This is a genomic window from Pseudobutyrivibrio ruminis CF1b, from assembly GCF_000424005.1.
Lineage (GTDB): Bacteria > Bacillota > Clostridia > Lachnospirales > Lachnospiraceae > Pseudobutyrivibrio > Pseudobutyrivibrio ruminis_C.
On the sequence record NZ_AUJB01000008.1, the window covers coordinates 692,058 to 749,728 of the forward strand.

60 protein-coding genes (2 of these 60 cut by a window edge) are annotated in these 57,671 nt (G+C 39.5%); all 60 read left to right on the forward strand.

The features are described 5' to 3' along the window. A protein-coding gene (gene codY / locus G592_RS0105440; protein ID WP_028246919.1) for a GTP-sensing pleiotropic transcriptional regulator CodY crosses the window boundary here: on the forward strand, positions 1-523 show its 3' portion. Its footprint begins 254 nt before the window's first position; only the last 523 of its 777 coding nucleotides appear in the window; its start codon lies off the left edge, out of view; it ends in the stop codon at positions 521-523. A 278-nt stretch (positions 524-801) separates the two neighbouring features. Continuing rightward, positions 802-1,200 (forward strand): flagellar basal body rod protein FlgB, encoded by a 399-nt coding sequence (flgB, locus tag G592_RS0105445; RefSeq protein ID WP_028246920.1) that lies wholly within the window; start codon positions 802-804, stop codon positions 1,198-1,200. Positions 1,201-1,222: 22 nt separating this feature from the next. Beyond that, on the forward strand, positions 1,223-1,678 hold the full coding sequence (gene flgC, locus G592_RS0105450; protein ID WP_028246921.1) for a flagellar basal body rod protein FlgC: 456 nt from the start codon (positions 1,223-1,225) through the stop codon (positions 1,676-1,678). A gap of 29 nt (positions 1,679-1,707) precedes the next feature. After that, positions 1,708-2,013 carry a flagellar hook-basal body complex protein FliE gene (locus G592_RS0105455; RefSeq protein ID WP_028246922.1) on the forward strand — a complete coding sequence of 102 codons (306 nt, stop codon included), beginning with the start codon at positions 1,708-1,710 and terminating at the stop codon, positions 2,011-2,013. A 177-nt stretch (positions 2,014-2,190) separates the two neighbouring features. Further along, a complete protein-coding gene (locus tag G592_RS0105460) occupies positions 2,191-3,804 on the forward strand; it encodes a flagellar M-ring protein FliF C-terminal domain-containing protein (RefSeq protein WP_028246923.1) in 1,614 nt (537 codons plus the stop codon). Positions 3,805-3,808: 4 nt separating this feature from the next. After that, entirely contained in the window at positions 3,809-4,816 is a 1,008-nt protein-coding gene (fliG, locus tag G592_RS0105465) for a flagellar motor switch protein FliG (RefSeq protein ID WP_028246924.1), read from the forward strand. Then, positions 4,800-5,708 (forward strand): FliH/SctL family protein, encoded by a 909-nt coding sequence (locus tag G592_RS16950; protein ID WP_051194772.1) that lies wholly within the window; start codon positions 4,800-4,802, stop codon positions 5,706-5,708. Before fliG ends, G592_RS16950 begins: the two co-directional genes overlap by 17 nt. A gap of 26 nt (positions 5,709-5,734) precedes the next feature. Next, entirely contained in the window at positions 5,735-7,027 is a 1,293-nt protein-coding gene (fliI, locus tag G592_RS0105475) for a flagellar protein export ATPase FliI (RefSeq protein ID WP_036952037.1), read from the forward strand. Between the two features lie 11 nt (positions 7,028-7,038). Next, positions 7,039-7,494 carry a flagellar export protein FliJ gene (gene fliJ, locus G592_RS0105480; RefSeq protein WP_028246927.1) on the forward strand — a complete coding sequence of 152 codons (456 nt, stop codon included), beginning with the start codon at positions 7,039-7,041 and terminating at the stop codon, positions 7,492-7,494. A 3-nt stretch (positions 7,495-7,497) separates the two neighbouring features. After that, entirely contained in the window at positions 7,498-8,391 is an 894-nt protein-coding gene (locus G592_RS0105485) for a MotE family protein (protein WP_028246928.1), read from the forward strand. Positions 8,392-8,448: 57 nt separating this feature from the next. Then, positions 8,449-9,933, forward strand: coding sequence for a flagellar hook-length control protein FliK (locus tag G592_RS0105490; RefSeq protein WP_028246929.1), 1,485 nt, complete (start codon positions 8,449-8,451; stop codon positions 9,931-9,933). Positions 9,934-9,954: 21 nt separating this feature from the next. Next, positions 9,955-10,728, forward strand: coding sequence for a flagellar hook assembly protein FlgD (locus G592_RS16955; protein ID WP_051194773.1), 774 nt, complete (start codon positions 9,955-9,957; stop codon positions 10,726-10,728). Between the two features lie 14 nt (positions 10,729-10,742). Further along, positions 10,743-11,144, forward strand: coding sequence for a TIGR02530 family flagellar biosynthesis protein (locus G592_RS0105500; protein WP_028246930.1), 402 nt, complete (start codon positions 10,743-10,745; stop codon positions 11,142-11,144). A gap of 78 nt (positions 11,145-11,222) precedes the next feature. Continuing rightward, positions 11,223-13,004 carry a flagellar hook protein FlgE gene (locus G592_RS0105505; RefSeq protein ID WP_028246931.1) on the forward strand — a complete coding sequence of 594 codons (1,782 nt, stop codon included), beginning with the start codon at positions 11,223-11,225 and terminating at the stop codon, positions 13,002-13,004. Between the two features lie 268 nt (positions 13,005-13,272). Beyond that, complete coding sequence (locus G592_RS0105510) at positions 13,273-14,070, forward strand: motility protein A (protein WP_028246932.1); 798 nt, start codon at positions 13,273-13,275, stop codon at positions 14,068-14,070. Then, positions 14,070-15,053, forward strand: a complete 984-nt coding sequence (locus G592_RS0105515; RefSeq protein WP_028246933.1) for an OmpA/MotB family protein — start codon at positions 14,070-14,072, stop codon at positions 15,051-15,053. Before G592_RS0105510 ends, G592_RS0105515 begins: the two co-directional genes overlap by 1 nt. Positions 15,054-15,067: 14 nt before the next feature. Then, on the forward strand, positions 15,068-15,595 hold the full coding sequence (locus tag G592_RS0105520; RefSeq protein ID WP_028246934.1) for a flagellar basal body-associated FliL family protein: 528 nt from the start codon (positions 15,068-15,070) through the stop codon (positions 15,593-15,595). Positions 15,596-15,637: 42 nt separating this feature from the next. Continuing rightward, positions 15,638-16,615 carry a flagellar motor switch protein FliM gene (gene fliM / locus G592_RS0105525; protein WP_028246935.1) on the forward strand — a complete coding sequence of 326 codons (978 nt, stop codon included), beginning with the start codon at positions 15,638-15,640 and terminating at the stop codon, positions 16,613-16,615. A 3-nt stretch (positions 16,616-16,618) separates the two neighbouring features. Next, a complete protein-coding gene (gene fliY, locus G592_RS0105530; protein WP_028246936.1) occupies positions 16,619-17,803 on the forward strand; it encodes a flagellar motor switch phosphatase FliY in 1,185 nt (394 codons plus the stop codon). 24 nt (positions 17,804-17,827) lie between these two features. After that, a complete protein-coding gene (locus G592_RS0105535) occupies positions 17,828-18,190 on the forward strand; it encodes a response regulator (RefSeq protein ID WP_015549898.1) in 363 nt (120 codons plus the stop codon). Between the two features lie 2 nt (positions 18,191-18,192). Then, positions 18,193-18,555 carry a flagellar biosynthetic protein FliO gene (locus tag G592_RS0105540; RefSeq protein WP_028246937.1) on the forward strand — a complete coding sequence of 121 codons (363 nt, stop codon included), beginning with the start codon at positions 18,193-18,195 and terminating at the stop codon, positions 18,553-18,555. Positions 18,556-18,580: 25 nt separating this feature from the next. Next, a complete protein-coding gene (fliP, locus tag G592_RS0105545) occupies positions 18,581-19,441 on the forward strand; it encodes a flagellar type III secretion system pore protein FliP (protein WP_028246938.1) in 861 nt (286 codons plus the stop codon). A 41-nt stretch (positions 19,442-19,482) separates the two neighbouring features. After that, on the forward strand, positions 19,483-19,752 hold the full coding sequence (gene fliQ / locus G592_RS0105550; RefSeq protein ID WP_028246939.1) for a flagellar biosynthesis protein FliQ: 270 nt from the start codon (positions 19,483-19,485) through the stop codon (positions 19,750-19,752). Between the two features lie 6 nt (positions 19,753-19,758). Beyond that, positions 19,759-20,538, forward strand: coding sequence for a flagellar biosynthetic protein FliR (locus tag G592_RS0105555; RefSeq protein WP_028246940.1), 780 nt, complete (start codon positions 19,759-19,761; stop codon positions 20,536-20,538). Continuing rightward, on the forward strand, positions 20,538-21,668 hold the full coding sequence (gene flhB / locus G592_RS0105560) for a flagellar biosynthesis protein FlhB (RefSeq protein ID WP_028246941.1): 1,131 nt from the start codon (positions 20,538-20,540) through the stop codon (positions 21,666-21,668). Before G592_RS0105555 ends, flhB begins: the two co-directional genes overlap by 1 nt. 26 nt (positions 21,669-21,694) lie before the next feature. Continuing rightward, positions 21,695-23,743 (forward strand): flagellar biosynthesis protein FlhA, encoded by a 2,049-nt coding sequence (flhA, locus tag G592_RS0105565; protein WP_028246942.1) that lies wholly within the window; start codon positions 21,695-21,697, stop codon positions 23,741-23,743. Positions 23,744-23,748: 5 nt separating this feature from the next. Continuing rightward, on the forward strand, positions 23,749-25,092 hold the full coding sequence (flhF, locus tag G592_RS0105570; protein WP_028246943.1) for a flagellar biosynthesis protein FlhF: 1,344 nt from the start codon (positions 23,749-23,751) through the stop codon (positions 25,090-25,092). Then, entirely contained in the window at positions 25,093-25,968 is an 876-nt protein-coding gene (locus tag G592_RS0105575) for a MinD/ParA family protein (protein WP_028246944.1), read from the forward strand. Between the two features lie 3 nt (positions 25,969-25,971). Beyond that, entirely contained in the window at positions 25,972-26,715 is a 744-nt protein-coding gene (locus tag G592_RS0105580) for a flagellar brake protein (RefSeq protein WP_028246945.1), read from the forward strand. Between the two features lie 3 nt (positions 26,716-26,718). Next, positions 26,719-27,978: a chemotaxis-specific protein-glutamate methyltransferase CheB gene (gene cheB, locus G592_RS0105585; protein WP_028246946.1), complete on the forward strand. Its 1,260-nt coding sequence runs from the start codon at positions 26,719-26,721 to the stop codon at positions 27,976-27,978. A gap of 20 nt (positions 27,979-27,998) precedes the next feature. After that, positions 27,999-30,131: a chemotaxis protein CheA gene (locus G592_RS0105590; RefSeq protein WP_028246947.1), complete on the forward strand. Its 2,133-nt coding sequence runs from the start codon at positions 27,999-28,001 to the stop codon at positions 30,129-30,131. A gap of 16 nt (positions 30,132-30,147) precedes the next feature. Then, the gene (locus G592_RS0105595; protein ID WP_028246948.1) at positions 30,148-30,615 is read left to right on the forward strand and encodes a chemotaxis protein CheW; all 468 of its coding nucleotides are present in this window, start codon (positions 30,148-30,150) and stop codon (positions 30,613-30,615) included. An 11-nt stretch (positions 30,616-30,626) separates the two neighbouring features. Next, a complete protein-coding gene (locus G592_RS0105600) occupies positions 30,627-31,241 on the forward strand; it encodes a chemotaxis protein CheC (protein ID WP_028246949.1) in 615 nt (204 codons plus the stop codon). A gap of 13 nt (positions 31,242-31,254) precedes the next feature. Next, positions 31,255-31,740 carry a chemotaxis protein CheD gene (locus G592_RS0105605; RefSeq protein WP_028246950.1) on the forward strand — a complete coding sequence of 162 codons (486 nt, stop codon included), beginning with the start codon at positions 31,255-31,257 and terminating at the stop codon, positions 31,738-31,740. Positions 31,741-31,760: 20 nt separating this feature from the next. After that, entirely contained in the window at positions 31,761-32,066 is a 306-nt protein-coding gene (locus tag G592_RS0105610; protein WP_028246951.1) for a hypothetical protein, read from the forward strand. A 34-nt stretch (positions 32,067-32,100) separates the two neighbouring features. Further along, a complete protein-coding gene (locus tag G592_RS0105615) occupies positions 32,101-32,868 on the forward strand; it encodes a FliA/WhiG family RNA polymerase sigma factor (RefSeq protein ID WP_028246952.1) in 768 nt (255 codons plus the stop codon). A 61-nt stretch (positions 32,869-32,929) separates the two neighbouring features. Next, positions 32,930-33,253, forward strand: a complete 324-nt coding sequence (locus tag G592_RS0105620) for a hypothetical protein (RefSeq protein WP_028246953.1) — start codon at positions 32,930-32,932, stop codon at positions 33,251-33,253. Positions 33,254-33,330: 77 nt separating this feature from the next. Continuing rightward, complete coding sequence (locus G592_RS0105625; RefSeq protein WP_143001182.1) at positions 33,331-33,996, forward strand: DUF6115 domain-containing protein; 666 nt, start codon at positions 33,331-33,333, stop codon at positions 33,994-33,996. After that, positions 33,996-34,586, forward strand: coding sequence for an endolytic transglycosylase MltG (locus tag G592_RS0105630; RefSeq protein WP_028246955.1), 591 nt, complete (start codon positions 33,996-33,998; stop codon positions 34,584-34,586). The genes G592_RS0105625 and G592_RS0105630 overlap by 1 nt, the downstream gene beginning before the upstream one ends. A 145-nt stretch (positions 34,587-34,731) precedes the next feature. Further along, the gene (rpsB, locus tag G592_RS0105635; protein WP_028246956.1) at positions 34,732-35,463 is read left to right on the forward strand and encodes a 30S ribosomal protein S2; all 732 of its coding nucleotides are present in this window, start codon (positions 34,732-34,734) and stop codon (positions 35,461-35,463) included. Between the two features lie 4 nt (positions 35,464-35,467). Further along, the gene (tsf, locus tag G592_RS0105640) at positions 35,468-36,397 is read left to right on the forward strand and encodes a translation elongation factor Ts (RefSeq protein ID WP_028246957.1); all 930 of its coding nucleotides are present in this window, start codon (positions 35,468-35,470) and stop codon (positions 36,395-36,397) included. A gap of 123 nt (positions 36,398-36,520) precedes the next feature. Next, positions 36,521-37,435, forward strand: coding sequence for a polysaccharide deacetylase family protein (locus G592_RS0105645; protein WP_028246958.1), 915 nt, complete (start codon positions 36,521-36,523; stop codon positions 37,433-37,435). 23 nt (positions 37,436-37,458) lie between these two features. Next, positions 37,459-38,238, forward strand: coding sequence for a polymer-forming cytoskeletal protein (locus tag G592_RS0105650; RefSeq protein ID WP_028246959.1), 780 nt, complete (start codon positions 37,459-37,461; stop codon positions 38,236-38,238). A 42-nt stretch (positions 38,239-38,280) separates the two neighbouring features. Further along, positions 38,281-38,976, forward strand: a complete 696-nt coding sequence (pyrH, locus tag G592_RS0105655; protein WP_028246960.1) for a UMP kinase — start codon at positions 38,281-38,283, stop codon at positions 38,974-38,976. Between the two features lie 9 nt (positions 38,977-38,985). Continuing rightward, entirely contained in the window at positions 38,986-39,540 is a 555-nt protein-coding gene (gene frr / locus G592_RS0105660; protein ID WP_028246961.1) for a ribosome recycling factor, read from the forward strand. 73 nt (positions 39,541-39,613) lie between these two features. Further along, positions 39,614-40,312 (forward strand): isoprenyl transferase, encoded by a 699-nt coding sequence (locus G592_RS0105665; RefSeq protein ID WP_028246962.1) that lies wholly within the window; start codon positions 39,614-39,616, stop codon positions 40,310-40,312. A gap of 12 nt (positions 40,313-40,324) precedes the next feature. Continuing rightward, positions 40,325-41,125 carry a phosphatidate cytidylyltransferase gene (locus G592_RS0105670; protein WP_028246963.1) on the forward strand — a complete coding sequence of 267 codons (801 nt, stop codon included), beginning with the start codon at positions 40,325-40,327 and terminating at the stop codon, positions 41,123-41,125. A gap of 12 nt (positions 41,126-41,137) precedes the next feature. Next, positions 41,138-42,286, forward strand: coding sequence for a 1-deoxy-D-xylulose-5-phosphate reductoisomerase (locus G592_RS0105675; protein ID WP_028246964.1), 1,149 nt, complete (start codon positions 41,138-41,140; stop codon positions 42,284-42,286). Continuing rightward, entirely contained in the window at positions 42,280-43,326 is a 1,047-nt protein-coding gene (rseP, locus tag G592_RS0105680) for an RIP metalloprotease RseP (RefSeq protein ID WP_028246965.1), read from the forward strand. The genes G592_RS0105675 and rseP overlap by 7 nt, the downstream gene beginning before the upstream one ends. A gap of 14 nt (positions 43,327-43,340) precedes the next feature. After that, complete coding sequence (gene ispG, locus G592_RS0105685; RefSeq protein ID WP_028246966.1) at positions 43,341-44,390, forward strand: flavodoxin-dependent (E)-4-hydroxy-3-methylbut-2-enyl-diphosphate synthase; 1,050 nt, start codon at positions 43,341-43,343, stop codon at positions 44,388-44,390. A gap of 22 nt (positions 44,391-44,412) precedes the next feature. Further along, a complete protein-coding gene (locus G592_RS0105690; protein WP_028246967.1) occupies positions 44,413-48,867 on the forward strand; it encodes a PolC-type DNA polymerase III in 4,455 nt (1,484 codons plus the stop codon). A 40-nt stretch (positions 48,868-48,907) separates the two neighbouring features. Continuing rightward, entirely contained in the window at positions 48,908-49,930 is a 1,023-nt protein-coding gene (locus tag G592_RS0105695; protein ID WP_028246968.1) for a DUF5050 domain-containing protein, read from the forward strand. A 30-nt stretch (positions 49,931-49,960) separates the two neighbouring features. After that, positions 49,961-51,097 (forward strand): prephenate dehydratase, encoded by a 1,137-nt coding sequence (gene pheA / locus G592_RS0105700; protein ID WP_028246969.1) that lies wholly within the window; start codon positions 49,961-49,963, stop codon positions 51,095-51,097. Between the two features lie 21 nt (positions 51,098-51,118). After that, positions 51,119-52,534, forward strand: a complete 1,416-nt coding sequence (locus G592_RS0105705; protein WP_028246970.1) for a hypothetical protein — start codon at positions 51,119-51,121, stop codon at positions 52,532-52,534. A gap of 13 nt (positions 52,535-52,547) precedes the next feature. Beyond that, positions 52,548-54,710, forward strand: a complete 2,163-nt coding sequence (locus G592_RS0105710) for an RNA degradosome polyphosphate kinase (RefSeq protein ID WP_028246971.1) — start codon at positions 52,548-52,550, stop codon at positions 54,708-54,710. Further along, positions 54,703-55,524, forward strand: a complete 822-nt coding sequence (locus G592_RS0105715; protein ID WP_028246972.1) for a Cof-type HAD-IIB family hydrolase — start codon at positions 54,703-54,705, stop codon at positions 55,522-55,524. The genes G592_RS0105710 and G592_RS0105715 overlap by 8 nt, the downstream gene beginning before the upstream one ends. Before the next feature lie 200 nt (positions 55,525-55,724). Beyond that, on the forward strand, positions 55,725-56,222 hold the full coding sequence (gene infC / locus G592_RS0105720; protein WP_015549856.1) for a translation initiation factor IF-3: 498 nt from the start codon (positions 55,725-55,727) through the stop codon (positions 56,220-56,222). Between the two features lie 18 nt (positions 56,223-56,240). Beyond that, positions 56,241-56,438, forward strand: a complete 198-nt coding sequence (gene rpmI, locus G592_RS0105725) for a 50S ribosomal protein L35 (RefSeq protein WP_015549855.1) — start codon at positions 56,241-56,243, stop codon at positions 56,436-56,438. Positions 56,439-56,482: 44 nt separating this feature from the next. Continuing rightward, positions 56,483-56,842, forward strand: a complete 360-nt coding sequence (gene rplT, locus G592_RS0105730) for a 50S ribosomal protein L20 (RefSeq protein WP_028246973.1) — start codon at positions 56,483-56,485, stop codon at positions 56,840-56,842. A 209-nt stretch (positions 56,843-57,051) separates the two neighbouring features. Further along, positions 57,052-57,671: the 5' portion of a UDP-glucose 4-epimerase GalE gene (galE, locus tag G592_RS0105735; RefSeq protein ID WP_028246974.1), read on the forward strand. The gene runs 397 nt beyond the window's last position; the window shows 620 of its 1,017 coding nt (coding positions 1-620); the start codon lies at positions 57,052-57,054; its stop codon lies off the right edge, out of view.

Sequence of the window (57,671 nt, forward strand, 5' to 3'; positions counted from 1 at the left end):
TCTTTCAACAAAAGAAAATGTAAATCATAAAACTCTTGGCTTTGAGAAGTCTGATATTGATATGTATTCTGCAATCATCGCTCCAATCGATATCGCTGGTGAGCGTCTTGGAACCCTTTTCGTTTACAGATTTGACAAGCAGTACGATATCGACGATATCATCCTTACAGAGTATGGCACAACAGTAGTTGGTCTTGAGATGATGCGTTCAGTAAATGAGGAGTCAGCAGAGGAGAATCGTAAGCTCCAGGTTGTAAAGAGTGCTATTTCAACACTTTCATACTCAGAGCTTGAAGCAATCATTCACATCTTTGATGAATTAGATGGTAACGAAGGGGTGTTGGTTGCATCAAAAATTGCCGATAGAGTAGGTATAACAAGATCAGTTATCGTAAACGCTCTTCGTAAGTTTGAGTCAGCAGGTGTTATCGAGTCTCGTTCATCAGGTATGAAGGGAACATACATCAAGGTTCTTAACGATGTTGTATTTGATGAACTTGAGGAAATTAAGAAGAATAAATAATTAAAATTCATTAGCTATATATAAAATGGATTTGTGTTTTAAAAGGACTTAAGAAATTTTCTTAAGTCCTTTTGTGTTTCTTAAGTTATATTACACAACTTTTACACAATAATGTATTATCATGAATAATATTCTAATAATAATCATTATAAATTGAAAAGCGACACTACTTATTGTGGCTATTGTTTACAATATACACAATATAATGTAAAAGGTGTTTGAAATTTCAGAAAGCTTTCAATATAATGAAGTTAAAGTAGTCTAGGAGGTGTACGGGTATGATTATGTCGGATGCTTTTTCTTACGTAAATGCTCTGGATTGTGCAGCTGACGCCAGCTGGCGCAGACAGACACTTATTCTGAATAATTTAGCCAATGAAGATACCCCTGGATATAAGAGAAAAGATATTGAGTTTGCAAGTGTCTTGAAAAAGGAATTGTTGGGAACCCATGAAAGGACTCTGGACAGAGCTGTCAACAAACTGGACGATGATGGCAATCATGTAGACGGCTTTGAGTACACTGATTACGAGACATTTTCTTACAGACTGGATCGAAATAATGTAGATCCTGATACAGAGAATGTTGAGCTTGCATCAGAAACACTTCGTTATCAGGCGTACACCACAAGCATATCAAACGAATTCGAAAGATTTTCAATTGTATGTAGCAAGTAGTGTGTTTGATTAGGAGGTGCCTATGGGATTATTTCAACCTTTTGATATCTGTGCTACAGGAATGACAGCTCAGCGATTTCGTATGGATATTATTGCTGAGAATATTGCAAATGTAAGTACTACACGTACCGAAAATGGAGGTCCTTACAGAAGAAAGATAGTTACCTTTAAGGAAAAGAACTATCATGCAGGAATTCCTAATTTCAAAAATATCTTAAATGATAAGACCATGCATTATTACGGCAATGGTGTAAAGGTTAGCAAGGTTTCTGAGGACACAGAAACAGATTTTATTATGGAATATGACCCATCTCATCCAGATGCAGATGAGAATGGATATGTTAGATACCCTAATGTTAATACAGTTACTGAGATGACAAATCTCATAGATGCAAGCCGTTCTTACGAGGCTAATGTAACAGCATTTAATGCCATTAAATCCATGGCTGGATATGGTATTCAGATTGGTCAGCGATAATTGATTGTAGTATGTAATGGGGGACGCATATGGATATTTCTTCACTTCAGAGTTTATATGGTGGTACACCTGTAAAGGATACAAGAACACCAAAGGTAGATGCCACAACTGGATTCCAGAGTATGCTTGATTCAGTTATGGGATTACTTGAAGATACTAATGCATTACAAAAGGCTGCCAACAGGGAGCAGGTAGCATTTCAGCTTGGAGAGACAGACAACACACACGATTTAATGATTGCAGAAAAGAAGGCAAATACTGCATTGCAGTACACTGTAGCGGTTCGAGATCGAATTCTTGAGTCTTATCAACAGATTATGCAGATGCAAGTATAGCATGCTTTTTTTAACAGCTTGTCTGTTATAAAAAAGTATGCTCAAGAAGTGCCCCATTCGCGGAGCGAATTATAATGGCACTTTTTCCTTGGAAGAATAGGTGCTTTAGCACCGAGAGATTATTATGGTAATTATGTGAGAATGGTATTTTTTAATGTGTTGTAGGGGAGAGAGTCTATGCCAGAACAAATTCAGGCTATTTTAAACAGACTTTTAGAGTGGTGGAGAAAGTTTACTAGGCGACAGCAGGTTTTGATTATTTCAATAACTGCTGTTGTTATTGTGTCATTTATTATTTTGGCTGTAGTAATCACAAGGCCAACAATGATGCAGCTTGTGGTCTGTGAAGATGGAAAGCAGGCAGCAGCTGTTAAGGAACTTCTGGAAACAGAAAAAATCATGTATGAGACTTCTCCAGATGGTTTCACATTCTACATAGACGAGAAGGATGAGGGCCGTGCCAACGTGCTTCTTGGTTCTAATGAAATTCCAACATCAAAGTATTCCGTGGACAACGTATTTGACGGTGGCTTTTCAGCTACTGAAGCTGATAAGCAGAAGAAATACAAGAAGTATTTAGAGGAACAGTTTGCAACTGACCTTGAAGCTTTTGAAATGATTGACAAGGCCAGAGTTACTCTGAATATACCTGAAGACGACGGTACTATTATTGCAAGAGATCAGCCTGGCTGGTCATCTGTAATTCTTACCTTAAATTCACCTATTTCAGAGGAAACTATAGAAGGCTTGGCCAGACATCTGGCAACAAACCTTGCTAATGAAACCACTGATAACATCACAATTATGGATACTGAAGGAAATCTTTTGTATCCAAATGCTCAGATGGGTACAGCAGGAGCATCAGCATCGGCTAATCAGGATGCAAGAGATAAGGCCAGAGCAGAGATTGTAAACCGTGTTCAGACTGTTCTTGAAGGAACAAATCTGTATGACGCAGTTTCTGTTGGCGTTAACCTTTCAATGAGCTTTGATGAGAATAGCTACGTTCACTATGATTACTCAGTTGATGAAGGTCGTACAGAAGGTTATCTGGACTGGGAAAAGGGATCAAGCTCTAGCTCAACAGGTGGTAGCGGTGGTGTTCCAGGTACAGATTCAAATGATGATGATACCACCTATGTAATTGAGGATGAAAATAAGACTCAGGCTTCTACAGAAGATTTCGAGAAGGATTATTTACCTGATGAGAAGATTACTACTCATAAGGATGAAATAGGAAAGCAGAGTCTGGAGGATTCTTCGATTTCTGTTACCTGTAAGAAGTTCGCTATTTACAACGAAGATAAGATGGAAAAGGATGGCACGTTGACGGAAGCAGGACAGACCTTTGATGAATTTGTAAAAGCAAATTCAAACCCTGTTCAGCTTGAGGTTACTGATGACATTATTGAGGTTGTAGCCAGAACTACTGGTTTCCCAACATCAAATGTTAAGGTTGTAGCCTACGAGATTCCAATGTTTCAGTATTCTGAAGGACCACCAATCTCAGTGACAGATATTATTCAGATCGTACTGGCAGCTCTTATCTTTGCAATGCTTGGCTTTGTTGTATTTAGAAGTCTTAAGACAGAAGAAGAGGAGCCTGTGGAACAGGAGCTCACTATTGATGATCTTATTGCTTCAACTGCTCAGGAAGAGGAGGAGGAGCTTGAAGATATTGGTTACACAGAGAAATCTGAAGCCCGCATACTTATTGAAAAGTTTGTGGATGAGAAACCAGAGGCTGTTGCTCAGCTTCTGAGAAACTGGCTAAACGAGGATTGGGGATAAGGTTATGGCAACTGAAGACATGAATGGCGTTCAAAAAGCCGCTATACTTTTAATCGCCCTAGGACCAGAGAAATCAGCTCAGATATTTAAGCATCTCAAGGAAGAGGAAATCGAGGAACTTACACTGGAGATTGCAAATACGAGAAGTATTTCTCCTGCTCTCAAGGAAGAGGTTATCGAAGAATTTTATCAGGTATGTCTTGCTCAGCAGTACATTGCCGAAGGTGGTATCGGTTACGCTAAAGAGCTTCTGGAGAAGGCTCTTGGTGATGACCGCGCCCAGGATGTTATTACAAAGCTGACAGCATCACTGCAGGTTCGTCCATTCGAATTTATTCGAAAGACAGAGCCTTCTCAGGTGCTGAACTTCATTCAGGAAGAGCATCCACAGACTATTGCAATGATTCTGTCTTATCTGTCTGCTGGACAGGCATCGCTTATCATCGGCGCCTTGCCTCCTGAAAAACAGGCTGACGTTGCAAAACGTATTGCGCTGATGGATAGAACCAGCCCAGAAGTAATTAAAGAGGTTGAGAGAGTTCTAGAAAGAAAGCTTTCATCTCTTATTAATCAGGATTACACTATCGCCGGCGGCGTAGATGCGGTAGTTAATATCCTTAATACTGTTGACCGTGGTACTGAAAAACGTATCATGGAGTCTCTTGAAATTGAAGAGCCAGAGCTTGCTGAGGAAATCAGAAAGAAGATGTTCGTATTCGAGGATATCCTTCTTCTGGACGACAGAGCTATTCAGCGTGTGCTTAGAGACGTTGATAACTCAGACCTTGGCGTTGCGCTTAAGGGAGCTAATGATGAGGTTCAGGCTGCAATCTTTAAGAATTTGTCTTCTCGTCTTGCTGCTATGATCAAGGAAGACATGGAATTCATGGGTCCTGTTCGTATGAAGGATGTTGAAGAAGCTCAGCAGAAGATAGTAGGTATTATCAGAAAGCTTGAGGATTCTGCAGAGATTGTAATTTCTAGAGGAGGCGGCGATGAGCTCATTGTCTAGTAACAATGTCATCTATGGCTTTTTGGTTGCTCCAAATGTGCCAGACGAAGAGACTGGTGAAAAAGATGAACTTATAATTGATTCCAATGCTCTTGCAAAAGAGTTGATTCTTAAGCAGGAAAAGGCATATAAGGCAAAGCTTTTGGAGGAGGAACGCGAGCGTCGTTTAGAGGCTATGCGTGAATCTGGAGCAGAGATTCCAGAAGGGATGGATCCGGATGAATTTTTAGGTCTTGCAGATACTATTATGCAGGATGAAGAGGAAGAACCGGAAGATTATGGCCCTGCCAGAGAGGAAATAATCGCAGAAGCACAGGAAGAAGCTCAGAGGATAATAGAGGATGCAAATGCGCAGGCGGAGGAGATTGTAAATGCTGCCCAGTTAAATGCAGATGCTATGAAGAACCTTGCACGTCAGGATGGTGAGAAGGAAGGCTATAACGAGGGTACTCAAAGAGCTGCTCTGGAGCTTAAGGAATCTCAGGACAATATGCAGATGGAAATTCAGCGTATTGAAAACGATTACATGCAAAAACAAATTGATATGTCTCATGAAATAGTGGAAATGTGTCTACCTGTATTTGAACACGTTTTTTCAGCTGAGCTATCAGGAAAAAAGGATGTTTTATATCACCTTTTAGATCATTGCATTATGAAAATTGAACGCACTGGACAAATGCAGATAAAAGTCAGTGATGCCAATGCAGAATTTATAAAGGGAAAGAAGGAAGAAATTCAAGGGAAAGTTGGAGCCGAAGTGGGGCTTGATATCATTGCAGACCCACTTTTAAATGATAGTCAGTGTATTATTGAGACAGACGGCGGCATTTTTGATTGTAGCATTGATACAGAGTTAGATAATCTTATCAGGGAAATTAGAGCCCTAAGCTAGGAGGCACAGTGGACCAGGGATTATTGATGCAGCTGACAGAGAAGGATTACTTTAAATCTCTTGGCAAAGTTGTAAAAGTAGTAGGACTTACAATTGAATCAGTGGGACCGGAGGCAAAGCTCCGCGATTTGTGCGAAATAATCGTGGAGGGCTCTGACCAGCGTATTAAAGCAGAGGTTGTCGGATTCAAAGACAAACGTCTGCTTTTGATGCCTTATGAGAATGTGGAAGGAATCGGCGTTGGCTGTATGGTTGAAAACACCGGACATCCTCTTGGGGTTAATGTTGGAGACAAGCTTTTGGGACATCTGGTAGATGGACTTGGTGTGCCTTCCGATGTTGATGATCTTACAGAATTTGAAAATCTGGTAGAGTATCCAGCCGAGGCGGACCCTCCAGATCCTATGGCAAGAGTAATTATAAAAGAACCTCTTTCACTAGGAGTTAAGGCTGTTGATGGTCTTATAACAGTTGGTAAGGGCCAGAGAATTGGTATATTTGCAGGTTCCGGTGTGGGTAAATCCACTCTTATGGGTATGTTTGCACGTAACACAAAGGCCCAGATAAATGTTATCGCCCTTATTGGCGAGCGTGGCCGAGAAGTTCGAGAGTTCGTTGAAAACGATTTGGGACCTGAAGGTATGGCACGTTCAGTTGTAGTTTGTGCCACATCTGACAAGCCAGCTCTTATTAGAAAAAAGGCAGCCCTTACTGCAACTGCAATCGCTGAATATTTCAGAGACCAGGGCAAAGATGTGCTTTTGATGATGGATTCACTTACCCGTTTTTCCATGGCACAGCGCGAAATCGGTCTGGCATCAGGCGAGCCTCCAGTTACTAGAGGATATCCTCCTTCAGTTTATTCTGAGATGCCTAGACTTTTGGAAAGAGCAGGTAATTCAGCTGTTGGTTCCATTACGGGTCTTTATACAGTTCTTGTAGATGGTGATGATTTCAATGAGCCTATTACAGATACAGCCCGTTCGATTTTGGATGGACATATTGTTCTCAATCGTAAGCTGGCACAAAAGAATCATTACCCAGCTATCGATGTGTTACAGTCCATTTCCAGAGTTATGTCTGCTGTGGCAACACCTGAGCACAAGGCTATTGCCGGTAAGCTGAAAAATGTCCTTGCTACATATCAGGAAGCTGAGGATCTTATAAATATTGGAGCATATAAAAATGGCTCAAATAAAGCGATTGATTACGCTATCAAGAAGATTGACGCTGTAAATGAATTCCTGCTGCAGGCAACTCATGATAAGTTCGATTATGATGAGATTATTCAGCAGATGACAGCAATCTTCAATGATTAGAGGTGGTGATAATGGCAAAGTTTGTTTATCGAATGCAAAATATCCTTGAACTGAAGCAAAAAATTGAGGAGCAGGAAAAGGCAAACTTTGGTATGGCAACAGCCAGGTTTAACCAGGAACAGGAAAAGCTGAGGCAGCTAATGATAAAGCAGGCCGCCTATGAGCGACAGCTAAAAGAGTTATCAATTGGAAATATTGATATAAAAGCAATCAAAACCTGTAAAAGTGCTATTACTTCAATGAAGGTGGCACTAAGAGATCAAATGATAGAGGTTTCAAAGGCTCAAAAGGCTATGGAAAATGCCAGAAAGAAACTAAATGCTGTCATGATGGAAAGAAAGATGCATGAGAAGCTTAGAGAACATGCTTTTGAAGAATTTTTAGATGAAATGGACCGTGAGGAAAGCAAAATTACGGATGAGTTGGTTAGTTATACGTATTTCAACACAGAAAAAGAGGATGAGTAAGTTATGGCAGATGAAGCACAGGTACCTGAGGAAGTAGCAGCACCAGCCGCTAATACAGGTGATGAAAAGGCTGATAAAAAAGCCGAAAAAGAAGCAAAAAAAGAAGCTAAAAAAGCTGAAAAGGAAAGACGTAAGGAAGCCAAAAAGAATGGTGAGGTATTGCCAGAGGATGAGGAACGCTTAGGAATTGGTGGCGGAATCATCATGGCATTTGTTGTGTTGCTTATTATTCTGATTTGGCTTGTTATTTTTGCATTTCTTGTAAAGATGGATGTTGGTGGCTTTGGCTCATCAATACTATTTCCTGTGCTCAAGGATGTACCTTATGTAAACCAAATATTACCAGGTATTGAGGAATACTTACCGCAGGAGGTAGAGGATAACCCTTATTCACAATACGATACTGTGGAGAAGGCAATAGAGCGTATAAAAGAACTTGAAACTGAAGTTGAGCAGCTTAAGACAGCTGGCAACGAAAACAGCGATTATATTGCAGAATTAGAAGCCGCCTCAGCAGAGCTTGCAGAGTACAAAGCAAACGAAGCAGCCTTTGAAGAAATTAAAGAAAAATTTTATGAGGAGGTTGTTTTTTCTGAAAACGCACCCGATATAAATGAATATAAGACGTATTATGAATCCATCGAGCCAGATAACGCTGCAGCAATTTATAAGCAGGTTATTTCACAGCTCCAGACCGACAAGGAAATCGAGGATTACGTAAAGACTTACACAAGTATGAAGGCTAAAAATGCAGCGGCAATCTTCGATGAGATGACAGATGATTATGACCTGGTTTGCGAGATACTTCAGGCAATGGATGCTAGTACACGTTCTAGTATTCTATCAGCAATGGATGCGAAAAATGCAGCAATACTTACAAAGATGATGGAGCCTTAATCCTAAAAATACGTTTTATAGCAACTTGAAAACAGAATATGTGAAAGGAGGGATTACATGACGAGTAGCAATGTTTCCAATTTGCTGGTTCAGGTAAGCCAAATCGATGTATCACTTACATCTGATAAAGCTACAGGAAAAGTTGATGCAGGCTTATTTGAAAAAACATTGAAGGGCGTTGCTGATAAAGTCCCAAGTGCAGGCTCAGATATCAATTCTGCACTTCCACAGAAACAGGTAGAGAAAAAACCAGTTTCAGTCGATAGTTCAAAACAAAATGTTAGAACTACCAAACAGGAAGAACAACCGATGCCGGATAAAACAGAGGTTGCAGAAAAAATTGAGGCGGTAGTAGAGGAAGTCAAGGAAATAATAAAAGACCAACTTGATGTGACCGAAGAAGACATCGAGAAGGCAATGGAAAACCTCGGGCTAACCTTTATTGATCTTCTTAATCCACAGAACCTAGCACAGCTTGTATCAGAGTTAACAGGAGAAACCGAATCTATAACTCTCGTGTTAAGCGATGATTTTGCTGAGATTTTAGACAAAGCTACGGATCTTTCAAACCAGCTGTTTGAAGAAACAAATAATTCCTTTGTTCAACTTAAGGAACTGATATCACAAATGGATGATAAGGTGATAATCACCGAAGAACCTGTCCAGGTAACTGCGGACGCTGAAATTCCTGAAACTGTTCAGCCAAATGTAATGGTTGAGGATGACAAACCAGTTCTTCAGGATGATTTAAACCAGCAGTCTACAGTTCAGGTGATTCAGGAAGAGGTAAAACCTGTAGAAAAGCAGGCAGCTACTGTTGTTGAAGAATCTACACCGGTTTTAGAGACTGTTGAAGATTTAAAACCTGTGGAGGAAAATCAGAATCAGCAGAACAATCAGACCAAAGATGAGCCAAAGGAAGAAAGTACTCAGAGCAATTTCAAAATGCCTGAGAAAACACAAAATGAATCTCATTTAGTAAGAGAAGAAGGAATTCTTCCACCTCAGCAGAATATTCAACCACAGTATGTATCAGAAAATTCTGCGGTTACTTTACCAACTGGGGAAACGGTAAAGACTGAAGATATTGTGAACCAGTTAGTTGAACAGGCTAAGGTAATGACAGATTCAGAATCTACCACCATGGAAATGACCTTAAATCCTGAGGGATTAGGAAAGATTTACCTGGAGGTTACTCAGAGAGGCAGCGAAATTACAGCAAAGATTTTCACAGAAAATGATGCAGTAAAAGCCGCTCTGGAAAGCCAGATGGCAGCCCTGAGAACAGAAATGAATCAGAGCTCAGCCAAAGTTACTTCCATTGAGGTTTCTGTAGGAACTCACGAGTTTGAGAGAAATCTTGATGAAAATGGAAGAGAGGGTTCAAGAAATCAGGAGCAGAATTCAGGACAGTCTTCACGAAGAACAAACCGCATAGATATCAATAGTCTTGATGATTTAGCAGGTTTGATGTCAGAAGAGGATGTTTTGATAGCTCAGATGATGAAGGATAATGGCGGAACATTAGACTTCATGGCTTAATCCAAAGGAAAGGAGATTTTGATGGCAAATAATTTATTAGTTGGTGCCGTAAAAAATGGGGAATATACAAAGACCCAGGCATCACAGGACGCTACAAAAGCCAATCAAACTGCATCTACTTCAAAAACCGAAGAAAAACGTGACACTGGATATAACAAGGATATGTTTTTACAGCTTCTGGTAGCTGAAATGCAATATCAGGATCCATTACAGCCTAGCGACAACAGCGAATATGTTGCACAGCTTGCATCATTCACACAGGTTGAAGCGATGCAGACCTTACAGGACAATATGGAGACTATCCAGAGTAACAGTATTGTTGGAAAGGTTGTAGCACTTAATATTGATGGACAGGAAGTAACCGGAAAGGTTGATTTTGTTCAAAAGGATGACAAAAAAGGAATGATGCTTTCCGTTGACGGCAATCTTTATGAAATGTCCAAAATGATATCTGTAATTGATTCAGATTATTACAATGCCAAGTACCTGGCAAATCTTCTTACAGACGCAATCAAGAAGCTTCCTGAAGCAGAACAGGTAACTGTAAGGGACGAGAAGGCAATTACAGAAACAGCAGAAATTTACAATGCTATGAATGATTACGATCTTAGCTTTGTAGATGAAAAGATACTAAAAAAATACAACGAGGTTATTACACAATTTGCAAAGCTTATGCAGGGGCAGACAGCCGAAAATCTTGAAAAGAAGGCTGATGAAACTAAGGAAGCTGATAAGACAGACGAGAAGACAGAGACAACAGAAAAGATTGACACAAGCGATGCAACAGAGGTTTAGTTTAGGAGGCGTATATGAGTAATTTAAATATTAATCCAAATTTTACCTCCATTGAGAAGGTAGCTGGAACCTATCTCAATCCAGCAGCCGAGTCCAGGCCACTTGGTAATTTAAATGGTGCAAGTTTTGAGGATATATTTAAGCAGAAGCTTCAAAGTGCTTCAGAACTTAAATTCTCTAAGCATGCAGCACAAAGGCTTGATGACAGAAATATCGAGCTCACGGAGGAGCAATCCCTTAGGCTAGAAGAGGGAGTCATGAAGGCTTCAGAAAAAGGGATTACTGATTCGCTGGTATTAGTTGATACATTAGCTTTTATAGTTAACGTACCAAATCAGACCGTAGTAACAGCTATGGATCAGACTGAATCAGATGAGAACATTTTTACCAATATTGACGGTGCTGTTATAGTTTAGCTGGACCTTATGGAAGCTAATTGTCGCTGACTGACAGAGGCGACAGACACAGCACCTCCCGTGAGGAGGTCATTAGTTATGATGAGATCACTTTTCTCTGGTGTAGCTGGTCTTAAGACTCACCAGACAAAGATGGACGTTATCGGTAATAATATCGCTAACGTTAACACAGTTGCGTTTAAATCTTCTGCAACAACTTTCTCTGATATCATGTATCAAACTACACAGCAGGCATCCGGTGCAACAGCAACCCGTGGTGGTACTAACGCTAAGCAGATAGGTCTTGGTGTTACTAATGGTGCCACTAAGGTTACTATTACATCTGCAGGTGCTGCACAGTCTACAGGCGATGCTCTTGATATCAGACTTACAGATGCTAATTCTACAAACTTCTTTATCGTTAATAACGGTTCCCAGAACTTATTTACAAGAGCAGGTTCGTTCTATATTGATGGAAATGGCAACCTTGCAATGACAACAACTGGATATCTTGTAATGGGCTGGCAGGTAGATCCTGAGGATCCAGCAAACATTATTAAGGATACAGTTTCAGCTCTTAGAGTTATGAAGACTGAGAACCTTACATCTGCACCTGAGGCAACAACAGCTGCCAATTTCGCAGGTGTTATCGATAAGAATGACAGCCAGTTCGAAAGTACTGGTGGTTACGTAAGAACATTTACACTTTATGATAATCTTGGATATTCATATACTGCAAAGTTTTCTATCAAAAAAATAGATGGAACAATGGGTAAGTATACTATCGAGCTTACAAGCGTATTGGATCAGGATAATCATGATATTTTGGCTGATTATATTGAAGGCGGCGGAAATAAGGAAGATATTTTCGGTGCTGCAGGTCTCACAACAAAGACATACAAATTTACGTCAGCTGTTAAATGGCAGACATATGATACAAGTGATGCTGCTAATCCAAAATCTGGCTGGGTATTTACAGATGCTGCTAATGGTAACAAAAAATATTTGTTACAGCAGGGCGGAACTGCAGGTACAGCTATAACAATTGCACCAATTAACAGTGATGGTTCATTAGGCCAAGCAGAGGGTTATGATTCTGCCAGCCATACAATCAATGGAATCACATTAACACAGTTATTTGGCGCATCAGCTGACGATTTGGAGACCATTGAAGGTGATCCTGACTGGTCAGGAGTAGATTTAAGCACATCTACTTCAGAGACTTCTGTACAAATTTCATACAGAACAGTAAATTATGGTCTCCAGTTTGATACCCAGGAAGGTACAATTATCACTGCAGGTAATGACGGCGGCACTAAATTAATGTTTAATGCAGCTCTTCTTGGACCAAACAGAAGTGATACAGACCCTCAAACTGGTGAACTTGTAAATAATGCCATGTCTAACATTGAAATCGAGTTTGGAAGCCTATTAAATTATGATAACAAGGGTACTTCAACTGTTGTTGCTAACCGTGGTATTCCTGATGGTTCTTCAATGAGAGGCGAAGGTAAGAAACTTGGTACAATGACAGGACTTTCTGTTCAGAATGATGGTAAGATTTATGGCTCATATAGTAATGGTAATACAGTTCTCTTGGGACAGATTGCAGTTGCACAATTTGCTAATGCATCAGGTCTTGAGGAGAAGGGTGATAACTGTTACGATACAACACTTAACTCTGGTGAGTTTGATGGTATTGGTATCGACATTTCTGCTGATGGTTCTTCAATGAACACAGGTCAGCTGGAAATGGCCAATGTAGACCTTTCAAGTGAGTTTACAGATATGATTACCACACAGCGTGGTTTCCAGGCGAATTCACGTATCATCACTGTATCAGATACAATGCTTGAGGAGCTAATAAACCTCAAGAGATAATTTATTGACACTTTTTGAAAGAGAGGGCATAGCCCTCTCTTTCTTAATTTTTTATAAAAATCTGAAAAATTTGTGAATATTCTATATATAGTGGTTTGGACATAAAAATTACACAATAATATGAGACCATTTTCATAAGAAAAGTAGACAATAATGTACGAATCTAGTAAAATAATCACAAAAGTGTATACCGAGTAATTCTATACAGATTATTCTGGATTTTCGCATTAGAGGCTAATTTCTAATTCATTTGCAAGGTGGTGAGAGTTTGGATATAGCTTCACTTATCGGCTTAGGACTTGGTGTTGTAATGGTTATTTTCGGTATCGTTTCATCAGGTGGTGTAGCCGCAATGGCAAACTTCATAGATGTTCCATCTGTAATTATTACAATTGGAGGTTCCTTATCTGCCTGTATTACTTGTAATAAGATGCCTGATTTCATTGCTGGCCTTAAGGGTATTGGTATTGCTATAAAAGAACCACCTGTAGGAAATGCAGCAGACACAATTGGCAATATTATAAACCTTGCCAATATTTCACGTAAAGAAGGTATTCTTGCTCTTGAAGAGGCTGCTCATAGTATTGAAGATGAGTTCCTGAAAAAGGGAATTAACCTTGTAGTTGATGGTACTGATCCAGAACTTGTTAGAGCCATTTTGGAAACCGATATGAGCTGTCTTGAAGACAGACATAAAAAGGTTATCGGTTTCTACAGTAAATGGGGTGAAATGGGACCTGCCTGGGGCATGATTGGAACCCTTGTTGGTCTTGTAAATATGTTACAGAACCTTGAGGATGCGTCTACAATCGGTCCTAATATGGCGGTAGCATTACTTACAACATTGTACGGTTCACTTATTGCAAACTGGTACACAGGCCCTGTTGGTACAAAACTAGGCGTAGACAACGCGATAGAAATTATGATGAAGTCAATAACCGTGGAAGGCCTCCTTTCTATTCAGGCCGGCGAAAATCCACGTGTTATAGAGGAGAAACTTAAATCATTCCTTCCACCTTCTGCTAGAGAAGGCGTCGGCGGCGGCGACGGAGGAGGTGAGGGCTAATGGCAAAGAAGCAAAAGCAAGAAGAAGCTCCTGCTGGGTCTCCTGCCTGGATGGCCACTTTCTCCGACTTAATGAATCTGTTGCTTTGCTTCTTCGTTTTGCTTTTCTCTATGAGTAGTACTGATACAGCAAAATTTGAGGAAGTAATTGCAAGTATTCAGTCGAGCTTTAGTATTTTTTCTTCTGGTGGAAGCTCCATTGGCGAAGGTCATATGATTTCATCTGGTATAAGCCAGCTTGAAATGTTTGATGATTATTTCAAAAGTGTAACTGATGGAGAAGATGAGGATTTTGAGCACCAAGGAGCATCTGATCAACAGACGGAAGGGGAGCGGTCAGATGATGGCACCCTTACAGAAAACGGAGCTAATACAGAAAATGGCTCTCAGACTGAAGAGGGGCAAAGCCCTGGCGATACGTCCCAGCAGAATGTGGGAAATAAAGATATTTCAGTTGCTGAGGCCAAAGAAGCCCTTAAAGAAGCTGGAAATTTAGAAAGCGAACAGATTGCTGAAGAAATAGAAGAACAGCTTAAGTTACATGGACTTCAAGATCAGGTAGAGGTTGATTTTAATGCTGAATACGTAATGATTACCATAAATGGTGCGTTGCTTTTTGAATCAGGAAAGGCGTATTTGGCAAAGGATGCTGTTGCAATTATAGATAATTTGGCAGCTATTTTATCTGATTATAATCAAAACATTATAGAGGTTGAAGGACACACAGATAATGTTCCGATGCATTCGGGTACATATGAGAACAACGATGTATTGTCTATGTACAGAGCGCTGTATGTAGCTGACAGAATTAGGGAAAAGACAAATCTCAATCCTGCACATATTAAATCTGCTGGACGTGGTGAGTATCTTCCAATTGCAGATAACAGTACAGCGGAAGGCAGGGCAAGAAATAGACGAGTAGAAATTAAGATATTTAATAAATATTCATCCGATTTTGGCTCAGACGCTGTCGTTGATGAGTAGAAAGGGGACCGGGCATGAAAAAGAATTTGATTACGGTAGTAATACTTGCTTTGGTTGTAGTAAATCTAGTTCTTACAGCGGTTCTTACAATTACTATTATTCCGGAGACACAAAAGGCTAATGAGCTTATCACAAAAGTGTGTTCGGCAATTGATCTTGATTTGGTGGCTGGAGATACAGCTGGTTCTCTTGCTATAAATGTCGAGAATATGGTTGATTACCCTATTAACTCAGGTTCGACATTAACAATCAATTTAAAGGACGGCGGAGATGGAGAGGCTCATTATGCAGTACTTGGAGTCTCATTATCCCTTGATAATCAAAATGAGGACTTTACCAAGTATGGTGATGGTAACGGAAACCTTAGTACTTACGACAATATCTTAGCTGATACCATTAAGACTATCGTTGCGGCACATACAATTGATGAAATGAGAAACAATGAAGAGGGTGTAAAGGAAGAAATCCTTGAGGCTATTCAGTCATTGTTTAAGTCTTCATTTGTCGTTCGAGTAAACTTCTCTAGTGCTACATATCAGTAAACTGATTAGCACAATTTTAGGGCGGAATGGTGGTGAGAAAGCTTGGGTGACGTTCTTTCACAAAACGAAATAGATAATCTGCTTCATGCGTTAACAAGTGGTGAGCTTGATGCTGAAGAGATTAAAAACAACAAAGAGAAGCCTGTAAAGAACTATGATTTTGCCAGACCTTCAAAGTTTTCAAAAGAGCATCTTCGTACAATGGAGATTATCTTTGAACACTATGGTCGATTGCTTTCCACCAATTTACCAATCTTTCTCAGAAAGAATATACAGATAGAGGTAATGAACTCCGAGGCTGTTACTTACATGGAATTTTCAAATTCTCTATCGAATCCTGTTCTTTTAGGTGTAGTTGATTTTTCTCCTTTGGAGGGAAATATTATCGTAGAAATGGCATCCAACCTTGGATTTGCCATGGTAGACAGAATGCTTGGAGGTGTAGGAGAGCCTCTTGATAAAGTAAGAGATTTCTCCGAAATTGAGCTTTTGCTCATTGAAAGAATCATGACCTCCTGCGTAGAGCTCTTGAGAGAGCCATGGGAAAACGTATTAGACGTTCACCCAAGGCTGGAGCGAATCGAGACAAACTCTCAGTTCGCACAAATTATATCGCCATCAGAGATGATAGCGATTGTCACCTTGAATATTAAGATAGGTGATGTGGAAGGCCTTATGAATATTTGTCTTCCATTTATTACTTTAGAGCCAGTTATGGACAAATTGAACACAAAGTTCTGGTATAGTAGTCAAAAGGAGAAAACGGGAGCAAGTTTTTCAGATACTGTTGAAGCACTTATTAGCAAGGCTAAGATACCTGTAAAAGCAATTCTTGGCAACAGTGTTATAACAGTAGCAGATTTTTCCCAACTCCAGGTAGGCGACATAGTAAAACTAGATACAAAGGTTGACGAAGAGCTGGATGTTTTTGTGGGCGACATTAGGAAATTCGCTGCCCTTCCAGGTGCTTCAGGAAAAGAATATGCAGTAAGAGTTACACAAATCATAAGAGAGGAGTAGCGAATGGGAGACGGTGTATTATCACAGGATGAGATTAATGCACTACTAAGTGGTGGAATCCCCGATGCTGCACCAGCTGATGATGGTGGTGGAGATTCTGGCGGAGGAGCCGGTGGTGAGCTTTCAACCCAACAGATTGATACTATCGGTGAAGTTGCCAATATCAGCATGGGTAGTGCGGCGACATCATTGTTCACGCTTGTTAATTTAAAGGTTGAGATTTCTACTCCTGTAGTTTCAGAGACAAATTGGGATGATCTGGCATCAAATTATACAGAAAGCTGTGTAGTTGTTCGTATCGGATATACCAAAGGTATTGATGGTAGTAATGTCCTTGTATTAAAAGAGAACGATGTAAAAGTAATCACAGACCTGATGATGGGTGGTGATGGTACCAACACCGACAGCGAGATTACTGAATTACATCTTTCCGCTATATCAGAAGCCATGAACCAGATGATGGGTGCGTCAGCGACCTCCCTTTCATCAATGCTTGGCATGATGGTTGATATTTCTCCACCAACGGCTACCCTTACAGATTTAAGTACCATTAGCCCTGGTGAGATTGATGCATTCTTAGAGAACAATTTCGTAAGAATTGCATTCAAGATGGAAATTGGAGATTTAGTTGATTCAGAAATGATGCAGCTGTATCCAGTTTCTCTTGCAAAGGAAATGTGCGACGCTGTTCAAAACACAATGGAAAGTGATTCAAATTCCACTGTGGACAGCGGAGTGGCCGCAGAACCAGCACCAGCTCCAGCAGCACCACCTCCAGAGGCAGCTCCTCAGGCGGCTGCAGCGCCTCCTCCACAGGCAGCTCCTCAAATGGATCCAAACATGATGGCTGGTCAGCAAATGCCACCATACATGTACATGCCGCAGCCAACAATCAATGTACAGCCTGCGCAGTTCACACCGTTTGGACCAGGTTTTTCTGCACAGTTCGCGCAGGAAAATATTGACCTGATTTTAGACGTACCACTTGATGTTACAGTCGAATTAGGTCGAACCAACAAGACAATCCAAGATATTTTGGATTTTGCTCCAGGTACTATCATCGAGCTAAATAAAATAGCCGGTGAACCAATAGATGTACTTGTTAATGGCAAGTATGTGGCCAAAGGTGAAGTAGTTGTAATTGAAGAATCCTTTGGAGTACGTATTACAGAAATCATCAAAGAATAAATACATATTTAAGGAGATGAAGACATGGCAAAAAACATTTTAATCTGTGACGATGCTGCTTTCATGAGAATGATGATCAAGGACATTCTCACAAAGAATGGCTACAATGTAGTCGGCGAAGCTGAGAACGGTAAGATTGCTGTTGATAAGTATGCCGAGCTTACACCAGACCTTGTTCTTCTGGATATCACAATGCCAGAAATGGATGGTATTGGTGCATTAAAGGCCATTAAAGAGAAGGATCCAAACGCTTGCGTTATCATGTGTTCTGCTATGGGTCAGCAGGCCATGGTTATCGAGGCTATTCAGTCTGGAGCAAAAGACTTTATCGTTAAGCCATTCCAGGCAGAGAGAGTTCTCGAAGCTGTTAAGAAGGTAATTGGATAATTATGCTTTTTCTTTCTTCTGCTGGTGAGAGTTTTCTTCAGTTAATATTTGTATTAATTGTATTTGTCGGTGTTCTTGCAGTTACCTACTATGTAACAAAATGGATAGCCGGCTACCAGAAGACCCAGTGCTTCAATAAAAACCTTGAAATTATTGAGGCAATTAAAATCTCCAGCAATAAATATGTTCAAATTATAAGAGCCGGTCAGGATAGATATTTCCTCATTGCCATTGGCAAAGATGAGGTCGTACCTCTGGGAGAAATATCATCCGACCAGCTTAAAGAAATCGAAGAGGGGGAGGCAACTCCAATAACACCTGTCGATTTCAAAAGCGTATTGGACAAATTCTCAAAGAAGAAATAATAACATCGTTGGGGCAGATTATGTTATGAATAAAATCAAAAAGGTGTATTTAGTCTTCAGTATTATTTTTGCAACTGTAGTTGTTTGTTATACCCTTTGTTCTACTGGAATTACAGTGCAGGCAACAGAATACAACGACACCCAGTATGGGGCAGCAAACGAAACTTACGGTGCCACTGAAAATGCACCAAATGCTTCGGATGAAGTTGTTGGCGAAAGAAATGGTTTTACATTAACGTTCAATGGCGAGGATGGAAATTTTTCTTCCACCCTTAGGATGTTATTGGTTTTAACAATCCTTACATTGTCGCCTTCAATTCTCATAATGTTAACTTCCTTTACCAGGTGCGTAATAGTTTTACACTTTGTTCGCGCTGCTATTGGAACTAACACAGCGCCTCCGAATCAGGTATTGATAGGCTTGGCGTTGTTTTTAACATTATTCATTATGTCTCCGGTGCTGACCACAATTAAAACCGAGGCAATTGATCCTTTTGATGCAGGAGAGATTACCCAGCAGGAAGCAATTGATGCAGCTATTGCTCCTGTAAGAGAGTTTATGTATGGTCAGACTCAGACTAAGGATTTAAATTTGTTCTGTGATATAGCTGGTATTACCTATGAAAAAGATCATTATGATGATGTTCCTTTCACCGTTGTAGTTCCAGCATTTATATTATCAGAACTGAGAACAGCCTTTATTATCGGCTTTCTGATTTATGTTCCATTTATTGTTATTGATATGGTTGTAGCGTCAGTACTTATGTCAATGGGTATGATGATGCTTCCACCTACTACGATTTCATTACCGTTTAAGATATTACTATTTGTATTAGTAGATGGTTGGGATCTTGTTATTGGTGGACTGGTAAAGACATTCTATTAACGCTTTATCATTTCACCCGGGGGCTTTAGGAGAGTTTAGTTATGACTGAAGGACAGGTATTAGATATCATAAGAGATGCGGTTTATATGCTTCTGATTACATCTCTACCACTTTTGCTGGTATCCCTTACTATAGGTTTGGTCATCAGTATTTTTCAAACAGTCACATCTATTCAGGAGCAAACTCTTACATTCATTCCTAAGATTGTAGGGGTATTTGCGGCTCTTCTATTTTTCGGTCCATGGATGCTAACAGTGTTAACAGAATATATCACTGAATTGTGGTCAAATTTTAGTATTTATCTGGGCTAGAAATGAATGTTTAGTATACATTTTACATTAGAAAACTTTGAATATTTCTTGTTGATACTTACACGCATATCCATGTTCGTAGTAGTAGCACCTTTCTTTAACATCAGCAATACACCGGTAAGGGTGAAAGTCGGCTTTGCGGCAATTGTTTCCCTTCTTTTGTATTTTGTGGTTGATTTTAGTGCGCTTAACTATTCTACAGTAGTTGGATATGCTTTTTTAGTTACGAAGGAAGCTTTAACTGGACTAATTATCGGGTTTTCCACATATTGTTGCTCTTTCATAATTCTTCTTGCAGGAAATATGATTGATATGAACATAGGTCTTTCCATGGCACAGGAATACGACCCGACACTTCGTACTGAATCCAGTGTTACTGGTACTTTGTACAACAATTTTCTTATGATTCTCCTGGTTTTATCGGGGATGCATAGATTTATTTTTAAGACCTTTTGCGATGCTTTTACATTAATCCCTATTGGTGGAACTATTTTTAAATGGGATTCACTTTTTCTATCCACCATACAGTTTATGGGAGATGTATTTGTAATAGCTTTTAGAATCATACTTCCGGTATTTGCCGTAATTATGATTTTAAATACAATACTTGGAATTATGGTTAAGGTTGCCCCACAGATTCATATGTTTTCTGTTGGAGCCCAACTAAAGATTATTGTAGGATTTACAGTTTTATTCTTAACGATTTTCCTTTTACCTGATGTTGCGGCTTTTATTTTCAAGGAAATGAAAAAGATGCTTAGTTTATACATTCAGGGGTTGTATTGATGGCGGAAGAACGAGTTCTTGTTTATCCCTATAATCTGCAGTTCTTTGCAGATGGCGAGGGAGGAGAAAAAACTGAACAACCTACCAGTAAGAAACTTACTGATGCCAGAAATGAAGGAAAGGTTGCCAAAAGTAAGGAGATTGTAAATGGCATCGCCCTTTTGGGATTCTTCTTTGCATTAAGCGTATTTCTTTCATTTGCAGGAATTCGATTTGAAGAGATTTTTGCCTGGATTTATTCGATAATTCCAGATGTTGTAAAAATGAATGGTAGTGGTCTTACTATACATACCATTACGGGTATATTTAGAACACTAATTGTCAAAATGCTTATTATTTTACTTCCATTTTTCGTTATTGGATTCTTAACAGGATTTGTAACAAACCTTATACAGGTAGGATGGAAGCTTACTTTAAAACCACTACAGCCAAAGCTTAGTAAGTTTAATCCTATAAGTGGTTTTAAGCGTATTTTTTCTAAGGATTCCATTGTGAATCTCCTTATGGCTGTGGCCAAGATTTTTCTTGTTTGTTACATAGCATACATTTCAATTCGTGATCAGGCTGGTAATTTATTTATTCTTTATGATATTGGCCTGAAAGCTGCATTAAGCCTGATATTTAAGCTTATATGTGAGGTTGGAATAAAAGTCAGTATTGTTTATATAATCCTTGGATTTATTGATTACGCATATCAGAAATGGAAATTTACAAATGATATGAAGATGACCAAACAAGAGGTCAAGGATGAGTATAAGAATACTGAAGGAGATCCAAAGATTAAGGGCAGACAGCGTCAGAAGATGATGGAGACCTCTCAGCGAAGAATGATGAAAAATGTTCCACAGGCTGATGTTGTTATTACAAACCCTACCCATATTGCCGTAGCTATTTTATATGACAACACCAAGGATGAGGCTCCAAGGGTTGTGGCAAAGGGTGAAGATTATCTTGCTCAAAAAATCAAGGACGCCGCAGCAGAAAATGGTGTTCCAATTGTTGAAAATAAGCCGTTAGCAAGAGCTTTATATGCTACGGTGGATATTGATCAAACAATCCCACCCGAGCTCTATCAGGCTGTGGCTGAAATTTTAGCTGTAGTCTATACAGAAAGAGATAGGGCAGTTTAAATTTTGAAGAAAGGGGGAGATGAGTAATGGATATTGCTGCATCTGTAAAGAAAACTGATGTTGGAATAGCTTTGTATTTACTTGCCGCAGTTGCGTTCTTTATTATTCCAATTCCAAATTTTTTACTGGATATAATGATTGCTTTCAATATATCCATAGCTCTTATTGTCCTTATGAACGTTCTGTTTGTGCAGGAAGTTCTAGACATGTCATTCTTCCCAACATTATTGCTTTTTACTACAATTTTTAGAATTTCTCTGAACGTATCATCTACGAAACTTATTCTTTCCAGCGGAGATCCTGGAAACGTAGTAAGAACCTTCGGTACATTCGTAGGTGGAAATAACCTTATCATCGGTGGCATTATCTTCCTGATTTTGATAATCATTCAGTTCATGGTTATCAATAAAGGTTCAGAACGTGTAGCTGAAGTATCAGCACGTTTCACACTGGATGCTATGCCTGGTAAACAGATGGCCATCGATGCCGACTTGAATACCGGTGCAATTGATGATCAGGAAGCAAAAAGACGAAGAGATAAGATTCAGGAAGAATCAGCGTTCTTCGGAGCCATGGATGGTGCTACCAAGTACGTAAAAGGAGATGCCACCGCAGGTCTTATTATTACAGTTGTAAACATGGCCGGTGGTACAGCCCTTGGAATGATTAATCAGGGCCTTCCATTTGCAGAGGCTATCCAGCAGTTTGGTATTCTTACCATTGGTGATGGTCTGGTATCTCAGATTCCTTCACTGCTTATTTCATTATCAACAGGTATCCTTGTAACAAAGGGTTCCAAGGCAGCTGATTTCTCAGGAACACTTGTTAAACAGCTCTTTGGACTGCCTAAGGTTTTGTATATAGTTGCAGGTTCCATGGCGGTACTTGCATTCACACCTCTTAATACTGTTTTGTTCCTTGGTTTTGCTGCGGCTTTTGGCGTATCAGGTTATTCAATGTCAAAGACTCTTGGTGAGGAAGAGATAGAACAGGAGGTGGCTGCAGAAGAAACAGAGGCGGAAGAGATTCGAAAGCCGGAAAATGTTGTTTCACTGCTGCAGGTTGATCCTATTGAGCTTGAGTTTGGTTATGGAATTATCCCGCTAGCTGATGTTAATCAGGGAGGCGACTTACTTGATAGAGTTGTTATGATTCGAAGGCAAATAGCCTTAGAGCTTGGTACCGTGGTACCTATCATCAGACTTCGAGACAACATTCAGCTGAACCCTAACCAATACATAATCAAGATAAAAGGAATTCAGGTAACAGAAGGAGAAATCCTTTTTGACCACTATATGGCTATGAATCCAGGATATGTTGAAGAGGAAATTACAGGTATTCCTACATTTGAGCCATCTTTCCACCTGCCGGCTATATGGATTACAGAAAGTCAGCGTGAGAGGGCAGAATCACTTGGATACACAGTTGTTGATCCGCCTTCAATTATCGCTACTCATCTTACTGAGATTATCAGAAGTCATATTGCAGAGCTTCTCACAAGACAGGATGTTCAGAATCTTGTGGACAATCTCAAAGAATCAAATCCTGTTATTGTGGACGAGCTTATTCCAAAGCTTCTTGGTCTTGGAGATGTTCAGAAGGTTTTACAGAATCTGTTATCAGAGGGTATTTCCATACGAGACCTGCTTTCGATTTTCGAAGTTTTGGCAGATCATGCCACAACAACCCATGATACAGATGTATTAACTGAGTATGTTCGACAGGGATTGAAACGAGCTATCTCTAGCAGGTATTTCGCACCGAATGAGGTTACTCAGGTAATCACAGTTGATCCTAAGGTTGAGCAGGACATCATGGCTTCCATAAAACAGACAGAACAGGGAGCGTATTTAACACTTGATCCAGAGAGAATCAAAGCAATCATAGGTTCTCTTGAAGATGAGATCAAAAAGATTGAAGACATGGGACGTACACCAATTGTTGTCACTTCACCGATTGTCAGAATGTACTTCAAGAGTATGACTCAGGACTATATAAAAGATTTAATTGTTGTTTCTTACAATGAAATTGATTCAAATGTTGAACTTTCATCAGTAGGAATGGTTACAGGGTGAATTAAATGGTTATTAACAAGTACACTGGAAAAACTGAAGAAGAGGCAATGTCTAAGGTTAGAGAAGAGCTTGGCAATGCTGCAGTTATCATGAATGTAAAGGTGATTAAGCCAAAGGGGCTTGGAAGCTTCTTTAAAAGCAGCACTTACGAAGTTACAGCAGCCGTAGAGGATGATGGATTCTCTAAGGATGCTCTTGATTTTGCCAATACAGTTCCAGCAACAGAGGAGAATAATGCCGAGGAAAAAACTGGTACTTTTGATGCAGTTGCAGATGATGCGCTTATATTAAAGGACGCATTTTCTGCCGTAAATGAAGTGTTGGAGAAACAGGAGGGAGATACTATGACTTCTAATCAAGTTGAATTTGAACCTCTTTCTGGCTCGGCACCAAGGGCAAAACTTATCGAACCTACTTATTCCAAGCCAGCTTTTGTGAAGGCACCCGTTAAACCAGACCACGAAGAAGAAATTACTGTTGGAAGGTCACCGGTTGAAATGCCAATAGAAACTTCCCATAGCGAGAAGCTTTCAATCGATAATGACAATCATGTATTTGTTAAGATGCTTTACAACGTCCTTTTGGACAATGAGGTACAGGAGAAGTACATTAACCAGATATTAGATGACATGGATAAGGTCCTTCAGACCAGTCACTCACTTGATAATCTGTTGTCATCTGTTTATCAGAAAATGGTTCTTAAACTTGGCACACCTACAAGAATAGTTCCTGGAGAAAAGAAGCCAAAGGTTATTTTCTTTATTGGCCCTACAGGTGTAGGTAAGACCACTACAATTGCCAAAATTGCTTCTAAATTTAAGGTAGAAGAAGGCAAGAAAGTTGGCCTTATTACAGCTGATACATTCAGAATGGCTGCTGCAAACCAGCTCCAGACCTATGCAAATATTCTTGGAGTCCCTTTGAATGTAATTTATTCAGCAGATGAACTTTTAGATACTGTAAAAAGACAAAACAGAGAAAATCAGGATCTTGATGTTATCTTAGTGGATACTATCGGTTTTTCTCACAAGAATCAGGATCAGAAAAATGACACCAAGAAGCTTGTTAATGCTTTGGGTGAGTTTTATGATAGCGAAGTTTATCTTGTTTTATCTGCTACAACAAAGCATAAAGATTTGGTAGATATTGCAGATACATACATGGAATTCACCAAGTTTAATCTTATTTTCACCAAGCTTGATGAGACAAAGTGCCTTGGTAATATATTCAATCTGAAGCTTCATACAGGTGCTTCACTTTCATATATCACCACAGGTCAAAACGTTCCAGATGATATTGAGATTGTTAATGCCCAGAAGCTGGTTAAACAGTTGTTGGGAGGACACTAAATGGATCAGGCGGAAAATTTACGAAATGTAATAAAGGCCAAGAGCATTAGGAATATCGAAAATACCAAGGTTATCACTATTACATCTGGCAAAGGTGGAGTAGGAAAGTCCAACATGGCTGTAAATCTGGCTATTCAGTTTTCTCAGATGGGAAAAAAAGTAATTATTCTGGATGCTGATTTTGGATTGGCAAATGTGGAAGTTATGTTTGGAACTTTGCCAAAATACAACCTTTCCGACGTGATATTTAACGGAAGAAGTATCAGAGATATTATTTCAACTGGTCCTATGGGAATAGGATTTATTTCTGGTGGTTCCGGAGTGGTAGGTTTAAATAATTTAAATCGTGAACAAATTACGTTTTTAGTGCATAATCTATCACTTTTAAATGACTTATGTGATATTCTTATAATAGATACCGGTGCGGGCGTTTCGGACCAGGTTTTGGAGTTTGTACTGGCCTCTCCTGAGGTAATACTTGTTTCCACTCCAGAGCCAAGCTCGCTTACCGACTCATACTCCTTAATGAAGGCTATGTGTAAGAGCACTAAATACATTAAGGATGGTACTAATGTTCATTTGGTAGCAAATAAAGTAAACAGCGAGGCTGAAGGAAAAGCTGTTTACATGAAGATGCAATCTGTGGTGAAAAAATTTTTAGGCGGAGACTTGGATTATCTTGGTTTTATACCATACGATGGTAATTTAGAGAAAGCTGTCAGAAACCAAAAGGTTGTGTCTTTGGAATACCCAGCAAGCAAGGCATCCAAAAGCTTTGAGACAATTGCATCAAAGCTACTTCAGAAAGATGAACACACACATTATAAATGGGGTGTTTCACATATTTTCAGTGCACTTTTAAGAGATAGGGCATAGTTTATGGAAATATTCGATCTGAGGCCTGGCACACCTATTGAATTTACATTTGCCAGCACAAATTCTGACATCGAAAACAACATAGACGAGGATAGGAGTGTCTATATCTCCAGTGTCTTTGGCGTTACCAAAAACAAGGATATAGTATTTCATATTCCTACCAGAAAGGGACATACCGTCACGATACCGATGAATGTTCCTTTTAATGCTGTCTTCAATACAAAAAGAGGAATGTTTCAGCTGACAGGCGAAATCACAAAGCGTGGAAGACTTGAAAAATTCCCTGTATATGTATTTGTTCCTTCCACCGAGTTAAAGAAGGTACAAAGAAGAGACTATTTTAGATTTGAGTGTCTGATTTCAGTAAAGATATTACCAATTCCTGAGGATGTAGCTTTACTTCCAAATATGGAACTTGTAGAAAGAGATTTGGAAAAATACGGAAACACTTACGGTGAGCCCGTTGAAGGAAATATTGTGGATATTAGCGGAGGCGGAGCTAAAATCCATGCCAAGAAAGATGTTTTGACTGACAGATATATGTACGTATCTTTCAGGTTAAAATCAAGTACTGTAAACGAAAGAATAAATGTTATAGCAAGAAAGGTTAGAAGTGAACATAAACAGGAATTTGGCATTTTCGAACACAGAATAGAGTTCCTGTTTAAAGAGGCAGAAGACAGGGAGACAATTATTAAGTACATTTTTGACGAGGAGAGGCGCTTAAGAAAGAAGGATCAAGGGTAAAGAATGTATAAGATTTTGGTTGTTGATGATTCTGCACTTATGCGAAGGGTTATCTGTGATATTATCAACGCAGATAGTGATTTTCGTGTAGTCGACGTTAGTGCAGACGGCGAAGATGCTTACAACAAAATAAAGAACAATCCATATGATCTTGTGGTACTTGATATGGTTCTTCCAAAGCTTCAAGGCGTCGATTTACTTGCCAAGCTTTGTAACGACAAGATACCGTTCAATGTAGTTTTAGTTAGTTCTATCCTCAAAGAGGATACTGAAAGTACCATAAGGGCTTTGGAATATGGTGCATTAGACTTTGTAGTTAAGCCAATTCGTTCTGGTAGTGATACCAGAGATGTTTTTGGCCGACAGCTGATTACTTCTTTGCACAATGCAACTAAGCAATCAAATTTCAAGCAGATTTCCGCAAGGCGGGCTGCAAGCGATGCTACTAAGTCAATAGAGGAGTCGAGACGTTCTACCTTTGAAAGAATGGAGAACGTCAGAAAGAGTCTTCAGGCAGCAAAAGGTGGAAGTGGTAGTGCGCAAACCCCTCCATCTACAGCACCTGTTACTACACCACCTGCTGAAAGGCGACCTGTTACCCAGGCACCCACACCAGCAGCAAGTTCTCCACCACCTGTGGAGAAGAAATCTTCTTCACCTCCTCCAAAACCAGTAGGAACAGGGGTAAGAACAAAGAAGATTATTGCTCTTGCCTGTTCAACAGGAGGTCCACAGGCTTTACACACCTTTATTCCAATGTTACCAGCTAATTTATCAGTACCGCTTGTTCTGGTTCAGCACATGCCAGAAGGCTTTACAGCATCCCTGGCAGCGAGACTTGATCAAATATCTGCGGTAAATGTTAAAGAAGCTGAAAATGGAGAGTACTTTAAGCCTGGATGGGTTTATATTACACCGGGTGGTAAGCACATGGAAATCTGCGAAGACGGAAGTCATGCGGCTTATTGTCATTTGGACGACAGCCCACCTGTAAACAGCCTGAAACCTTGTGCAGATGTAATGTACAGATCTCTTTCAAAGTCCAGCTTTGATGAGATTATCTGTGTTGTTCTTACAGGAATGGGAGCAGATGGATCTGAAGGAATTAAATACTTGAATCAATACAAAAGGACTTACGTAATTTCGCAAGAAGCTTCCACATGTGTTGTATATGGAATGCCGAAAGCGGTGGAGCAGGGGGGATTGGCTAATGAAGTTGCTCCACTTAAATCAGTTGCTAATGCTATTGTTAAAAGGTTGTAGAAAACTGGAGGTCATGAGTTATGGATGTAAGTCAGTATCTGGATATCTTTATTGATGAGACAAGTGGTCATATTCAGAGCCTTTCCGACAACATTATGGAATTGGAAAAGGAGCCTGATAATAAGGATGTTGTAAACGAAATATTCCGTGCAGCTCACTCCTTAAAGGGTATGGCTGGTACTATGGGATTTAAGAAGATGCAGCATCTTACCCACGATATGGAAAACGTATTCCAGGAAGTACGTAACGATAACGTAAAGGTTAATTCTGCTCTTATCGATATCCTTTTCAAATGTCTTGATGCTATCGAGAATTATCTTGAGACAGTAAAGGCTACTTCTAATGAAGGTGATGAGGATAACGAAGCATTAATTAAACTTCTTAACGACTATCTTGCCGGCGGTGGTGGTGAAGGTGGCGGAGAGGCTGCTGCGCCTGCTGAAGCTCCAGCTGAAGGTGGTGAGAGTGGCGGAGAGGCTGCTGCATCTGATGATTCGGCAGATGGCCCACTTTATAAGAAGATTCCTGTAGACCCTGAGCTTTGTGAAAAGCTTAAGGGCGAGAAGCAGCTTTATGGTTTCACAATCCATATCAGCAAGGATTGTCTGCTTAAGGCAGCTCGAGCTTTCCTTGTATTTAAGGCTGTTGAAGACTTTGGTCAGATTATGGCTTTCAATCCAAGCTCAGGTGATATTGAAGATGAAAAATTTGAATTTGATTTTTCATTTATCCTTTCAACAGAATCAGAGCTTGACCCAATCATTGAGGCTATTAAGACTGTTTCTGAAATCGAATCTGTAGAAGCAGATAAGGTTACACCAGAAATGTACGAGAAGAAGGAAGAGGAGGCACCAGCTCCTGAAGCAGCACCTGCAGCTGCAGCACCAGCTCCAGAGGCAGCTCCAGCAACGCCTGCACCTGCGGCAGCACCAGCAGCACCTGCGGCTCCAGCAGCAAAAGCCGGCGCAGGAAAGACAAATCAGCCTGCAAATAAGCCAGTTACTTCACGTACAATCCGTGTTGATATTGAAAAGCTTGATGCTCTCATGAATCAGGTATCAGAGCTTATCATCGCAAAGAACTCACTTGCTTCTCAGAGCAATGGTTCAGGCGAGATTGATAGCCAGACCTTACATGAGAATATTGAATATCTTGAGAGAATCACAACAAATCTTCATGAATCAGTTATGAAGGTTCGAATGGTTCCTATCGAGTCAGTAGTTGCCAAGTTCCCTAGAATGATTCGTGATCTGGATCGTAAGCTGAACAAGCCAATGGAACTTGTAATGACTGGTGAGGACACAGAGCTTGACCGTACTGTAGTAGATCAGTTAGGTGATCCACTTCAGCATTTGCTTAGAAACTCTGCTGACCACGGTATTGAGTCTCCTGAAGACAGACGTGCTGCAGGAAAGCCTGAAAAGGGAACAATTTTCCTTAACGCTTTCCAGGAAGGCAACAATGTCATCATCGAAGTAGGTGATGATGGTGGCGGTATCAATACTGATAAGGTTAGAGATAAGGCTGTGGAAAGAGGCCTTGTTACTCCTGAAGAGGCAGAGAATCTTACACAGAAGGAAATCATCGACTTCCTGTTTATGCCTTCATTCTCAATGGCTAAGCAGATTACAGATATTTCTGGTCGAGGCGTAGGTCTTGACGTTGTTAAGAGTAATATTGAGGCCCTTGGCGGTGATGTTACAGTTAAGTCTGTAATGGGTGAAGGTTCAACCTTTACTGTACGACTTCCTCTTACACTTGCTATTATACAGGCCCTCATGGTTGAGATTAGAGATGAGAAGTATGCTATTGCGCTTGCTTCTATCATGAACATTGAAAATATTCCTAAGTCTGAAATCAAGTACGTTGAGTCTAAAGAGGTTATTCACCTTAGAGGACAGGTTATTCCTCTTATTCATCTGGACAAGCTTCTTGATTTTGAGCCAAAGGAAGATACAGAAGATACAATGACAGTTGTTATTTGTAAGAAGGGTGATACCCTTGGTGGTATTATCGTTGACAATCTTATTGGACAGCTGGAAATCGTTATCAAATCACTTGGTAAGCTGGATAACAACAAGCTCATCAGCGGTGCTACAATCCTTGGAGATGGTGAAATCGCTATGATCCTTGATGTTAACGCTGTCATTTAATAGGAGGTGAGACCATATGTCAGATTTAGCTATGTATGATGTAGTTGAAAAAGAAAAAAAGCAATACATTGTTGTTAAAATTGGTGGCGAGCACTATGGTATCGACATTTCCTATATTGATAATATCGTTAGACTGAGCAAAATTACCAGAGTGCCAAAAGCACCTTTGTACTATCGAGGTGTAATTAATCTTCGTGGTGAAGTTGTACCTGTAATGAGCCTTAGACGCAGAATGGATTTGGATGATGACGAGTTCACAGATTCTTCTCGTATCATTATCCTTAAACTTGATGGCGGTGGCTTAATGGGAGTTATTGTAGATGAGGTAAAGGAGGTTCTTTCTTTATCAGAGGATGATATCGAAGCACCATCATCTACATTAAAGAGTAAAAACTCCTTTATTAATGGAGTAGGAAAAAATGGGGACGAGCTCATTTCTATCTTCGAGATTAGTTCAATCATAGGAGATAATGAGGCTTCTTAACAGGAGGTTATATGCTCACACTTAATGAAGTTAATGAAAAATATTTTGATGTCCTCAAGGAAATAGGTAATATTGGTGCTGGTAATGCAACAACTGCCATCGCCAATATGCTTGGCCTTAGGATTGATATGAGTGTTCCAGAGGTTGCATTTCTTCCTGTTGAAGAATTAGGCGGTGCAATTGGAGCTGAAGATGAAATCATAGTTGGAATTATGCTTGGCGTTGAAGCTGATATAGATGGTTCCATGATGTTTTTGATGGATATGCAGTCAGCTCATCATGTTGTAAACATGCTTATGATGCGCGACCCTGATTACTCAGAGCCATTCAATGAAATGGATTTATCTGCAATTAAAGAAGTTGGAAATATCATTGCAGGTTCCTATTTGTCTGCCCTTTCAGGACTGACAAATCTTACGATTTTACCATCAGTACCATTCGTAGCAGTTGATATGGCAGCAGCTATTCTTTCTGTTCCTGCCGTACAGTTTGGTATTTTTGGAGATAATGCTCTTATGATTAATACAGAATTCTCTGATGATTTGGGAATCAAAGGACATTTTATATTAATGCCAGAAGAAGATTCTTATGAGAAGATATTAACCGCGCTTGGTGTATCAATATAAGGAGAGTGAATGTATGGGGCAGATGATTAAAGTCGGCATGGCTGATCTTAAAATATGTAAAGCTCCTGATGCACTAACAACCATTGGCTTGGGCTCATGTATAGGAATTGCTATCTATGACCCATCTACAAAAATCAGTGGTTTGGCGCACATTATGCTACCTGACAGTACTGCTATCAGAAACAACAGCAATATTGCTAAGTTTGCTGATACTGGTATTCAAAAGCTTTATGATGACATGATTAAAGCTGGAGCAAATAAAGCTCGAATGGTAGCTAAAATCGCCGGCGGTGCTAAGATGTTCGAAATGCCAGGTGCGTCTACGTCAATCAATGTTGGCGATAGAAATGCTGAGGCAAGCCGTCAGAAGCTTAAACAACTTGGAATTAAGATTATTGCGGAGGATTGCGGCCTAAATTATGGTCGTACCGTCGAACTGTACAGCGAGACAGGAGAGTACTATATTAAGGCAGTTGGCAAAGAGCTTAAAATTATTTAGAATAATATTTGGAGGCACAGATGAACACAAAGCCTATACCTATAATCATTACATTGGCTGCAGCGTTTATATCTTGTGTTATGTCTATTATTCAAAGAGTTGAGTTTTCAGTTTTTGTTACAAGACTGTTGGTTGTTGTGCTTATTTTTCTTACTCTTGGAACTATAATCAAGATGATTTTGGATTATGCTTTCAGAGAGCTGGAACCAGCTGAGTCGCTTGATGATGAGCCTCAGGACATCAGCAGTGTTTTAACTGAAGATGAAATAGAAGAAGATGTTCAAATGGGTACTGAAAATGTTTCGTCTGAACCAGAGGAGGGGTAGTTAACTGATTCAGACTTGGTTTGAGGGGGCATTAATGAAGGCGAGTGACAAGGAAAAGCTTTGGGACAAATACAAAGTTAGTCCTACTCCCGAGATTAGGGAGCAATTAATACTTGAATATGCGCCGCTTGTTAAGATAGTTGCTGGCAGACTCTGTATGTATCTGGGGAATACAGTAGAGTACGAAGATTTGTGTAGCTACGGTATTTTTGGCCTTATCGACGCAATCGATAAATTTGATTTGGCCAAGGATGTTAAGTTTGAAACCTATGCAAGTCTTAGAATTCGTGGCTCAATTTTGGACCAGATTCGAAAGATGGACTGGATTCCTCGTACAATACGTCAGAGACAGAGAATGATTGATGACGCTATCAAGACTGTAGAGGCTCGCACTGGACATAGTGCCACAGATGAAGATATAGCTGCGGAGCTAAATATATCTTCAGATGAATTTAATAAGTGGCAGTCTCAGCTGAATGTCACTAATGTTGTTTCATTAAACGAATTCGTAGAGGCCGGTAATGAGCCAGTTATGGAGGCGGAACATAACTCTCATTTTATTCAGCCGGAAGATAATATTTCAAAGAAAGAGCTTACTGAAAAGCTTCAGGAAGCTTTAGATATGCTTACCGAGAAGGAAAAGCAGGTTATCCTCTTATATTATTATGAGGATTTGACCCTAAAAGAAATCAGTGCAGCATTGGAAGTTTCTGAATCCAGAGTTTCACAGTTGCACACAAAGGCTCTCCAGAAAATGAGAAAAGTCCTGGGAGAGTATATGGGTATTTTAACTAACCAGTAGTATTTGTAGTTCTGTTAATGGATGATTGAAATTGGTATATGATCTTTAGGGAGGGTTTGTTATGTCAATAAGTCCAATCAATTTTAATGGAATGATCCAAAATACAAATGAGCTTAGTCACACTAAAGCCCAGGAGGATCAAAAGCCCATGCTGGAACAGCAAAATCTCACCCATACGGTGGAGAAACAGCAGGAACAGCAGGCTAAGCAGGTCAATGATCTGTACAAGTCAAACAGGGAAGAGGACAGTTACGAAAGAGAAGGAAATGGTAAGGGCTACGAAGGGAACAAACGACGGAAGGCTTTGAAGCAGAAGAAAGATGAAAAGAAGCCTGATGGAAGTGTTTCTGAGAAGCATACAACATCCTTTGATATGAGGATTTAAGAGGGGAGACTATAATGACTATACTTGAAATTGTGCTCCTGATTATCGGGCTGGGCCTGTGTATTGGGAGCTTTTTTGTGTCTGAAAGATTATCCGAGAAAGACAGGGAAAATCTTACTAAACTCACAAAAGAGCAAATCGAAGAAATAATCAAGGATAAAATGGCCGATGCAAGGGTAGAGACTGAAGACAAGCTCTCTGCTACAATCGATTCTGCCATGGAAGAGCTGGACAGACGTACTGATAAAGAGACTAACGAAAAGATTCTTGAAATCTCCCAGTATTCAGATACGGTCCTGGAGTCAGTAGATAAATCCCATAAAGAAGTTACATTTATGTATTCCATGCTCAACGATAAGCATCAGGCGATGGTGGAGATGACCAAGAAGCTGTCAGAGCTGCAGGATACTCTTGTGGCATTAGATGCATCTGTTGCCAGAAAGCTTGATATGCTTAAGGATAAAGAGCTTGAAATAGAAGAAGAAAAGAAAAAGCTTGCAGAGGAGCGTGAAGCTCTTATTGCAGAGAAAGATAAGAAGGAGGAGGAAAACAAGACCATTTCCTTTACAGAGGCATTGGCTCAGAAGTTTTCTGAGGAGAATCAGCCTATAAAGGCAAACGACAACATGCAGATACTTGCAATGGCTGACGAGGGAATGTCTGATGTGGAAATAGCCAAAACTCTTGGCCGTGGTCTTGGTGAGGTTAAGTTTGTCATAGGCTTATATCAGGAGGGGAGATAATGAGATTCAAGTACTATCTTAGAGGAATTGGTATTGGTGTAACGCTTGCTACATTACTTTTGACAATTAGTTTCTATTTTGGAAGAGATTTTCTTTATAATAAGTCTCTTACAGATGAAGAGATTATACAAAAGGCCACTGCTCTTGGCATGGTTATGCCAGAGGGAGCAGAGGTAGAAGCTACAGGTGAAGAGGTGGTTATTCCGGAGGAGGAATCCGAGGTACCACTTGCAGGCAATGTGACAGAAGGGGCCACTGATGAAGCTTTGTCTGAAGAAGTAACAGCAGTTGGAGAAGATGCTATTTCAGCTGATGCTTCTATAGAGAGTTCAAATGGTTCAGACGAGTCTGTTACATATATTCCTTTTACAGTCCGTGCAGGAGAGTCTTCAGAGGTTATCAGTGAACATCTGAAAAAGGCCGGACTTATTGATGATTCAGATGCTTTTAACAAATATCTTAATAAATGTAAGGTGGATAATCTGATTCAAAATGGTACTTTTTACGTAAAGGTAGGAAGCAGCTATGATGATGTAGTTGCGGTTCTTGTAAATAAAGATGTTAGAACAACAACACCCCCAAAGAATTGATAGTTGCAATATTTGGGAAATTATGGTAAATTCTAAGGGCTGTTGAAAATACACGCATAAGGACTGGCATTGGTTCCCAACCTATCGTAGGCCGGGTGTTTGTCAGGAAGAATTATGCGGAAGAAACAAACCAGGAGGTATTAAAATGAGTGTTATTTCAATGAAGCAGTTACTTGAGGCAGGTGTTCACTTCGGACACCAGACACGTAGATGGAACCCTAAGATGGCTCCTTATATCTACACAGAGCGTAATGGTATCCACATTATCGACCTTCAGAAGTCTGTAGGTATGGTAGACGATGCTTATGATGTTATTTTTGACATCGCTCAGCAGGGTGGAAACATCCTTTTCGTTGGTACAAAGAAGCAGGCTCAGGACGCTATCGCATCTGAGGCAGAGCGTTGCGGTATGTACTATGTAAACGAGAGATGGCTCGGTGGTATGCTTACAAACTTTAAGACAGTTCAGACAAGAATTGCTCGTCTTAAGGAAATCGAGAAGATGGAGGCAGACGGTACATTCGATCTTCTTCCAAAGAAGGAAGTTACTCAGCTCAAGAAGGAGCAGGAGAAGCTTACAAAGGTTCTTGGTGGTATCAAGGAAATGAACAGAATTCCAGATGCTATCTTCATCATCGATCCTAAGAAGGAACACATCTGTGTTCAGGAAGCACACGCACTTGGTATTCCACTTGTAGGTGTTTGCGACACTAACTGTGATCCAGATGAGCTTGATTATGTAATCCCTGGTAACGATGACGCTATCCGTGCAGTAAAGCTTATCGTTGCAAAGATGGCAGACGCTGTTATCGAGGCAAAGCAGGGTGAAATGAATGAGGTTGCTGAAGAGTCAGCAGCAGCAGAAGAGGAGGCATAAAATTATGGCAGCTATTACAGCAGCAATGGTAAAGGACCTTCGCGAGCAGTCTGGCGCAGGTATGATGGATTGTAAGAAGGCACTCGCTGAGTGCGATGGTGATATGGATGCAGCTTTCGAGCTCCTTCGTAAGAATGGTGCAGCTAAGGCTGAGAAGAAGGCATCTCGTATCGCAGCAGAGGGTATCTGCAAGGTAGTAGTAGAAGGCAACACAGCAGTTGTTCTCGAGGTTAACTCAGAGACTGATTTCGTTGCTAAGAACGAGAAGTTCCAGACATATGTTGAGAAGGTTGCAAAGCAGATTCTCAAGTCTGATGTAAACACAATTGATGAGCTCCTTACACAGCCATGGGCTGAGGATTCATCAAAGACAGTTAACGATGTACACGTAGAGATGGTAGCTACAATCGGTGAGAAGCTTTCTCTTAGAAGATTCGAGAAGGTTACATCTGACGGATTCGTAGTATCATACACACACGGTGGTGGACGTATCGGCGTTATCGTTGATATGGCTGGTGCTGAGTCAGATGCAGCTAAGGAAGCAGCTACAAACCTTGCTATGCAGATTGCAGCTCTTAATCCTAAGTATGTATCACGTGACGAAGTATCTGCTGATTACATCGCTCACGAGAAGGAGATTCTTCTTGCTCAGATCATGAACGATCCTAAGGAGTCACAGAAGCCTGAGAAGGTTATCAACGGCATGATCGAAGGTCGTGTATCTAAGGAGCTTAAGGAAATCTGCTTACTTGATCAGGTTTATGTTAAGGCTGAGGATGGAAAGCAGACAGTTGCTAAGTACTTAGAGCAGGTTTCTAAGGAGACAGGTTCTGCACTTTCAATCAAGAGCTTTGTTCGTTTTGAGACTGGTGAAGGTCTTGAGAAGAAGAACGAAGACTTCGCTGCTGAAGTTGCAGCTCAGATGAACGCTTAATTAGTTCATATTTATGCATACTAAAAGGGTCTACATTTTGTAGACCCTTTATTTTTTTACACTTTATCTTGTAAATGGGTTGTGATAAAATAAAAGGGAATCTTTACGGGGAGGATTAGAGTTGTGGATATTGTAAATGATGGGCTCGAGAAGCAGCGAGCCAAGCGGAAACGTGTAGCCCGAATGAAAAAGATGATAATTTATACAATTATCTCTTTTATGCTTATTACTTTGTGCGTAATGACTTTCCTTATTTTTGAAGTCATTTCCCTTCAAAAGCAAATTGATTCATTATCAGCTAAGATTGCTGTGTCTGAGACTGTTGAGGACGCAGATGAAATGGTTGATGACAGTTTTTTGGATAATGTTTATCTAGTAGATAACATGGACAATATTGCAGAAGAAGGAGATATACCGATGGTATATCTTACTTTTGATGACGGTCCTAGTGAAAATACAGAAGCTATTCTTGATATTCTTGACGATTACAATGTTAAAGCTACTTTCTTTGTAGTTGGCAAGGACATCGATACCTATGGGGATGCCTATCGTCGTATAGTAGATGATGGTCATACTATTGGCATGCATTCTTTTAGCCATAATTATTCTAAGCTCTATCAGTCTGAAGATTCTTTTGTAACAGATTATAATAAGATTCACGATTTGATTTTAGACACTACAGGTGTTGATACAAAGCTATATAGATTCCCAGGGGGAAGTAGTAACAAAGTTAGTAACACCAGCATGTCTGTTTTTATTAATTATTTGGACTCTGTAGGAGCTACTTATTACGATTGGAATATAGCCTCTGGAGATGCTACTTCACAGGCTTTTACAGCGGACGAACTTGTTGATAATGTAATGAGTGATGTGGTAAAATACAAGACGTCTGTAGTATTATTGCATGATGCTTCTAACAAAAATGCAACAGTTGAGGCTTTACCTAGACTGATTGAGTCTTTAAACGAAGCCGGGGCAGTTATTCTACCAATCACAGATGAGACAGAAATCATACAACACGTTAGTGTTGTTCAATAAGAATATGTTATGGAGGATTTATAATGGGTTTTTTTAAAGATTTCAAAGAGGACTTTAATGATGCAGTAAATGAGCTTGTTCCAGGTGGCGAGGATACTGCAGCAAAAGAGGAGGTCATGGTTAATACTCTCGACGGTGATATTGATGTAGAGTCAGAGCTTAATAAGCTCGATGGTCTTCTTGAGCAGGTTTCAAAGAAGGTTGATGAGCCTGCAAAGACAACAGAGACTACTTCTACACAGGAGCAGTCAGTGGAGAAGAAGTCGTTCTTCTCAGAGACAAAAAAAGAGACAAAAATGGAGGCTTCAAAGGGTATGGATGTTATGGGAAATGCATCTGAGGCTAAGAATGTTGCTTCAGACGAGAATGCTGTTATTACAGGTGGTATGAAGATTACAGGTAACGTTGAGTCTATCGGTTCTATCGAAGTTCAGGGTGAAATCGTTGGTGATGTTACATGTAACGGAAAGCTTGTCATCGCTGGTAAGGTTACAGGAAATTCTTCATCAGCAGAGTTCTTCGCAGACGCTGCTAAGATTGAAGGTGAAGTTGTTACTACTGGCACAGCAAAGATTGGTGTTGGTTCAGTAATCATTGGAAATATTACAGCTACATCAGCAGTTATTGCTGGTGCTGTTAAGGGTGACATCGATGTTAACGGACCAGTTGTTGTAGATACATCAGCTGTTGTTATGGGTAACATCAAGTCTCGTTCAGTTCAGATTAATAATGGCGCTGTTATCGAGGGCTTCTGTTCACAGAGCTACTCTGATGTTGATGTTAATAGTGTTTTCGCTATCTAATCATCAGACGCGCTAAATAAATAAAAAGGAATAAAAGTTCAAATGAAAAGAGTAGTTTTAAAGCTTAGTGGAGAAGCACTTTCTGGGGACAAGGGTTTTGGATTTGATGAAGCTACATGTTTAATGGTAGCTCGTCAGGTTAAGAAGCTTGTTGATGATGGCGTTCAGGTTGGCGTTGTTATCGGCGGTGGCAATTTCTGGAGAGGACGTACTTCAGAAAATATCGACAGAACAAAGGCAGATCAGATTGGTATGCTTGCTACAGTTATGAACTGTATCTATGTTTCTGAGATTTTTAGAACTGTTGGTATGAAGACTCAGGTCCTTACACCATTTGAGTGTGGAAATGTTTCAAAGCTTTATTCTAAGGATAGAGCAAATAAGTATTTCGAGAGAGGAATGGTTGTATTCTTCGCAGGTGGCTTAGGACATCCATATTTCTCTACAGATACACCTACTGTTCTTAGAGCAGTTGAGATTGAAGCTGATTGCATCCTTTTAGCAAAGTCAATCGACGGCGTTTATGATAGCGATCCAGCAAAGAATCCTAATGCTAAGCGTTATGATGAGATTAGCATCCAGGATGTTATCGATCAGAAGCTTCAGGTTGTTGATATGACAGCATCTATCATCGCTATGGAGCAGAAGATGCCAATGTATGTATTCTCTCTCAATGAAGAGGATTCTATAGTTAAGGCTATTTCAGGCAAATTTAATGGTACGGTTGTAACCGTATAAGGAGGGCTAATGGATAATATACTTTCTGTATACGAAGAAAAAATGACAAAGAGCTACAATAATCTTGAAAGTGAGTTCACAACTATCAGAGCTGGTCGTGCTAACCCACATATCTTGGATAAGATTACTGTTGATTATTATGGAGCACCTACTCCACTTCAGCAGGTAGCTAATATTTCAGTTCCAGAGCCAAGACTTATTCAGATTCAGCCATGGGAAGCTTCTCTTGTAAAGGAGATTGAAAAGGCTATCAATATGTCTGATATCGGAATTAATCCTACAAACGATGGCAAGCTTATTCGTCTTGTATTCCCTGAGCTTACAGAAGAGCGTCGTAAGGAAATCGCTAAGGATGTTAAGAAACACGGCGAGGATGCTAAGGTTGCTATTAGAAATATCAGAAGAGATGCTATTGATCATTTAAAGAAGCACTCTAAAGATGAGGGTGTTTCAGAGGATGAAATCAAAGATCTTGAAGATAAGTGTCAGAAGATGACAGATAAGTTCATTGCTGAGGTTGATAAGGCTGTTGAGGCAAAGACAAAAGAGATTATGACTGTCTAAAGCGACGATATCAATTATTACAGGGCACAATTTGTGCCCTTTTTAATTTATTTTACAAAAAAATGGAGGCGCTATGAACGTACCAGAGCATATAGCAATTATTCTTGATGGAAACGGAAGATGGGCGAAAGCAAAAGGAATGCCTCGTACTTACGGTCACACTGTAGGTGCGAAAAATGTTGAGACTATTTGTAGAGCAGCTCACGATTTGGGAGTTAAATATGTGACAATGTATGCATTTTCTACAGAAAACTGGTCAAGACCAGATGATGAAGTAAAGGCATTGATGAAACTTCTTGGAGAATACATTAAGACATGTATGAGAACAGCCAAGAAGGACAACCTTCGTGTTCGTTTTATTGGAGATTTAACTAAGCTTGATGATAAGCTTAGAAAGGCTATTGATGAACTTACTGAGTATTCATCACAGTTTACAGGTCTTACACTTACCATCGCTATCAACTACGGAAGTAGAGATGAGATGACAAGAGCTATCAGAAAGGTGGCTTCTGACGTAAAAGATGGTAAAATAGAAGTTGAGAGTATTGATGAATCACTCTTTGGAACTTACCTCGACACAAAAGATATTCCAGACCCTGATTTCATGATTCGTACATCAGGAGAGCAGAGATTATCAAATTATCTTTTGTGGCAGCTTGCTTATGCGGAGTTTTACTTCACACCAGTTGCATGGCCTGATTTTTCTCCAGAGGAGTTGAAGAAGGCTATTGAGGAATATGACAAAAGAAATCGTCGTTTTGGCGGAATTTAGAGAGGATTATAAATGTTTATTACACGACTTATTAGCGGAATAGTACTTGTAATTTTAGCGTTGCTATTTATTTGTACCGGTGGAGATTTACTTCTGGGAGTTATGCTTGCGTTATCTCTTGTTGGAATGTTTGAGTTATATCGCATTTTCGAAATTGAAAAAAAGCCTCTTGGCTTATTAGGATACGCAGCATGCATTGCATATTATTTGAACTTAAAGCTTCTTTTTTCACCAGATAATATGGCTATAATGCTGGTATTTCTTATCTGTCTCTTAGGCGTGTTTGTGTTTGCATATCCTAAATATCATACACACCAGATAATGGCTGCTTTCTTTGGTCTGTTCTATGTAGGTGTTATGCTTTCTTTCCTTTATCAGACCAGAATGCTTCCTAACGGTCAGTATATTGTATGGCTTATTTTCCTTTGTTCATGGGGATGCGATACATCAGCTTACTGTGTAGGTGTGCTTTTTGGAAAGCATAAAATGTCACCACTTCTTTCACCAAAGAAATCAATCGAAGGCGCAGTTGGTGGTGTTGTAGGTTCAATGCTTTTCACAGCTCTTTATTGTTTTATTATTGATAATATATTTAACCTGGATGAATTCCCAATTGTTCCTTTAGTTATTTTCGCTGGTATTGGTGCCCTTATTTCCATGGTAGGAGATTTGGCAGCATCTGCTATCAAGCGTAATTTCGACATTAAGGATTATGGAAAATTAATTCCAGGTCACGGTGGAGTTTTAGATCGTTTTGACAGTGTTATTATTACTGCACCAATTATCTTTTTCTTAGCATATTACATTTTATAGAGGTAGACACAAATGGCAAAGAATATATCAATTCTTGGGGCCACAGGTTCAATTGGCACACAGACATTAGATATCGTTTCTCAGAATCCTGATGATTTAAATGTTGTTGCTATGTCTTGTGGTAGTAATTTAGATCTATTTGAAAGTCAGATTAGAAAATACGAGCCAACACTTGTTTCAGTTGGAACAGAAGAGCTTGCTAAAGATTTAAAGACAAGACTTTCTGATATTACAATAGATATTCATTTCGGTATGGAAGGTCTTATTGCTGTTGCCACAGCAGAAGAGGCAGATACAGTTGTTACTGCTGTAGTTGGCATGGTTGGTGTTCAGCCTACAATAGCAGCTATTAATGCAGGAAAGGATATTGCTCTTGCGAATAAAGAGACTCTTGTTACTGCAGGACATATTATTATGCCTCTTGCAAAGGAGAAGGGCGTTTCTATTCTTCCAGTAGATAGTGAGCATAGTGCTATTTTCCAGTCTCTTAATGGAGAAAGACACAATAAGATTTCAAAGATTCTTCTTACAGCATCTGGTGGCCCATTCAGAGGACGTACACTTGATGATTTGGAGAATGTTACTTTGGAGGATGCATTAAAGCACCCTAACTGGTCAATGGGAGCAAAGATTACCATTGATTCAGCTACTATGATTAACAAAGGTCTCGAGGTAATGGAGGCAAAATGGCTCTTTGGAGTAAATCTTAATCAGGTAGAAGTAGTGGTTCACCCTCAGAGTATTCTTCATTCAGCTGTAGAATTTATGGATGGAGCTGTAATTGGACAGATGGGTACACCTGATATGCGTCTTCCAATTCTTTACGCTTTATTCTATCCAAATCGTAAGACATTATATTCTGAGCCATTAGATTTATTTAAGGTTGGTACACTTACATTTGAAAGACCTGATATGGAGACATTCTATGGTCTTGCCCTTGCTTACGATGCAATGGATGCAGGTGGAAATGTTCCTACGGTATTCAATGCTGCAAATGAAAGAGCAGTTGCCAAATTCTTAAAGAACAAGATTAAGTTCCTTGAGATTCCAGAGATTGTTTCTGAGGCAATGATTAATGTAGACTTTATTCAGAATCCTACTATAGAGCAGGTTCTTGAGACAGAACAGATGACTTACGATTACATAGAGAGTAGGTGGTAGTTATTCTTAAGATAATACTTGCAATACTGATTTTTAGTTTCATAATAATCTTTCATGAATTAGGACATTTCTTATTTGCAAAGAAATGTGATGTAAAAGTAAATGAATTTACACTGGGCCTTGGACCAACACTTGTTTCCTGGGGAAAAGGCGAGACAAAATATTGCATCAAAGCACTTCCATTTGGTGGAAGCTGTGTAATGGAAGGTGAGGATGAGGAAAGCGATAGTGATAGAGCTTTCAATAAGAAGTCAAAATGGGAGAGATTCCAGATTGTATTTGGCGGCCCATTCTTCAACTTCATTTTAGCTTATATCCTTTCTGTTATTTTCATTGCTTTGAGTGGTGTTAATGACACTACTATTACAGATGTAATCCCTGGATATGCTGCTGCAGAAGCAGGTATTGAAGCAGGTGATAAGATTATCAGCTTAGATGGATACAATGTTCATTTTTACAATGAGATTAGTATCTTTACTTTCCTTCATGCTGATGCTGAATCTATCGATGTTGTTTATGAGCGTGATGGACAAAGATATTCTGCAACAGTTGTTCCTAAATTTGATGAGGAGACTGGTCGCAGACTGATTGGTATTCAAAAGGCAAATGAATACAAAAAGGTTTCGCCTATCGGTGTTTTCCAATACGCAGCATATGAGATGAAATACCAGATTTACGTTACTATTACCAGTCTTAAGATGCTGTTTACAGGCCAGTTATCTGTAGATCAGGTTTCAGGTCCTGTAGGTGTAGTAAGTACCATTTCAGATGTTTATGATCAATCTGTTACAAGCGGTGCTTTTTACGTATTTATTAATTTACTTTCAATAGCAATCCTTCTTTCGGCAAACCTTGGAGTAATGAACTTACTTCCATTCCCAGCTCTTGATGGAGGACGTATTGTTCTTATCATTTTTGAAGCCATACGCGGAAAGAAGATGAAGCCCGAGATTGAAAATGGAATCAATCTTGTAGGCTTTGCACTTTTAATGCTGTTGATGATTATTGTTATGTATAACGATATTATTAAATTAATGTAATAGGAGATTATTATATGGATACAAAAGTTGTTCATATTGGAAATAAGGTAATCGGAGGAGGAAATCCTATCCTCATCCAGTCTATGTGTAACACAAAGACACAGGATGTGGCAGCTACCGTAGCTCAGATTCATGAGCTTGAAAAAGCTGGCTGTGATATTATTCGCGTTGCATGCCCAGACATGGATGCTGCAAAGGCTATAGGCGAGATTAAGAAGCAGATTAATATCCCTCTTGTTGCTGATATTCACTTTGATTACAGACTTGCAATAGCTGCAATTGAAAATGGAGCTGATAAGATTCGTATCAACCCAGGAAATATTGGAAGTACAGACAGGATTAAGGCTGTTGTTGATGCTGCCAAAGCAAAGAATGTTCCTATTCGAGTTGGTGTAAATTCAGGTTCTCTTGAAAAGGATTTAGTAGAAAAATATGGTGGAGTTACAGCTGAAGGACTTGTTGAGTCAGCTCTTGATAAGGTAAAGATTATTGAGGATCTTGGCTATGACAATCTTGTTATCAGTATCAAGTCTTCAAATGTTATGATGTGCGTTAAGGCACATGAGCTTATTGCTGACAAGACTAACCATCCTCTTCATGTAGGTATTACAGAGGCTGGTACTCTCAGAGCAGGAAATATTAAGAGTGCTGCAGGTCTTGCCATGATTCTGTCTCAGGGCATCGGTGATACAATTCGTGTATCTCTTACAGGTGCTCCTGTAGAAGAGATTAAGACTGCTAAGCTTATACTTCGTACACTTGGTCTCAGACAGGGTGGAATCGAGGTTGTTTCATGTCCTACATGCGGACGTACACAGATAGACTTAATCGGTCTTGCAAATCAGGTTGAGACAATGGTAGAAGAATTCTCAGACCTTAACATTAAAGTTGCAGTTATGGGTTGCGTAGTTAATGGACCAGGTGAAGCAAAGGAAGCAGATCTTGGTGTAGCTGGTGGTATTGGCGAAGGCCTCCTCATCAAGCATGGCGAAGTCGTACGCAAACTCCCAGAAGACCAGCTCCTCGTGGCACTTAGAGAAGAGCTCGTTAACTGGCCAAGATAGACAATAGTTCGGAGAATTAGTTATGGATCAAATGGGATTTTATGAAGTATTCCCAAATATGAATGCCGAGAGCGACCTTTCTAATGCCCTTAGTGATGCCACAGTCACTAAGGTCAGCACAGGCCGCTCAAAAGATGACATTCGCATATACGTTACTTTTAACACACTTATTCCTAAGCGCCGTATATGGAACTTAGAGAAGTCTATTAAAAAACAATTCTTTTCTAATAATGGAGTTTCAATCCGTATTTTGGAAGACTTTGATTTATCAAGTCAGTACACTCCTAAGAATTTAATTCAATCTTATAATGACAGTATTTTAGAAGAGCTGGAAGCAAGAAGTGCTCTTCTTTTTAACATATATAAAAAAGCAGATTTAGAGATTACTGAAGATGGAAATGTAAAGGTTGTTATCGAAGATACAGTCATTGGCCGAGAGAAGGAGCATGAGTTATTTGATTTGCTCCATAATATTCTATGCAATCGATGCCATATGACTGGCTCGATTTTCTTCGAATATAAAGAGCCTGTAAAGAGTAAGTATCTTGAAAATGCAGAGCGTGAGATTGAGCAGAGAATTGCATCAATCAATGCCAAGACTGCTGCAACGGAAGAGGCAGAAGAACAGCCAGCAGAAGAAAAGCGTGAAACTAAGTCTGATGCTAAGGCTAAGGATAAAGATAAGAAAAATGATAATCCAGAGCCAGAGAAGAAATTTGTACGTCCTCTTACAAAGTCTGATGATCCTGATATTATCATGGGTTCTGAGATTGCTGAGGATGCTACTCCTATGGAAGATATTAATGGAGAGCTTCTTGGTTCTATTGTAATAAAAGGTCAGCTTAACGCCCTTGAGTTTAGAGAGACTAAGAAGGGTGGCTACTTTGGTACTGGTACAATGACTGATTTTACGGATTCTATTTCTGTAAAATTCTGGTTTAGTGATGCAGACCAGGGTAGAGAGCTTGAATCAAAGCTTAAAGTAGGTGGATTCTACAAAGTCCAGGGTAAGCTCGATGAAGATACATTCTCAAAAGAGCTTACTGTAGGACGAATCACCTGCATTCAGAAGATTAAAGACTTCAGAGTGACCCGTCAGGACACAGCAGTGGAGAAGCGTGTTGAGCTTCACTGCCACACAAAGATGTCTGAGTTCGATGGAGTGTCTGAAATTACATCTATTATTTCCCGCGCAAAGGACTGGGGGCATAAGGCACTAGCGATTACTGATCACGGCGTCGTTCAGGCCTTTTGTGATGCAGATCATATGAAGGGCCTTGGGGATTTTAAGGTTATTTACGGTTGTGAGATTTATCTTGTAGATGATACAAAGCGTCCTGTTGTAAATGACAGAGGCCAGTCACTTCACGATGAATATGTGGTCTTTGATATTGAGACTACAGGATTTAACCCTAAAAACTGCAAGATTATAGAAATTGGTGCGGTTAAGATTAAGGACGGAGAAATCGTAGACAGATTTTCTGAGTTTATAAATCCTCAGGTTCCAATTCCTTACAGGATTACAGAGCTTACATCCATCAATGATGAGATGGTTATCGATGCGCCTACAATTGACGTCATCTTACCTAAGTTCATGGAGTTCTGTGAAGGATCTATTCTTGTTGCTCATAATGCCGGATTTGATACTGGTTTTATTAAGTACAACTGCAAGAAACTGGGGCTTCCATATGATTACACCCATGTAGATACTGTTGAAGTTGCCAGATACCTTCATCCAAACAATGCCAAGTTTAACCTTGATGCAGTTTGTAAATTGGAAAATGTTGTAAATGAGCATCACCACAGAGCTGTTGCTGATGCAGAGGTCACAGCGCAGATTTTTGAGAAGTTCATTGTAAAGCTTGAAGCAGAAGGCATTAACAATCTTACTGATTTAAATGAAAAGGCAAAGCCTGGTCAGGAACAGATAAAGAAGATGCGTGCTCATCACTGTATCGTTCTTGCAAAAAATGATTTAGGCCGTATTAATTTATATAGATTAGTTTCTGAATCTCATTTGAAATATTATTCTAGATATCCTAGAGTTCCAAAGTCTCTTCTTGCAGAGTGCAGAGAGGGATTGATAATTGGTTCAGCCTGTGAGGCAGGCGAATTGTACGATGCCATCGTTGATGACAGAGATGAGTCAGAGATTGCCCGTATAGTGAATTTCTATGATTACCTTGAAATTCAGCCTGTAGGAAACAATGAATTTATGATTCGTTCTCCAAAGCCAAAGTACGAAAGATTTAATTCTGTAAAAGATTTGCAGGAAGTTAACAAGCAAATCGTTGCCCTAGGAGAAGAATTTAAAAAGCCAGTTGTAGCTACCTGTGATGTTCACTTCCTTGATCCTCAGGACGAGGTTTATCGTCGTATCATTATGGCAAACAAGGGATTTGATGACGCAGACCAGCAGGCACCACTTTATCTTCATTCCACTGATGAGATGCTGGATGAGTTCTCTTATCTTGGACTTGCAAAGGCTCATGAGGTAGTTATTGAAAATACCAATATGATTGCAGATATGTGTGAATACATTCATCCGGTTCGTCCTGATAAATGTCCACCTGTCATCGAGCATTCAGAGGAGGATTTACGTCGAATCTGTGAAACAAGAGCCCATGAGGTTTATGGTCCTGAGCTTCCAGAAATAGTTTCAGCACGTCTTGAGCGAGAGCTGAATTCTATCATCGGTAATGGATACTCCGTTATGTACATTATTGCCCAGAAGCTCGTTTGGAAATCAAACGAAGATGGATATCTGGTAGGTTCACGTGGTTCTGTAGGTTCTTCCTTTGCTGCCACAATGGCCGGTATTACAGAGGTTAATCCTTTGCCTCCTCATTACAGATGTCCAAACTGCTTCTATGTAGATTTCGACGGACCAGAGGTACAGGAAATCGTTAACCAAGGACTTTCAGGTGTAGATATGCCAGATAAGATTTGTCCTAAGTGCGGTAAGCCTTTGGCTAAGGATGGATTTGATATTCCTTTCGAAACATTCCTTGGATTCAAAGGAGATAAGGAGCCAGATATCGATTTGAATTTCTCGAACGAATATCAGTCAAAGGCTCATAAATATACAGAAGTTATTTTCGGTGAAGGACAGACCTTTAAAGCCGGTACTGTTTCTACACTTGCAGATAAGAACGCCGTTGGATATGTTCTTAAGTATTTTGACAAGAGAGATATTAGAAAGCGTCGTGCTGAAAATGAACGTATTGCCAAAGGTATTGAAGGTGTTAAATCCACAACCGGTCAGCATCCAGGTGGTGTAGTAGTTCTCCCAAATGGTGAGGACATATACTCATTTACACCTGTTCAGCATCCTGCTAACAAGGATACTGATATTGTTACAACGCACTTTGATTACCACAAAATCGATGCTAACCTTCTTAAGCTTGATATTTTAGGACATTTGGATCCTACTATGATTAAGCGACTGGAGGACTTAACAGGTATAGATGCGACTACAATTCCTTTTGATGATAAGGGTGTAATGTCTCTTTTCCAAAGCACAGAAGCACTTGGGATCACTCCTGATGACATTATGGGAACACCACTAGGTACCCTTGGAATACCAGAGTTTGGTACTGATTTTGCTATGCAGATGCTTGTTGAGGCCAAGCCAAAGTACTTTACTGACTTGGTTCGAATCGCAGGTCTTGCCCATGGTACAGACGTATGGCTGGGAAATGCTCAGGATCTGATTCTTAGCGGTACAGCTACTATCACAGAAGCTATCTGTACTCGAGATGATATCATGGTTTACCTGATCCATAAGGGACTTGATCCTGCTGAGTCATTTACTATAATGGAGCGAGTTCGAAAGGGAATCGTTGCCAAAGGTAAATGTGATGAGTGGCCTACATATAAGGAGCATATGCAGGAGCATGGTGTTCCAGACTGGTACATTGAATCCTGCGAAAAGATTAAGTACATGTTCCCTAAAGCACATGCTGCTGCATACGTTATGATGGCTTGGCGTGTTGCTTACTGTAAAATAAATTATCCTTTAGCTTACTACGCTGCCTTTTTCTCAATTAGAGCTGGAGGTTTTGACTATGAGAAATGTTGTCAGGGTAAGGCTAGATGTGAGCAGGAGATTAAAAATCTTAAAGCTCAGTCAGATTTATCTGCTACAGATAAAGATGTATTAATAGCGCTTCGTCTTGTTCAGGAAATGTATGCCCGTGGTTTTGATTTTTTACCTATGGACCTATACCAATCTGACTCAAGATACTTTAAAATAGTAGATGGAAAGATACTTCCGCCGTTTAATTCACTTCCAGGAATGGGTGATAAAGCTGCTGAGCAGTTACAGATTGCAGCATCACAGGGAAAGTTTCTTTCATTAGATGATATAAAAGACAGAGGTAAGGTTTCACAGACTATTATTGAAAAGATGGTAGAGCTTGGAGTTGTCAAGGATTTACCACAGTCAAATCAGCTTTCTATTTTTGATTTTACTTAATGCGTGTTGAGTAGGCCTATGGCCTGGGGAGGGCAGTAGAATGAAGATAGTTAGACGAATCATTATCGCTATAGTTGCAGTTGGAATAATTGCAGGAGCTGCTTATTACAAGTATATTAATAGTATTACTTACTTTAATGATACTGACGTAAATGGTAATACCATTGGAAATCTCTATGGTAATGGTTTATTCTGCGAGACTGATGGTGTTGTTTACTTTGCCAATCCTACAGACTACAACAGGATTTATAAAATGAATCCAGATGAGTCAGATATAGAGATTGTTGCAAATGATAGTGTTTATTTCCTTAATGCAGATTCTCATTATGTTTACTACAGTCGTCAGCAAAATAGAGATAACTCTCAGTTTGGTTTTTTAAACGTTAATATTAACAGTTTATGCCGTTTGACTAAGAAAAATAAAAAAGTGATTATTTTGGATGAGGCTGATTCCAGTGCATGTTCATTAGCAGGAAATAATATTGTTTATTTGAAATATGATGAAGATTTGGCAACATTTACTCTTAACTCAGTTAAAATTGATGCCAGCGAAGGGCAGCAGTTAAGTAAACTTGCGATTGATCCTAGATGTATGGTTGGTGAGAGATTATACTTTTCTGGAGTGGAAAACGATCATAATCTTCACAGCATGAATATTCATTCTAAAGATATTGCATATGCTTCAGAGTTTAACTTATGGATGCCTATAATAAATAAAAGTGATTTGTATTTTATTGACTTGGATAGCAAACATAGAATTTGCAAAGCTACTCTTGGTAGCACAGATAAGACTGTACTCACGTCTTATCCTGCTCAAAGTTACAATATTGATGGAGTATATTTATATTATCAAAGCATGAAGGGCAATCCTGATGGTTTGTACAGAGTAGATATTGCCAGCGGCGCTGAAGAACTTTTGGCAGAAGGCCAGTTTAACAGTATTAACATTACTAGCAAATATGTTTATTTTGCTGACTATTTTTCAGGAGCTATGTATCATTGCCCAATTCGTGGTAATGGCGTTTCAAAATTTGACCCACCTATTTTACCACTAGATAACTAGTAGACGTTTTAGCACAAATGAAGGAGCAACATGAGAGACTTAAATGACATCAGAGTTGAAATTGACCAGGTAGACAAGGAAATTCTTAAACTATTTACACAGCGTATGGAACTGGCCTGCCAGGTTGCTGAGTACAAAATTGCCACAGGTAAAAAGGTTTATGACAAAGCCAGAGAAGACGAGAAGCTGGAAAAGCTTTCTTCTTATGTTGATGATGTATTTAGCCAACAGGCGGTCAAGGAATTATACACTCAGATAATGTCTATAAGTCGTAAGAAGCAGTTTTCTATTCTTCGTGAGAACGGAATTAACTATGAGTCAGGTTTTCAGAAGGTAGATGACTTTGATTATTCAAATGCCACAGTTTGTTTCCAGGGAGTCCAGGGAGCTTATTCACAGCTTGCCATGAATGCCTTCTTTGAAAACAAAATGAAGGATAGTTTTCATGTTGATTCCTGGCGCGACGCCATGAATGCTATAAAAAATGGTAAAGCTGATTATGCCGTTCTTCCAATTGAAAACAGCTTAGCCGGTTCAATAGAAGAAAACTTCGATTTGCTTTCTGAATACAATGTTGCAATCATTGGAGAGCAGATTCTTAAAGTTAATCACGCATTACTTGGTGTTAAGGGTGCAAAGATTTCAGATATCAAAACAGTTTATTCTCATCCAAAGGCAATTGCTCAGTGCGATGAATATATCCGTACAAAGCATATGGATTGGGATGTTAAGAATCTTCACAATACAGCAGTCAGTGCTCAGAAGATTCGAGATGATGGAGATAAGTCACAGGCTGCTATTGGCAGTGAGTTCAATGCAGTGCTTTATGACCTGGATGTTCTTGATGTAGGTATTCAGGATAATAAAAATAATGAGACAAGATTTGTTATTGTCTCAAATGAAAAGAAATACAAAAAGGATGCAAATCAAATAGGTTTATGTCTGGAGATTTCTCATGAACCAGGTAGCCTCTATCGTATTCTTTCTAATCTCATGTTCAACGGTATCAACATGAACAGAATCGAATCCCGTCCAATTAAGGGGGTTAATTGGCAGTACCGATTTTTTATAGATATCGACGGCAATCTTGATGATGAGGCTGTTAGAAATGCACTTATTGGACTTGAGGAGGAATGTGTAAGCCTTAGAGTATTGGGGAATTACTAAAATTATTAAAAGGGGTTAGTTATGAAGCTATTTGCAAGTATTTACATTGGGTCTTATGAGACTACAATGAAGATTTTTGAAATAGGAAAGCAGCAGAAGAAAATAAAGACCATAGATACTATAAAGGCCCAGTCTGATATTATCAGGGATGTATTAAACTATGGTCGAATTCTGCCTGAAACCATAGAGAAACTTTGTCGTGTTTTAAATGATATGCGCAGAGCTATCGAGGGTTATAAGGTAGACAGCTTTTCTGTTGTAGCTGGCCCAAACATCAGACAGGCTGACAATTCCCTTATTGTATTGGAGCAGATAAAAGTTCAGACTGGCTTTTCAGTAAAGGTAATATCTAACTCTGAACAGAGATTTCTTGGCTATCAGGCCGTAGCAGCTACCGAAGATTTTGAAGAGCTGATAAGCGATTCAGCAGTTCTTGTAGACATCGGTGGTGTTTCACTTCAGATTACATTATTTTCAAAAGGAAAAATAATCACTACCCAGCATCTTTCAATGGGTACAGTTTCCCTTAGCGAAAACATTAAAAAGATAGGAATAGTTGTGTCATCTCTTGATCAGATTTATGAGATGATTTACAAGGAGCTTGAGGTATTTAAGACCATGTTCCTTCGTGATATTCATCCAAAGTACATGATATTGCTTGGAAGCCAGATAGGAAATGCCATTGATAATGTCATGGGCTTATCCAGTCAGCTTACTAAGGTAGAGGATTACATTGTCAAAACGCTGGCAGAGACATTGATGCCAAAGAACGTCGTGGCCCCTGGTGTTTCTGTTTGTGATGGTATGGCATATCATTTCTGCTACAACAAGAAATGGCTTGTGGCTACTCACGATTTTGACAACGATATTATCACTGCTGCATGGTCTATCGCTAAAAGATATGACAGCTATCAGCCTCATTTGAAAGCGCTTTTTAAATTATCAGGTGAGATTTTTGATGCTATGAAAAAATATCATGGCCTTGGAAAGCGCCAAAGAGTAATTATGCAGTGTATAGCTATTTTACATGACTGTGGTAAATATATTTCCCTGGCTGATGCTTCAGATTGTTCTTATACAATCATTATGTCTTCAGAGATTCTTGGTCTTAGTCATAAGGAGCGAGAAATTATTGCTACCACAGTTGCTTTTAACAGAAAGCCATTAGAACCATATGAGAATCTTTCGGACAGATTTACCACTGAAGAATATCTTTTAATATTAAAATTACTAGCTATTCTTAAGGTAGCCAATGCCTTGGATCGTTCTCATAAGCAGAAGATTAAAAATGTTTCTATGAGAGTTAAGGATAAAGAGCTTGTTATCTCCATTGAAGCTAACAGTTCATTGGCATTGGAAAAAGGATTGTTTAAAAAGAATGCAGATTTCTTCCAGGAAATCTTTACTATAAAGCCTGTACTCAAAGAGAATAAGTAGTTTAGGAGGAGCTATGGCGAAGATAGATATTTCAGATGCAAAATATTATGACAATCGCGAGCTTAGCTGGCTTAAATTTGAAAGAAGGGTTTTGAATGAGGCAACCAATAAAGAGTTGCCTATTTTGGAGCGCCTTAAATTTGTCAGCATAACATCCTCAAATCTTGATGAGTTTTTTATGGTTCGTGTGGCATCTCTTAAAGATATGGAACATGCAGGCTATACAAAGCCTGATATTGCTGGAATGACTCCTACAGAACAGCTTATAGCTATCAATGAAAAGACAAGAGAACTGGTAGATTTCCAGTACAATACTTTTAATCGATCTCTTACACCTATTTTAAAGGATAAGGGGATAATTATTTACGAAAAATATGAGGACCTGAATCAGGAACAGCTTAAATTTATGGATTCGTTTTTTATGAGCCAGGTGTATCCTGTTCTGACACCAATGGCTTTTGATGCATCCCGCCCATTTCCTCTTATCAGAAATAAATCTTTAAATATCGCGGCTTTGATTGAAAAGAAGAAAGACTCTGTTGGTGCAGGTGCAGAAGGTGATGATGTTGAGTTTGCAACAGTTCAGGTGCCATCTGTTTTACCTAGGTTCGTAAAACTTCCTGCTGATGAAAAGGGCCATGATTGCTTTATTTTATTGGAGCAGATAATCGAGCGAAACATGGATAAGCTTTTCCTTAACTATAATGTTGTTGCTGCCTCTCCATATAGAATTATGAGAAATGCAGATTTTAATATTGATGAAGAAGGCGCAGAAGATTTGCTTATTGAAATTGAAAAGCAGATTAAGTCCCGTCAATGGGGCGAGGTTATTCGTCTTGAGGTAGAGGCTTCTATCAATAAAAGGCTTCTTGCTATTTTGAAAAAGAATCTTGGTGTAAATGAAATAGATATTTATAAAATTAAAGGTCCTATCGATCTTACATTCCTTATGAAACTTTACGGAATTGAAGGTCATAGTGAACTTCGTCTTCCTGGTTTTAAACCACAGGAAAACCCAAGACTTAGATCAGGAGATAAGATTTTTGATGAGATTAAAAAGGGAGATATCCTTTTACATCATCCATATGAGACCTTTGATCCTGTGGTTGATTTTATTGCTCAGGCAGCATTTGACCCACAGGTACTTGCCATAAAGCAGACGCTTTACCGTGTCAGCGGTAATTCGCCTATTATTGCGAGTCTTGCCCATGCAGCTGAAAATGGAAAGCAGGTAACAGTACTTGTAGAGCTTAAGGCCAGATTTGATGAGGAAAACAATATTATATGGGCTAAGAAGCTTGAGAAGGCCGGCTGTCATGTAATTTATGGTCTGGTTGGACTAAAGACACACTGCAAGATTGCCCTTGTAGTTCGCCGAGAGGAAGATGGTATTAGAAGATACGTCCATCTTGGAACAGGAAATTATAACGATTCTACAGCAAAGTTATACACTGACTGCGGAATGCTTACCTGTCGCGAATCCTACGGTGAGGATGCAACAGCTGTATTTAACATGCTTTCAGGTTATTCTGAACCAGCTAGCTGGAATAAGCTTGTGCTTGCGCCACTTTGGCTTAGAGATACATTTATAAATCTTATAGACAGGGAAATAAATAATGCAAAGGATGGAAGAGAAGCTGTTATAGTTGCAAAGATGAACTCTCTTTGTGATAAAGGTATTATTGAAAAGCTTTATGAAGCCAGCAATGCAGGTGTAAAGATTCATCTTATTATTCGTGGAATATGCTGTCTAAGAACTGCAATTCCAGGTGTAAGTGAAAATATTCATGTTTCTTCTATAGTAGGAACATATCTGGAGCATGCCCGAATTTTTTATTTCTATAATAATGGTTTGGAAGATATATATATGGGTAGTGCAGACTGGATGCCTAGAAATCTTGACCGTCGTGTTGAGATTATGTTCCCAGTAGAAGATTCGATTTTAAAATCTAAGGTTAAACATATTCTTGATGTCCAACTTGGGGATACTCTTAAGGCTTATGAGATGACAGAAGATGGAAGCTATGTTAGAATAAAACCTTCCAGAGGTAAAAAGCCTGTGGGGGCACAGGATACCTTCTGTAAAGAAGCTAAGAGAAGTATTGAGCCAGAGATTGATTTCTTCAAAAAAAGGACATTTGTACCAATTCTGGCTAATGAGGTTTTTGATGAGTAAGAAATTATTAGCCGTTGATATGGACGGTACACTTTTTAATGATGACAAGACTATTTCAAAGGAAAATCTTGAAGCCATTACAAAACTTTTAGATGCTGGTCATGCTTTTGCATTTAATACAGGCAGACCAAATCATGCTTTAAAAGAAATCTTATCTGTTTATGATGAGTTTAAAAGAGATGATGTATATATCCTTGGTCATCAGGGTGTAATCGGCACAAAGATGCTTGGAGACGACACATTATTTGGGGATTACATGAATAATGATGATGCAAGAGAGATTATTTCCGAGGTTCTAAAATGTGGATTTACCTGCGTTACCTTTGATGCCAGTCATATTTATACATTCAATGACAACTGGTTTATCGAAAGCTACAAAAAACTCTCTGGTGAACAGCTTAAATATCTTTCCAGCGTAGACGAGCTTAAGGACAAAAACATTACAAAGCTTATCGCTATTGATTATGATCATCCAGAAGCTTTACAGGCATTTAAGGATGAACACGAGGCAGTATATGGAGATAGGGCTGAAAGCTTCTTTTCTCATTATGCCTTCCTCGAATACATTAAAAAGGGAACAGGAAAGGGAGATGGCGTAGTAAAGCTTGCTAATCTTCTTGATATTCCAGTAGAGGATGTTATCACAGTTGGCGATGAGAGAAACGACATTAGTATGGTAGAGGTTGCTGGTGTTGGAGTAGCCATGGCAAACGGAAGAGAAGAGCTTAAAGCTGTGGCAGATTATGTTACAGAAAATGATAATAATCACGCTGGAATAGCAGAGGTTATTAATAAATTTATACTAAATCAGTAAAAGTTGTTGACGATAGGGGATTTATGTGTTAAATTACCTATGTTGTGAAAACAAAGTAGAGTATCCACTCTCACCTTAGCACTCAATGTCTGGTGACTCGGGTTTATATTTCACACAAACCTTGTTTGTGATGATTTATGGTGGATATTCTGTATCCACTATTTTTTTTATTTATTGGAGGTAGTACCATTAGCGATTTAATGATTAATGAGCAGATTCGCGATAAGGAAGTTCGTGTTATCAGCTCCGATGGGGAACAGCTTGGCATTATGTCAGCAAAGGAAGCTCAGAAGCTTGCAGATGACGAGGGCTTAGATCTCGTTAAGATTTCACCAAAGGCAAATCCACCAGTGTGCAAGATCGTAGATTACGGTAAATACCGTTACGAGCAGGCACGCCGTGAGAAGGAAGCTAAGAAAAAGCAGCACGTTGTTGAGGTTAAAGAGATTCGTATGTCTCCAAACATCGATGCTAATGATATGAACACTAAGGTAAATGCAGCAAAGAAATTCATCTCTAAGGGCGATAAGGTGAAGGTAACACTTCGTTTCCGTGGTCGTGAGATGGCACATATGCAGTCTAGTAAGCATATCCTTGATGATTTTGCTGAAGCACTTGCTGATGTTGCAGTAGTGGAAAAGGCACCAAAGATTGAAGGCCGTTCTATGAGTCTGGTGCTTACAGAAAAGAAATCGTAATACAGGAGGAAAATTATCATGCCAAAGATGAAGACAAGAAGAGCAGCTGCAAAGCGCTTTAAGGTAACAGGAACAGGAAAGCTTAAGAGAAATAAGGCTTACAAGCGTCACATCTTAACCAAGAAGACAACAAAGAACAAGAGAAATCTTCGTCACGCTACAATTGTAGATGCTACAAACGTAAAGAACATGAAGAAAGTACTTCCATATCTCTAAGATTGAGTTGGAACAGTTATTTATTTGGTTAGGAGGAATTTAAAATGGCAAGAATTAAAGGCGGATTAAACGCTAAGAAAAGACATAATAGAACATTAAAGTTAGCAAAGGGTTACAGAGGCGCTAGAAGCAAGCAGTATCGTGTTGCAAAGCAGTCAGTTATGCGTGCCCTTACATCTTCATATGCTGGTAGAAAGCAGAAGAAGAGACAGTTTAGACAGCTTTGGATCGCTCGTATCAATGCTGCAGCTCGTATCAATGGACTTTCATATTCTAAGTTCATGTACGGTCTTAAGCTTGCAGGTGTTGAGATGAACAGAAAGATGCTCGCAGAGCTCGCTGTTAACGATGCAGAAGGTTTTGCAAAGCTCGTAGAGGTTGCAAAGGCAAAGGTTGCTGCTTAATTAAAGCAAATTAAAGTCTTGGGATTTTCCCAAGACTTTTTTATTTGCTTTAATTAAGCTGCATTTTGAATATTTTGTCCAATATCACAAGTAATGCCCAAACTTTCCCCTTTTTTATATACAAAAATGACTCTTTCCTTATATTTATGTTTCTGTTATGCTTTTATCTAGTTAAAATTATTAGGTTTAACTGAAGGAGGATATATATTATGGCAATTTTAGTTACAGGTGGAGCAGGCTTCATTGGTAGCCACACTTGCGTAGAGCTCCAGCAGGCGGGTTATGACGTTGTAGTTTATGATAATCTTTCAAATGCTTCAGAGAAGTCTTTGGAGAGAGTAGAGGCTATTACAGGTAAGCCAGTTAAGTTTTATAAAGGAGATATCTTAGATAGAGATAGATTAAATGAGGTATTCGAGAAGGAGCAGCTTGATTCATGTATTCATTTTGCAGGCCTTAAGGCTGTAGGTGAGTCTGTTGCTAAGCCTTGGGAGTACTATGAGAATAATATTGCAGGTACACTTACACTTGTTGATGTTATGCGTCAGCACGGCTGCAAGAACATTATTTTCTCATCTTCAGCTACAGTATACGGAGATCCAGCAGAAATCCCTATTACAGAGAACTGTCCTAAGGGTCAGTGCACAAACCCATACGGATGGACAAAGTCTATGCTTGAGCAGATTCTTTCTGATATGCAGAAGGCTGATCCAGAGTGGAATGTAGTACTTCTTCGTTACTTCAACCCAATCGGAGCTCATCCATCAGGAACAATGGGAGAGAACCCAAATGGTATTCCAAACAACCTTATGCCTTACATCACACAGGT

Excerpts from the sequence above, each read along its gene's own strand:
- flgB (WP_028246920.1), top strand. The coding sequence starts at position 802 with ATGATTATGTCGGATGCTTTTTCTTACGTAAATGCTCTGGATTGTGCA.
- flgC (WP_028246921.1), top strand. The coding sequence starts at position 1,223 with ATGGGATTATTTCAACCTTTTGATATCTGTGCTACAGGAATGACAGCT.
- G592_RS0105455 (WP_028246922.1), top strand. The coding sequence starts at position 1,708 with ATGGATATTTCTTCACTTCAGAGTTTATATGGTGGTACACCTGTAAAG.
- G592_RS0105460 (WP_028246923.1), top strand. The coding sequence starts at position 2,191 with ATGCCAGAACAAATTCAGGCTATTTTAAACAGACTTTTAGAGTGGTGG.
- fliG (WP_028246924.1), top strand. The coding sequence starts at position 3,809 with ATGGCAACTGAAGACATGAATGGCGTTCAAAAAGCCGCTATACTTTTA.
- G592_RS16950 (WP_051194772.1), top strand. The coding sequence starts at position 4,800 with ATGAGCTCATTGTCTAGTAACAATGTCATCTATGGCTTTTTGGTTGCT.
- fliI (WP_036952037.1), top strand. The coding sequence starts at position 5,735 with ATGCAGCTGACAGAGAAGGATTACTTTAAATCTCTTGGCAAAGTTGTA.
- fliJ (WP_028246927.1), top strand. The coding sequence starts at position 7,039 with ATGGCAAAGTTTGTTTATCGAATGCAAAATATCCTTGAACTGAAGCAA.
- G592_RS0105485 (WP_028246928.1), top strand. The coding sequence starts at position 7,498 with ATGGCAGATGAAGCACAGGTACCTGAGGAAGTAGCAGCACCAGCCGCT.
- G592_RS0105490 (WP_028246929.1), top strand. The coding sequence starts at position 8,449 with ATGACGAGTAGCAATGTTTCCAATTTGCTGGTTCAGGTAAGCCAAATC.
- G592_RS16955 (WP_051194773.1), top strand. The coding sequence starts at position 9,955 with ATGGCAAATAATTTATTAGTTGGTGCCGTAAAAAATGGGGAATATACA.
- G592_RS0105500 (WP_028246930.1), top strand. The coding sequence starts at position 10,743 with ATGAGTAATTTAAATATTAATCCAAATTTTACCTCCATTGAGAAGGTA.
- G592_RS0105505 (WP_028246931.1), top strand. The coding sequence starts at position 11,223 with ATGATGAGATCACTTTTCTCTGGTGTAGCTGGTCTTAAGACTCACCAG.
- G592_RS0105515 (WP_028246933.1), top strand. The coding sequence starts at position 14,070 with ATGGCAAAGAAGCAAAAGCAAGAAGAAGCTCCTGCTGGGTCTCCTGCC.
- G592_RS0105520 (WP_028246934.1), top strand. The coding sequence starts at position 15,068 with ATGAAAAAGAATTTGATTACGGTAGTAATACTTGCTTTGGTTGTAGTA.
- fliY (WP_028246936.1), top strand. The coding sequence starts at position 16,619 with ATGGGAGACGGTGTATTATCACAGGATGAGATTAATGCACTACTAAGT.
- G592_RS0105535 (WP_015549898.1), top strand. The coding sequence starts at position 17,828 with ATGGCAAAAAACATTTTAATCTGTGACGATGCTGCTTTCATGAGAATG.
- G592_RS0105540 (WP_028246937.1), top strand. The coding sequence starts at position 18,193 with ATGCTTTTTCTTTCTTCTGCTGGTGAGAGTTTTCTTCAGTTAATATTT.
- fliP (WP_028246938.1), top strand. The coding sequence starts at position 18,581 with ATGAATAAAATCAAAAAGGTGTATTTAGTCTTCAGTATTATTTTTGCA.
- fliQ (WP_028246939.1), top strand. The coding sequence starts at position 19,483 with ATGACTGAAGGACAGGTATTAGATATCATAAGAGATGCGGTTTATATG.
- G592_RS0105555 (WP_028246940.1), top strand. The coding sequence starts at position 19,759 with ATGTTTAGTATACATTTTACATTAGAAAACTTTGAATATTTCTTGTTG.
- flhB (WP_028246941.1), top strand. The coding sequence starts at position 20,538 with ATGGCGGAAGAACGAGTTCTTGTTTATCCCTATAATCTGCAGTTCTTT.
- flhA (WP_028246942.1), top strand. The coding sequence starts at position 21,695 with ATGGATATTGCTGCATCTGTAAAGAAAACTGATGTTGGAATAGCTTTG.
- flhF (WP_028246943.1), top strand. The coding sequence starts at position 23,749 with ATGGTTATTAACAAGTACACTGGAAAAACTGAAGAAGAGGCAATGTCT.
- G592_RS0105575 (WP_028246944.1), top strand. The coding sequence starts at position 25,093 with ATGGATCAGGCGGAAAATTTACGAAATGTAATAAAGGCCAAGAGCATT.
- G592_RS0105580 (WP_028246945.1), top strand. The coding sequence starts at position 25,972 with ATGGAAATATTCGATCTGAGGCCTGGCACACCTATTGAATTTACATTT.
- cheB (WP_028246946.1), top strand. The coding sequence starts at position 26,719 with ATGTATAAGATTTTGGTTGTTGATGATTCTGCACTTATGCGAAGGGTT.
- G592_RS0105590 (WP_028246947.1), top strand. The coding sequence starts at position 27,999 with ATGGATGTAAGTCAGTATCTGGATATCTTTATTGATGAGACAAGTGGT.
- G592_RS0105595 (WP_028246948.1), top strand. The coding sequence starts at position 30,148 with ATGTCAGATTTAGCTATGTATGATGTAGTTGAAAAAGAAAAAAAGCAA.
- G592_RS0105600 (WP_028246949.1), top strand. The coding sequence starts at position 30,627 with ATGCTCACACTTAATGAAGTTAATGAAAAATATTTTGATGTCCTCAAG.
- G592_RS0105605 (WP_028246950.1), top strand. The coding sequence starts at position 31,255 with ATGGGGCAGATGATTAAAGTCGGCATGGCTGATCTTAAAATATGTAAA.
- G592_RS0105610 (WP_028246951.1), top strand. The coding sequence starts at position 31,761 with ATGAACACAAAGCCTATACCTATAATCATTACATTGGCTGCAGCGTTT.
- G592_RS0105615 (WP_028246952.1), top strand. The coding sequence starts at position 32,101 with ATGAAGGCGAGTGACAAGGAAAAGCTTTGGGACAAATACAAAGTTAGT.
- G592_RS0105620 (WP_028246953.1), top strand. The coding sequence starts at position 32,930 with ATGTCAATAAGTCCAATCAATTTTAATGGAATGATCCAAAATACAAAT.
- G592_RS0105630 (WP_028246955.1), top strand. The coding sequence starts at position 33,996 with ATGAGATTCAAGTACTATCTTAGAGGAATTGGTATTGGTGTAACGCTT.
- rpsB (WP_028246956.1), top strand. The coding sequence starts at position 34,732 with ATGAGTGTTATTTCAATGAAGCAGTTACTTGAGGCAGGTGTTCACTTC.
- tsf (WP_028246957.1), top strand. The coding sequence starts at position 35,468 with ATGGCAGCTATTACAGCAGCAATGGTAAAGGACCTTCGCGAGCAGTCT.
- G592_RS0105650 (WP_028246959.1), top strand. The coding sequence starts at position 37,459 with ATGGGTTTTTTTAAAGATTTCAAAGAGGACTTTAATGATGCAGTAAAT.
- pyrH (WP_028246960.1), top strand. The coding sequence starts at position 38,281 with ATGAAAAGAGTAGTTTTAAAGCTTAGTGGAGAAGCACTTTCTGGGGAC.
- frr (WP_028246961.1), top strand. The coding sequence starts at position 38,986 with ATGGATAATATACTTTCTGTATACGAAGAAAAAATGACAAAGAGCTAC.
- G592_RS0105665 (WP_028246962.1), top strand. The coding sequence starts at position 39,614 with ATGAACGTACCAGAGCATATAGCAATTATTCTTGATGGAAACGGAAGA.
- G592_RS0105670 (WP_028246963.1), top strand. The coding sequence starts at position 40,325 with ATGTTTATTACACGACTTATTAGCGGAATAGTACTTGTAATTTTAGCG.
- G592_RS0105675 (WP_028246964.1), top strand. The coding sequence starts at position 41,138 with ATGGCAAAGAATATATCAATTCTTGGGGCCACAGGTTCAATTGGCACA.
- ispG (WP_028246966.1), top strand. The coding sequence starts at position 43,341 with ATGGATACAAAAGTTGTTCATATTGGAAATAAGGTAATCGGAGGAGGA.
- G592_RS0105690 (WP_028246967.1), top strand. The coding sequence starts at position 44,413 with ATGGATCAAATGGGATTTTATGAAGTATTCCCAAATATGAATGCCGAG.
- G592_RS0105695 (WP_028246968.1), top strand. The coding sequence starts at position 48,908 with ATGAAGATAGTTAGACGAATCATTATCGCTATAGTTGCAGTTGGAATA.
- pheA (WP_028246969.1), top strand. The coding sequence starts at position 49,961 with ATGAGAGACTTAAATGACATCAGAGTTGAAATTGACCAGGTAGACAAG.
- G592_RS0105705 (WP_028246970.1), top strand. The coding sequence starts at position 51,119 with ATGAAGCTATTTGCAAGTATTTACATTGGGTCTTATGAGACTACAATG.
- G592_RS0105710 (WP_028246971.1), top strand. The coding sequence starts at position 52,548 with ATGGCGAAGATAGATATTTCAGATGCAAAATATTATGACAATCGCGAG.
- G592_RS0105715 (WP_028246972.1), top strand. The coding sequence starts at position 54,703 with ATGAGTAAGAAATTATTAGCCGTTGATATGGACGGTACACTTTTTAAT.
- infC (WP_015549856.1), top strand. The coding sequence starts at position 55,725 with ATGATTAATGAGCAGATTCGCGATAAGGAAGTTCGTGTTATCAGCTCC.
- rpmI (WP_015549855.1), top strand. The coding sequence starts at position 56,241 with ATGCCAAAGATGAAGACAAGAAGAGCAGCTGCAAAGCGCTTTAAGGTA.
- rplT (WP_028246973.1), top strand. The coding sequence starts at position 56,483 with ATGGCAAGAATTAAAGGCGGATTAAACGCTAAGAAAAGACATAATAGA.